Source organism: Paenibacillus alkaliterrae (assembly GCF_021532375.1).
Lineage (GTDB): Bacteria > Bacillota > Bacilli > Paenibacillales > Paenibacillaceae > Pristimantibacillus > Pristimantibacillus alkaliterrae.
This window is the reverse complement of record NZ_JAKGAP010000006.1, coordinates 1-57,135: the sequence shown is the minus strand read 5'-3', so window position 1 is coordinate 57,135 and position 57,135 is coordinate 1. Positions and strand designations below refer to the sequence as shown.

The window sequence follows — 57,135 nt, the reverse complement described above, 5'->3', positions numbered from 1 at the left end:
TTTGATGTCGATTTCGAGTTGAAGCTTGTCGCCATACCGTGCTTGCACCAGCAGCATATAGCGTTCCAACTGCTCCAAATCCTCCTTGACCGTGACCGTTTCGGCTCCCGGCTGAATGCTATAACGAAGCAGGTCACTTAGCGTCAATACTATTCGCGCAATTTTTTCTTGCCCTTCATCAATGAGCAGCCAATAGATTGTGTTTAATGAATTGTATAAAAAATGCGGGCGAAACTGTGCTTTTAACGCGATAATTTGTGCTTGGTTTTCGCTAATTTGCTTCTCCGATAAATCTTGAACGGTCTGCTCGAGACGTTCCATCATATCATTAAAGCTATTGTAAAGGAGCTCGACCTCGCGATTGACAAACGGACTTTTAACGAGCGGAAGGCGACCCTTCTCCAGTCGGGTCAATCGCCTGCCTAAATAACGGATAGGCCGGGATACCGTCCAGGAGAAGAAGACGGTAAACAGCAATGCCGCAAATAATCCTGACAGTCCGGCGATAAACACAGTTCGTTGAATTTTCAGCACATCTTTGACAGCTTCAGAGGCTTTGATATATGAGGCGATCGTCCATCCGCTGTAGTCGGAAGAGCTGTAGGAAATATAAGTTTGAATATCATGTTCCTTCCAGGCTATAATATCGGATTTCTGTTGCCCTATCGTTTCTTGAAGCTTCCTGTCCAGCTCCGTCCCGATTTCGTTCCGGTCAGTCGAGTAAAGAATGGTGCCCAGTCGGTCGATTAATTGGATTTTATGAGAAGGATCGATGCTAGTTCCTTCAATAGTCCGTTCCAGCGCTTCTACCGGAAATATAATAAATAGGTTACCGATTTTATCCATTGTTGACAAATCGTTAAGGAGCCGCACGCCGATGACGGCCGGAATCGGTCCGTTGCGCCAAGCAGGCCCAGACAGCCAAAATAACTGTCCTTGCCCGCTTTCCATTAATGGATACCATTTGTTCCGTTTCAGATCCTCAAGCGTTCGCCAGTATAAGAAGAGCGATTCATTGCTTTGATAAAACCGGCCTTCCGTATCGAGGATCGTGATGCCGAAGTCGGTTCCGCTGTAGCGGCTTAAGCTTTTCATAAATCGTTCGATTTCCGCTTTGGATTGGTCATTTCCCCGTTGACGGACGATATTGGAGTAATAATTTTGTACCATTGGCGAGAAGGCGATCATTTGCGAAGTACGATCGAATTCGCCGAGCATCACATCTGTTTTTCCTCGCATTTGGATAACCGATTCGAGCAGGAGCTGCGTCGTTTTGTCGAGCACGATTTGGGAGGAATGACGGTAGGTAAAGTACCCCGTGATCGAGAAGGAAAAAAGGAAAATACAGGAGAATCCTACGATTAGCTGAAGAAAAATGGTCGGTCGTTTTCTCATGGCTCCGTTTTTCCTTTCATCGGGAAGTGATGGACTGGCCGTTGGAAGACATATGTGTATAAGGGCGACTTCTCATTGGTATTTCTCGCTCCCATTATAACATGACTACTATTTTTTTTGATAATACCCGTACTTTTCGGTATGCTGGTTAATAGTTCGTACTAAATCGTAATATTGAAGGTGATGTCATGGATGCAATTTTACAGGTAAACCAGTTAACGGGCGGCTATAGTCCAAGAAGGCCCGTGCTGCATAATATTTCTTTTCAGGTGAAGGCAGGCGAGATGGTTGGACTGATCGGCCTGAATGGAGCGGGCAAGAGCACAACGATTAAACATATTCTTGGACTCATGAAGCCGCAGATCGGAGAGATAAAGGTAGACGGAGCAACGCTGGAGGAGGAGACTGAGCAGTACCGGGCGTCATTTGCTTATGTGCCGGAATCGCCTGTGCTGTTCGACGAGCTTACGGTGGAGGAGCATTTGCGATTGACGGGAATGGCTTACAGCGTGAACGATGATCAATATGGAGCGCGCGCGGAAGAGCTTTTGGAGCAATTTCAAATGCTGCCGAAGCGTAAAGCGTTCGCCTCGCATTTATCCAAAGGAATGAAGCAGAAGGTCATGATTATGAACGCTCTGCTTGCGGATCCGCCGCTGTATATTATCGACGAGCCGTTTCTCGGGCTGGACCCGCTTGGCATTCGCTCGTTGCTTGATCGGCTCGTAGAAGTGAAACGGAAGGGCGCAGCCATTCTCATGAGCTCACACATTCTTTCTACAGTCGAAGCCTACTGCGATCGCTTCATTGTCATGCACCATGGTCAAATCGCAGCCCAAGGAACTCTGGATGACGTTAGGCAGGCGGCAGGCACGGAGATGCGCGGCGGTTCTCTCGAGGATGCCTTCTACAAGCTCGTAACCGGAGGCCATCGCTAATGGGAGCGGGGCATGAGCTAGAAGCCATATGGAGCCGTCGTGCCAAGGACTTCCGCGAACAATCGCTGCCCTACTTCAGATATATGGGGCAGAGCGGCTTTCCTGCCTTTATGTCGCTTATCCTTATATCGTCAGCTATTGGCTATATCACATTGGTCCGGCAGCTGCCTGCGAATTTTCCGGTCGCGGCGACAGGGGTTATTTCGCTAACCCTCGTCCTGTGCTGGAGTCCGCTGCGTACCTGGCTTGCAGCCGGCGATACGGTATTCATGATGCCGCGTGAAGCGGATATGGATGGGTACCTGCGTCTATCGTTTCGCTATACGACGGTGGGCTGCTCGATCCTTGCCGCGATCGTACTGCTTTTATATTTGCCTATTTATAATCAGGGCCCTGCCATAAGCGGGGGCTGGCTCCTTGCAATGATTGCCGCCGGGTTGAAAGCAGGCAATGTATGGGGGGCGTGGAGAGAGCGGCAAATGACGTGGCCGGGCATGAGAAGGCTGATGAGACTTACCCGCTGGGCATTGACCGCCCTTATCGTAGCTGCATGGCTTACGTGTCTGGTTTGGCAAGCAGCTTTATTTTCCATACTCGTTTGCTTATCATTCCTCCTGGCGCACCGTCTTCCTAGCCGCCACCGTTTGCCATGGGAGAGGCTGATTTACGAGGAAGCGAGGACGCGCAAGCGTTATTACGTTTTTTTTGGACTATTTATTGACGTCCCTACTTTACCGTCGAGTACGGCGAGGCGATCATATATAGCTTGGCTGCTCCGCGTTGTGCGGTATTCGAATCGAAATACGTTCGTTTACCTGTATACGGCTTCGCTCATCCGAACGGAAATTGGCGGGATTGTAATCCGTTTGCTTCTGCTCGGCTGTCTTGTCATTTACTGGTTTGCCGATGCTGTATCCTTGTCCGGCTGGGGCTCCGTCCTCGTATATGGTCTATTCATGAGCGTACTTTCTGTCCAATTAGGAGGCTTGCGTCATGTTCACCGTTATTCGGTATGGAAGCACGTATATCCGCTTCCGGAAAAGCAGCGGGCGGAGCAATATTTGAAGGTAGACCGACTCACAATGCTTGTCTGCTCTATGCTGCTATGGCTGTTTGCCGCTCTTCCGCTAGTCATGTCGTCATACTACTTACCTGCAGCGGCTGCAGCGGCAGGCGCGCTTGCATATATCGCCATACGTCCTTCACGGCTGCGGAAGAGAATGCAGAAAGAAATGGATGAAGAGTAATGCCCGCCCCGATAATGGAATGAAAAAAACACCCCCGAGCGCTGCACTTGCCTGTTAGTGAGAGGCATGCAGTCAGGGGTGCTTTATATTTCACCGCGAAACGAGCTTTCCCGCCGGAGGACGGAGACAGCCGTTTACGCTTGACATTTAAGCTTTCGCAGCAATCAATTCATTAACCGCCTTGAAGATCGTATCGTACAGCTCCTCGAGATGTTCTTCCTCGATGCAGGAGAACGCGACGCGCAGGTCGGTCTCGCCTAGCGCAATCGTGCCGATGCCATATTGGTTCAGCAAATGAACGCGAACGGCTTCAGCGGAAACATGGCTCAGCTTGAGGCACATAAAGTAACCGGAGTTGAACGGGTAATAGCCCCATACATCGCCGTAACGGCCGCTGTCGAGCAGAGCTTTCACGCGGTTGGCGCGACGCTTCATAATATCGTATTTCTCCGCTTTTTGCGATTCAAAATCAGGCGATGTCAAGGCGCGCAGGACGAACGTTTGCGATGGATGCGGACCGCTCGATATCGTTGCGCGAATGATGCCAAGCGTTTTTTGCTCCAGCGCTGTCAAAGTCGCGGCGGAAGATGAGGCGTAAGTGATAAACCCTACTCGGAAGCCCCATACATATTCTTCCTTCGTTGCACCGTCTATCTTAATGGCAAGAACGCGCGGGTGAAGGTCGGCAAGTTTTGAAAACAACGACTCATGCAAGGAATCCTCGAAGAATAGTCCGAAGTAAGCATCATCGGTTACGGCAACTACCTGGATTCCGGCTTCTGCCGCATCCCGGATCGCTGCAATAATTTCTTCGCCCTCCGCTGGTCCTGGCGTGTAGCCCGTCGGATTGTTCGGGAAGTTCAGCACGACGATGGCTTTCCCTTTATCCTTCTGGGCAAGCAGCGCTTCGCGCAGACCGGCGCTGTTAAAGAGGGTTTGATCATTATATAAAGGATATTCTACGATTTCCGCGCCGCGGCGGACGCCGAACGTTAACTCGTAGTTTTCCCAGTTTTTGTTCGGAATGACGACAGCGTCGCCAGCATCGGCGAACAGGTCAGCTACAATGCTGAGACCGTGTGTGAGCGCGTTCGTTACGACAGGGCTGCCGAAGCCTTTCGATTCAAGAGAAGGGTTTTCTTTAATCATTTTGGTACGCCAAGCGGCACGAAGCTCGGGTTTGCCTCCAGGAGGCGCATATTCATATATATCTTTCGGATTGTAGGCGGAAAGCGTCTCTTGAATGACCTTGAGATGCATCGGCTGCCCGCCTTCTGTTGCAATTCCGATTGTAGCGTTGAATTTAGTAGCTTTTGTTTTCGCTTCGGCGGACTGACTGAGAATGCCCTCCTTCGGGAAATAAATCGCTTTGCCTAAGGTTGACAACATCGCATAGACGTTGGGATTTTCCGATTGCAGCGTCTCGTTTAACTGCTGAGCAAGTGGGTTCATGGACTTTATTCCATCCTTCCGAAATCATTCATTTGTAATTATTATAGCCGTTTCAGCTTATCGGGTGCTATTATAACATTTTTTTTGTGCAGCAAACCATTCCGTGAGCAAATTTTTTCGAAATTTTAGAACGCTTGCGCAAAAGTTTATCGCTGTTGTATGATGACGGCATAGATTTTCTTGAAATATAAGACTTTATAAGCTGGAGGTTGCGCTATGCTGCACATTTCGCCTAAATCGCTCGTCCTGTTGCCGGCCTTTGCCAAAATCGTATGCGAGCCGGGCTGGAGATGGGCGAGACGCGAGAAACCGATGGCCAATTATGATTTATTTTATGTATGGAGCGGCGAAGGGGAGGTCGAGGTAAACGGTACCCATTACGAGGTTGGGCCGGGAAGCTGTTTTCTATTTCGGCCAGGCGATTATACGAGCGCTACCCATCATCCCCAAAGGCCGCTCGTCCTGTCTTACATACACTTTGCCGTAAACGAAAATGTTCATGACGTGCCTAATCGGTACAGGCAGTTGAATGACACGGTTGATTTCGAATATATGCTTTCGCGTTACGTAAGACTGTTCCTCGTACAAACCTATGCCGCGGAAGAGGAAGCGCAGCTCGTGCTGAAGCAGCTAATGATTCATCTGCTTCGCGAGGATAATCAGCTCCCGGTCGAGAAGAAGGCGAGCAATCAGCTGATGGAGGCCATTCATGAGGTAGCTAACTTCGTGCGGCAAAACCCGAGCATCATGCATCGCGTGGAGGATTTGGCGATAAGAGCGCAGCTGTCTCCGCGATATTTTTCGATGAAATTCAAAGAGATGATCGGCATGTCGGTCCAAACCTATATGATTCGCACCCGAATTGAACGGGCGCAGCATTTGCTTATGCATGCAGGCATGAACGTGACCGAGGTGGCTGACGCGCTTGGGTACCGCGATATTTTCTTTTTCAGCCGTCAATTCAAGCAGTATACGGGGCGAAGCCCATCGGAAATAAGATAGACAAGCCCAAACGGTCCGCTCCCGTCATCCAAAATTAAGGGAGCAGGCCGCTGCACCTGCTGTATATATGCTAAAATCTAACGTTGACCACGATGCGAGCCAAGACGCTCGCCCATGCGCACCTTTACGCCAGGCATGATGTCTCCTCGAGGTGTGAACGTTTCGTCCTCCATGAGAAGTACGACGGTGGATCCAAATTCAAAGTAAGCAAGCTCCTCGCCTTTCTTCATTTCATCCTTCATCGGCTGAACGTATTGAATGCTGCTCACATTCATCGCTCCAACCTTGACGACAGCGGTCTCTCCGCTCTCGTTCCGCATGTATGTAATCAATCGCTCGTTACGGCTCAGAACTCTCCTCATATGACGGAGGCCAAAGTCGTTTACCGGGTAAACCTTGCCCGCGATATGCTCACGCTCAACTATACGGCCGCTGACAGGCGCGTGAATCCGATGATAGTCGGTCGGACTTAAATAGAGGACCAAATAAAAGCCGTTCATATAATTTGCGGTTCGGGGAGAGCGATTAAGGAGCTCATCGATCGTATAGTTCTGCCCTTTCACATTCAAAATGGTGCCGCTGTTAATAAAACCCGCGCCAGTTATGACCGCATCTACCGGGCTCACTAGCGAATCTTCAGCTTCATCCGTCGAACGGAGTCCCGGCTTCAGCCGGCGTGTGAAAAATTCATTTAGCGTCCTATATTCGGATAGCGGCTTTTCCGCTTCTTCTATTTTAATGCCGTATGTCGCTGCGAAGCGGGAAATAAATCGTTGGCTGGCGGAAGATTGCGCGAATTTACCTGTTATTCTGGAAATCCATTTGCGTGAGCTTAATTCTGTCATGGAACGAAGCAGCCATTTGGTCATACGTGAACCGTCACGTCCTTTCATGCAGGGGACATTAAGCCCCATCATCCACCAAACAGTGTGACATATTCGGCCCGAATTATCAATATCTAGATGCCTATAGGCAAAATCTCGTCTCCAAACGTTTATCCGCAAATCTTACTGGTAGAGACTTGCGGTGATTTATACGATTCCAGTATGATAAGAACAGATTTAAAAGGGGGATTTTTTAACATGAACGTGATTAAGCTTTCTAAACCTGAGGCTGTTATATTCGATATGGATGGCACGTTATTTGAAACCGATACGCTGCTGGTGCCCGTTCATCGCCGCGTGTTCGAGACGCTTCGCGAGGAACGGCTTTACGAGCAGGAAACGCCGCCTGTTGAAAGGCTGCTGGGCTGCCTCGGCATGCTTCTTGAAGACATTTGGCGCCAGGTGATGCCAGACAGCTCGGAAGCTGCACGCAAGCGCGCCGATGATTTACTGCTCCAATACGAGCTGGAAGGACTGGCTGCGGGGGAAGGGGAGCTGTATCCCTATGTCCAACAGACTTTGCGTCAGTTGAAGGATCAAGGCGTTAAGCTGTTTGTAGCGAGCAACGGACTCGAGGAGTACGTGAAGGGCGTCGCCCGATATAAAGGCATTGCTGAGCTGTTTGACGGATTATACAGCGCAGGGGAGTTCGCTACGGCGAGCAAGGTAGATTTAGTTGCCCGATTACTCAAGGATCATGGCATTCAAAAGGCTTGGATGGTAGGCGACCGTTCGTCGGACGTAGAAGCAGGCAAAGGAAACGGGCTGCAAACCGTGGGCTGTGCCTATGCAAGCTACGGACGCGCGGCTGAGCTTGACGGTGCCGATGTACATATTTCCGATTTCCGCGAGCTAATGGCTTTGCTGGAACAGACGGAAGAGATTATTTGACGAATGCGCAGGAGAAAAAGTGCTCGCCGTTTCAGCATATGAGAACGTAAAAACAGCAAAAAACAGCACCCGCAAGGCGCGGCGTCATTGCATGGACGCTGCCTGCCGGTGCCATATGAAAATTAGGACAAATCCGTACGAGTATCCGCAATGGCGGCCTGCTTCTCTTTCCCCGTCCGCCGCCGCTTCTGGTTATAGAGCCAGAGCGCATATTCAAGCGGTTTGACGATCGCTTTGCGATAAACCTCTTTTTCTCCCGCTTGCGCGAACACCTCTCTTGCAGGCTTCGGATTGACCTCCAGCAGCCAAATTCCGCCTTTGCGGTCGATAGCGATATCAAGAGCAAGCTCGCATAGTCTACCGTAGTTTTGCTCTAAATAAGCGGCTATTCCCACCCCGAGTTTTTCAGCCTCAGCCTTAACCTGAGCGGTCTTCGTCTCATCTTGTATCCATTCTTTAAGTAAAGCATCCATCGTTGCCGCATGACCGCCGCCATGCAAGTTGGATGTAATGCTGCCTGCGGCGCCGATTCTTCCCGCGCAGCCGGTAACTTCCCAAGCACCCTCGCCGTTCTTTTGCACGAGCATGCGGTAATCGTGAACGCGGCCGCTGTTTAGCTTGATTTGAATGCCTTGCTGAGCGATATAACGGTTTCCCTTCAAATGCCAAGGCGCCAAATAGCTGCCAAGCGCTGAGGCGTTAATCTGACGCGGCTTAATGATGCGTCTGGATTGATCGCGTCCTTGAATATGAAGCTGGCCCTCTTTATTCCTTTCGATGCGCAATATTCCCCTTCCGCCGGTTCCGTTAATAGGCTTGAGATAAAGGAGCGGATACTTACGCAGCATAGAGGCGACATCCTGGTTGCTTTCGACGTAGCGAGTTGCCGGCAGATAGCTCTTGAAGCGCGAGTCCTTCGACAGTACGCGATGAATGGTCCATTTGTTGCGGAGCGTGCGGTTCAGGAAGGTAAGATGACCGTAGCGGGAACGGAATTGCTTAAGCTGCTCGAAGCGGTAGCTGCGTTGAATGCGGCATCGATCATAGATGAGATCAGGGAATGAAGTCCACCTTCGCGACCACGTCTTCGATTCGGGATTAAAAAAAAGAGCATGAATTTTATTTTGCTTATAGTTGACGTCCTTAGGCGTAAAGACGAAAACTTGAAGTCCCAGCTTTCGTCCGGCGGAGGTCATTTTCTGATAGATGGATCGTTCCTCCAGCATGCCGGCTTCATTGAGGTACAAAGTCAGAATGCCTAGGACGGGCTGCGTCATGGGTAATTCTCCTTTCGAAACGGAGCGTTGGCTTGCCTGTCGGGCCTCTGTGCATGGAAACAGCGGTCATGCCGAGCCTGAAGCACAGCGCCATGCTTGCCGTATTGTCTGCAGCTACGTTACAGGTAAGCTTGCCAAGCCGGTCGATCATCGCTTGTAAGATAGCTCCGCCAATACCGTGGCTTCTGGCATCGGGATGAACGACGACCATACAGCAATCCTCGCCGCCCCCGGAGGCAAAGCCGAAACCGGCGATGCGGCTGCCTTGCTTGGCAACCACGGCAACGGCTTCGCATGTCAGGTCAGGGCCGGCGTTCAGCAGCGAGGCGTCCAGCTTGCGAAGCGCATGAATCGTTGAGACAGCAAGCCGCTGGTTCCCGAAACGGATAGCAAAACCGACTAGTCTTTTTTGTTCCGATAACCAAGCTTCCGGCGTAAGCAGCTCCAGCTTCACGTTATGCGCCCCCTGCCTTTTTATCTGATTTTGATTTGGCCAAATAGGCTCCATAATGAAAAATACGCTCCAATGATTTTTGTCTGATATGAGGCTCATCGAATTTCATCGGCTTAGAATTCGCTTCGAAAAACCACATGTTTCCTTCTCCGTCTATGCCCAGATCCATCGACATTTCGCCGAGCAGCTGCCCCGAAGCCCGCTCGATTTGCTTCGCAATCAGAACAGCCGTATTTTTTGCTTTTATGAGTAGCTTACGCGCCAGATCTTCGTTAAATGAATGTGCGAGCAGCTTTTCGGGATCCTCGATCATGCCTCCTCTAGGGACATGCGTCGTAATGCTTGCCGCGCCGGCAATACGTGCGCCAATACCGGTGATATCCCATTGGCCGCGCTGGTTTTTTTGCACGAGCGCCCGAAGGTCGAACCTCCGGTCATTGAAGGAGGCGAGCTTAATGCCCTGCTGGGCAATGTAAGCTTCCCCTCCGCTTTGCTTCTGAATGCGGCTCCAAAGCTTGTTGATATTTGCGCAATTATAGGTGGCGCTCTTTTTGTTCTCCTGTATTTTCAGCCGGTAGGGAAGCTGCTTCTCGGCGTGCACCTTGATCGTCATAATGCCTTTGCCGGCCTTTCCGCTCTCCGGTTTTAAATAAAGATACGAATGGTTGCGCATCATGCGGCCAAGGCCGGTTACCGTTACAAGCTTACGGGTGACCGGTATATACGGTTTGGTCGATTTGGAAAGCCGCAGCCATTCGAAAAGATCCCATTTGTTGAAGAAGGACGGATTAAACAGCTTCAAGTGCGGATGCTTGTGGCAAGCGGCGATTTTTTGCTTTACGGAGGGCAGCATCTCATCCTCGCGCAGAGGAATCCGATTATAGATAATGTCGGGAAACGGAAGCAGACGCTGCTGCCAGCTTTCCAGTTCTTCGTTGTATATGAACCCTTTCAAGCTGCTCCTCGTCAGGAGCAAATTTTTTACCGTTACGACATAGACGATGAAGCCCATGGATTGACCGGTTCGAAGCAAATCCACGAAGTTGCTTCGATTGCCCCGGAAGAGCTGAATTTCATCCTCAATGGTCAAAATCGCCAGAACGGTTCTGCCCGCGCGCAGCTCTCTGAAGTCCGATTCTTCCGGAAGAAAGCTGTCCATTATCCATTACCTCCTTGGCTTTGAAAACGGCTGAGGTACATGCAGTGCTCGAGAATGTAGGCTAACGATGCGCGGCCCTCCGAGCGAAGCGCAGGATGCTTGAAGATCGAGCGCCCGGGCTTCGCATTGGCTTCAAACATCCAAATTTCACCGTCTTTATCGATGCCGATATCAAGTCCCAGCTCGCCAAGCCGATGCGGATAGTTCCGTTCAATCGCTTCGGAAAGCTTAACGGCAGCCTTCTTTGCTTTCTCCAAAACCGTCCCTGCTTCCGTGCCGAATGTTTTGCTGAGCGCTTGCTCGGGCGTCATTAGAGAGCCGCCATTTTTCACATGGGTCGTTACGCTGCCGCGTCCGGCCTTCTTCGCGCCAATCCCTGCGGGTATCCATTCGTTTTTGCCGTTCTTGTGCATATGAAAGCGGAAATCTAGCGGACAGTTATCGATTTCGGCTAATCGAATGCCCTGCTGCACCACATAATGATTCAAGCTGCTGCCGTGTCTCGCCTGCAGCATGCGCATTAAGCTATGAAAGCTGGTGAAGCGCAGCAGCACGTTCTGGCTCCCCTTGCGGTAACGGGCAAAGTAGCCGCGCTTTGGATGGTAGGTTAAGCGGTAGATACCGATTCCAAGGCTTCCGGCCGTAGGCTTGAAATATAGAAACTGATGTTTCTCGAGCATCTCCTTTATTTTGTCTGCGGAAGGTCCGGAGACCGATTCGGGCAAATGCTGGAGCGCTTCGGGATCTTTGTCCAGGAGCTTATAGACATCGGCCTTATTGAAGAAGCTCCAGTTAAAAAAAGGAATTTTCCGCCTTACGAAACGTTCGCGCAGCGCATTAATCGATGCGGAGGTTTCCGCCTTGCGGCTCGGCAGCCGGTTATAAACGACATCCGGCAAAGGTACGATTTTACGATACCAGCCCCCCTGGTGATTAAGGAAATAACCGTTGATCGTTTCTTGCTGCCAGTTAATATCGCTCGGCGTAAAGCCGAACAGATAAGCCTTGTGCTCGCCGGTGCGGATGATTTGCTTGATGAAGCCGGTACGCGGGCCAAAGGGATTGCTTTCCGAACGGACGGCGTTATCGCTTAAAATACCGACAAGCGGCCCGAGCTGAACCTCATTGTCGCCGGAGTTAAGGACGTATACGTTGCCGGATTTCGGCACCCGTATAGCTTGGCGTATGCCTGCTGACAAATACAAATGATTGCCCGGCCGCTTCAACTGCCTGATATCGGCTGTAATGGTCTCGTTCCCAAGCTTAAGGTGTACCGATTTTTTACCGGAAAGCTTCAGCTGCTTCAGCAACGGGCTGGACAAATATATGATCTTATTGGATTGCTGCGAGAAATGTACGTTACAAGTTGTCAAACTCATCGATGAACCTCCTGAACGTTGAAAGGCCGTAATGGGTTGCCTGCAATCAAATGACGGTGACGGCCGTTTACGGTTTCATTGGCTGCCATAGACGAATATAAGCGCCTGGACAAAAAACGTGCGTATAAGAGCGGTCTCTCGATCGAGGACAGCTCGGCTGCATGGTCGCCTATCTTTCGAAAGGAAGAACGTCCCGGCTTCGAATTTGCTTCGATCAGCCAGATCCGGCCGCTTCGCTCGATACCAAAATCTAAGCCCAGCTCGGCAAATCTGCCGAAATGGTTTTCAAGTCTATCTGCAGTTTGCTTGCTTATTGTATGGATCTGTTCAATCAAACGTTCGGCTTTACGGATGCCAAATTTGGCGGTGAGCAGCATATCGGCAGTCTTTGCGTCGCCTCCGCCATGCAGATTTGACGTTAAGGATCCCGGTTGCCCAGTTCGGACGGCGATCCCGGATAAGGACCAACGCCCCTTCTCATCCTTCTGCATGAGCGATCTCACATCAAAGGGTTTGCCATCATCGCCGCTAAGCTCAAGATAAGGCTGAAGCAAATAACTGGTGCGGCCTATAAAACGATCGATCCAATGCATGAACGCGCTGTCGTCCTCGAATTGGCGGAGAAATGGACGGTTTTGCTTAGACCGGCCTCTCGCTGTTAACGTGAGATACAGCGGGCAGCGCGAGATGTGCACGAGCCCTCTTCCCTGCATGCCTGACGATGGCTTAAGGACGATGCCGGCAGCATATTGATCGATCATTTTTTTGAGCTGTTCCGCCGATCGGCAGCCGATTGTAACAGGCAAATACGGCATCAGCAAAGCGTCGCCTTTGAGTGAATCATAGACGTCCAGCTTTGCCGGCAGGTTGCCGTTCAGCATAACATGAGGCTTCCTTTGCGCAATGGCATAGAGCATTCTTCGGCAGCTTAACCGTTGGTCTGAGGTCGTAAAGAAGCAGCGGTCATAGATAACGTCGGGCAAAGGGACGAGCTGCCGTACCCAGCGGTTTTGTTCAAAGCGGCAGGCTTGGAGCCGGCCCGTGCGCGAATGATAGCCGTCCGCTTCAAACACGTATACGTCGATGCCGTGCTGCTTGCCGTTCAAGCTTAGCGCGCGATAAAAAGCGGGCTCGGGCAGCGAGGCACTCGCTCCGTCCTCATGGATGCGGTAAGGAATGGATGCGACTAAAATGCCAAGATTGATGATTTGATCCTGCATGGACGCCTCCATCAAAATCCCGATAAAAAACGGGAGTATTGAATCATCATGCGAACGGAAGGACGTATTTTATTGTCATTCAGCGGCGTATTATCATTTTTGGAAGGCTTGGAATTAACCTCGAGCAGCCACACTCTGCCGCTCGTATCCATCGCCAAATCGATGCCGAGCTCTCCGAAGTGCGCGGGAATTTGCGTATCTACGCCGTGTGCGATATGAAGCGCGGCCTGCTTCAGCCTCTGCGATGCATCCTGCCTGCTAATGCCGGACTGCAGATTGGATCTCGCTATGGCTTCGCCGACCGAGCTGAGCGTGCCGCCGCGAGCCAGGTTTGATACGAAATGATGATTTCCGGCCGTTCGGGCCACTATGGATGTAATGGTCCATTTGCCGCTGATGTTCTTCTGGACAAGCGCGCGAAAGTCGACCGGACGTTTCTGGATATCGATCAGTTGCAGACCCTGCTGGATTTGGTAACGAACGGTTTTCATCTTCGCCGAGATGGTCGAGAACAGCTTGACTAAACTCGTATATTGCTGTCTGCGAGTACCGGCTGATGTCGCATACATCGCCTGGTAATTGCTCTCGTCCAAACGGGTGATTCGAATGATTCCTTTGCCGAGGCTGCCTCGAACGGGTTTGAGAAAAACGTTGTTATAACGCAAGCACATCGATTTCAGCATCGTGTAGTTGCGCAGCGAATGCGATTCGGGCAAGTAGCGCACTAGTGATTCGTCCTTCTTCAGCGCCTCGAATACCTCGGTTTTATCCAGAAACTTTTCGTTGAAAACGGTTGTCTGATGCTGCTGTTTTACTTCCTTCATAAAATGTTGTACGCTGGGTCTGTTCTCCAGTTTTCTGGAGGTTAAACGGTTATTGACGACATCGGGCACGGGCATGGTGACTCGCCGCCAGCCGTCTGCGTAGATCCAGCCGTCAACGGTGCTAATGTTGCTGCCGATTTGGTTCGGCGTGAAAAAATAAACGTACGCGCCTTGCGTCGTACAGGCTTCGACAAGCTCCCTGCAGAACATGGTGATGGAGCCGAACGGCTTATCCGGCATATGCGGGTAATCACGGCTGACGAGCACGCCAATTAATGGTCCCAATACAAGCGCGGATGTTCCGGCCTTGTATTGTATCCGCACCGCCGAGCCGTTCGTTAATCCCAGCTGCCTGGCTAAGCTTTGGCTCATTCTCATACCGTCGTACTTTGCGACGGGAATGACCTTCACATGCTGGCGAAAGGAACCGAATTTCAATAGGATGTGTTGTCCTTGAGGGATTTTCCACTGCTTAACATGTGCTTCGCCAAGCATGAGCGTATCTTCCGGAAGCATGCCGGAGCTGATCACCTGTACGGCTACTCTCGATTTGAGCATCATAAATCTCCTTCCTAGCAGGAGGATGACGATAAGTGGTAAGCGGCCTGTAGGTGTTTTACACGAATTACTTCATCATATGAGGACATCTATCCCTTTGTGAATCAGAACCGGAGGAGAGGCTTGTGTTGTTTTCATTAGCTTTTCCATCGTTCACTTGGTTCGGCTTGCTATAGCAACGGTCATATCTCTCCAGCTACTTTCATAGGATGATAGTGCGGACGGGATTCAGCCGCTTACGATCTTGTGAAGGAGTTGAGGATTAATGTTATCTGGGAAAGGCCGCCATGTATTGTATTTGCTCATAGCGCTTGCGATGCTCGTATACGGGCTTCCGCGTATTGAGCTTAATGCGCTCTGGGATGGGACGAGCCTCTTTGGACTTGTCTGGACCTTGTTCGCGTTCATTATCGTTGCCGCTCACGTTAACGCGCTGCTGATGAAGGAAGAGAAACGCAAGGAGCTGGCTCGCATCAAACGGGCCAAAGCGCTTCTATGGGAGCGTAAGCTGGTGGAGAAAGCGATGGCCAAAAGAGCTCGGGGATAGCCGGTAGGAGGTTTTCGCGACGCTGCGATTAAGATTGCAAAATAAAAAGAAACTGTTCTTGGTGATGGAAGCAGTCCGCCATTTCCAAAGGAACAGTTTCTTTGCATATCTATGGTATTCCATTATTTGATACATTGTTGAGAAGAGGCTGCTAATTCAATTCCTTAAACTGAACGAGCTGCTTGACGAATTTGTAAACGGCTTCCTGCTCCTTCAGACTGAGACCGTTCAATTGATGGGCGATTTTATCGGCGAAGCCATCTTCATCAGCGTCATTTGAATCATACGGACGAGCGGGCACATTGACGATTTGACCGATCGGCAATTGAAGGGCAAGCGCAATTTTGCTGAGCACGTCGATTGTCGGATTTTTTTCTCCCCGTTCAACCTGTCCCATATAGGAAGCGTTAATATCGGCGCGTAGAGCCAGCTGCTCCTGGCTTAAACCTCTTTTTTTGCGCAGCTGGCGTATATTTTCTCCTATAAGCCCTGCAATCTCACTCATTTTGTCACCTCAAGCTAACGATAGAGCTTTCCTTCTCGATCAACAACATTCTATAGAGTATATTCATAATAATGACTATAGTCATTGACGAATGAATGGACTCTTTACTATAATTGTGTAAAAAGTATCATTCTATTATCATGATTACCTGTTTAGGTTCAATTTACCAATTCCGCTAGACATGATAGGATATAGAATGGCGCTAACGTGGATGTGAGGAGGCTGACATGGTGGTTGACGAATTCGAGTTTTTTAGAAAAGTCCGCGCATATTATTGCAATGTTCCCTTCCTTGTTCAATTCACGTACCGGTTGTCTCATCGGGTTGACAAAGCGGTAGCCGCTCACGGCTCCTTTAGCTGCCGGGTCAATCCGCATACGCAGATCGTGGAATATGTGCTTGAGCTTAAATCTGATCCGATTTCAAGGCCGTTCAGCGAGCAGAGCTCGTTTTTGTTTTCCAGCATATATGAAGAAATTCCTGTGCAAAGCATTGAATTCGAAAATCATCTAATTCAGTCGCTGCGTTATCCGATTCCGATCGAGTATGACTGGCAATCCTTCATTATGTCAGGAGCAGAAGCAGCCATTAACGTACAATCCATTCAACAGCTGTTCCGAAAGCGGAAGCTGAAGGGTGCTGACGGACAAGCGGTAGACGGAAAGCTTAAAGTTGAGAAGGTTCTGCTGAAATGGCAGCTATAATATAGAAGAGCGGTAGGGAACAAGCATGACTTGTGCCTCGCTTTCTCCTATAATAGAAGGAGATTGCTTGCAGGACGGAGGAATGGCTATGGCTCTGATCGGACCGGGAAATGAAACGAGCACGAAGCACGAACAAATTTTACACTATATCCAAGGCTTGAAGATCGGCACGAAAATTTCCGTAAGGGCGATTGCCAAAGCATTGAGTGTTAGCGAAGGGACGGCATATAAAGCGTTCAAGGAAGCGGAGAACATAGGACTTGTAAGCACCAAGGAGCGTATCGGCACGGTAAGAATCGACCGCAAAAGGCGTGAAGCGCTTGACCAGCTTACCTTCGGCGAAGTAGCCGACATCGTAGAGGGGAAATTGTTTGGCGGAGCGTCCGGCCTGGATAAAACGCTTCATAAATTCGTTATCGGAGCGATGGAGCTCGATGCGATGCTGCGTTATATCGACGAAAGCAGCCTTCTGATCGTAGGCAACCGCGTCGGTGCTCATCGCTGTGCGCTCGAGGAAGGCGCGGGCGTTCTGATTACCGGCGGCTTCGAGCCCAGCGCGGAAGTCATCAAGCTGGCAGACGAGCGTTCGCTTCCGATTCTATCCTCCCGGCACGATACGTTTACCGTCGCCTCTATGATTAATCGCGCGATGTACGACAGGCTTATCAAACGGAAAATTATGCTGATCGAGGATATCGTAACGTTCAGCCGTCCCGCCGACGTGCTGCGGACGGGCCAAACGATCGCCGACTTCCATAAGCTGTCGCGGGAAACGGGCTACTCCAGATTTCCGGTAGTGGATGAACGGAGCAGGGTGGTTGGGATGATGACGGCCAAGGATGCGGTCGGCTCGCCCGAGGATAGCGCGGTCGATAAGCTGATGACGAAGCAGCCCATAACGGCTGCGCCGAATATTACCGTTACGTCGGCAGCGCACATGATGGCTGGGGAGGGCATTGATTTATTGCCGATTGTAGATCGGCACCGCAAGCTTCTTGGCCTCGTAACCAGGCAAGAAGTACTTGATGCGATGCGTTTTGCCGGCAAGCAGCCTGAATCGGGCGAGACCTTTGAGGATTTAATGTGGACGGGCTTTATGGCTTTCCGCGGCTCGGCCGGCCAGGACGAATTAGGAATCGCCTACAAAGGGACGATCACGCCGCAAATGTCAGGATCACTCGGCATGGTATCGGAGGGTTTGCTCGCTACTTTAATGACGCAGGCTGCAAGAAGAATGATTCGCGAGACGGCAAGGCGCGACTATTTGCTGGAGAGCATGACGACCTACTTTGTAAGGCCGGTCCAAATTGACAGCGAAATTACGATAATACCGAAGGCGCTGGAGATGAGCCGGAAATTTACGAAGCTGGAGATCGAGGTTATCGATACGCAAGGGCTGGCCGCCAAGGCGATGCTGACGGCCCAAATGATTGATCCCTATTGATTATGCGCGGTTAGCCTCTTGTTGTGCGGTAGAGACTGAGATTGCGGAGTCCGGCAAATAGATTGAACACGCCGAGCACCATGAACACGGCGCCAATGACGATACGAAGCGTAGATTCGCCGGACAGGAACAGCTGAACGAGCGCAATAAACAACAGCATGATCCCCATGCTGATATTCATTCTGGCGGTGAATAATCCCCTTGTTCTGGCATCCGTGGAACGACGGGATTTGAAACTGAAGACGGCCGAAAGCACGAGTGAAATAAAGATGCCCGGCGCGAATAGCCATTGCATAAGCTGATCCATGACAAAATAGCTCCTTTGAATTATGTAGTAGCAGCTTTAATTGCGAAAGCAGACAGGCTCTATTGTACCAGAAAAAGCTGCAATGTGCTTAGGAAGGAGGTCTCGCATAATTACGGACGATCACCCATACTTGCAGGACGTTGTCTACAACGAGTATGGTTTTTACTTCAATCTCGTAATCCTTGCCGTATACATCGGTATAAACCTTCTTGTCCAGCACCTTGCGGGCAAATTGCGCGTCAGAATCGATTTTGTAAATACTCTGTCCTAGAAAACTGCTGAGGTCTTTCTTTATTCGTGTGATAAGCTCGGCCTCAGTTACTTGGTCAAGCTTTGGTCTGCCTGTGTCTTGTCCGGCTTCCTTTTCAATTCGCGGCAAAACACTTTTAATGACTGTATGCTGATTTTTGAATTGCTTTAAACCTTTGATGTCATTCTCATATTGCTCCAGCTTCTCCTCCAGCTCGCTCTTTAAGGTAATTAACGCTTGGAATTCCACCACATAAAGCGAGTTATAAATGATTGCCCCGATGATCATTCCGAGAATCAGCACCCCAACCAGCTGCAATCCCCTTATGTAACGGTCAAATGGCGGCACACGCATTTTTAGACGGCTCCCTTGCATATAAGGCGAACCAGCTCTGTACCGAGATGCGCGCCGAGAAATGCGATAAGAATAAAGCAAATCTGCTGCGCTGCCGGCGACAAATGGCCTGCCGTGATATTGCTCTCAATGACGCGAACGGGATCGATCGATCCGCCGATCGCTGCTACGATGGCCCAAATTTTCAGTCTGGCAGCCGTATCGACCATCGTAGTCGCAGGCGGCAGCAGCATGAATACCGAGCCAATGCCTGCCAGCATCGAGCCCCCAATGACGACACCGAACGCTATAAAGAAATCAAGTCCGGCCTTGGACAAAAAATAGCTCATGGTTAAACCTCCTCAAAGTACAGCCTGCTACCATTCTATGGGCGTGTCCGCCTTTATTATGATAAAATAGAAGGAACTAATTCGGACGACGCGGAAAGGAACGGTTGCGATGAGCGGTACGAACCAACAGTCATTCGTGCATTTGCACGTACACAGCGAATATAGCCTGTTAGACGGCGCCGCAAGAATCCGCGACCTGGCGGCGAGAGCCGCCGAGCTTGGCATGAAGGCGCTCGCGTTGACCGATCACGGGGTCATGTACGGGACGGTGCCCTTCTACCGTGCTTGCCGGGCCCAAGGCATAAAGCCGATCATCGGCTGCGAGCTCTATTTGACGGCCGGCTCCCGTTTTGAGAAGGGGAACCGCAAGGATAACCCGATTTATCATCTTATCGTTCTTGCCAAAAACGAAACCGGCTACCGCAATCTGATGAAGCTGAACACGATCGGACATTTGGAAGGCTTCCATTACAAGCCTAGAGTCGATTTGGAGGCGCTGCGAGAGCACTCTGAGGGGCTTATATGTTTGAGCTCTTGCTTGAAGGGGGAAATATCGCAGCATTTGCTGTATGATCGCCGGGAAGAAGCGAAGCAAGCCGCAATGCGTTACAAGGAAATATTCGGTGACGACTTTTATTTGGAGCTGCAGGATCACGGCATGCTGGATCAGAAGAAGGTCGCTGCGGCGATGATCGAACTATCTCGCGAGACCGGCATTAAGCTGGCTGCAACCAATGACGTTCATTACTTAAGAGCCGAGGACGCGGCTGTTCAGGATGTGCTTCTATGCATCGGTACGGGGAAAACGGTCGACGATACGGATCGCATGCGCATGCTGACCGATCAGCTATATTTGAAAAGCGCGGACGAAATGGCGCTATTGTACCGGCATGTGCCGGAAGCGCTTGCGAATACGGTTGAAATTGCCGGTAAATGCGAGCTCGAGCTGACGCTTGGACGCGCGGCCCTTCCGGTATTCAGGCCGGTGCCGGAGGGCATGAGTTCATCCGATTATTTAGCGGCGCTTTGCCGCGACGGATTGATTGCGCGATATGCGGGTTTTCCCGAATGGGCAACCGATACGGACTATCGCGAGAAGGCGGAGAAGCGGCTGGCCTACGAGCTTTCCGTTATCGACAATATGGGCTTCAGCGATTACTTTCTAATCGTATGGGATTTCGTGCGCTTTGCCCATGAACAAGGCATCCGAACGGGACCGGGAAGGGGCTCATCCGCTGGAAGCTTGGTTGCTTATGCGCTTCGCATCACGGATGTCGATCCGCTGAAGTATAAGCTGTTGTTCGAACGCTTCCTCAATCCGGAACGGATCTCGATGCCGGATATCGACATCGACTTCAACGATGAGCGCCGCGATGAGGTTATTGCATACGTCGCCGCCAAATACGGCGATGAGCATGTAGCGCAAATCATTACGTTCGGCACGATGGCTGCCAAAGCAGCCGTGCGGGATGTCGGAAGAGCGATGAACGTTCCGTTTCAGGAGGTCGATCGCGCGGCGAAGCTCATCCCGAATCAATTGGGCATTACGCTGGCGGATGCGCTTCGCACCAGCACGGAACTGCGCGAGGCAAGCGGGCGTCAGCCGAAGACCGCTGCCATGCTTGAGATGGCCGTAAAGGTGGAAGGGATGCCGCGGCATGCTTCGACGCATGCAGCCGGCGTCGTCATTTCGCAGGAGCCGTTAACGCATTATTCGCCGCTTCAGGCGGGAAGCGAGCGCATTCCTCTTACGCAATATTCGATGGAGCATTTAGAAGCGGTAGGCTTGCTCAAAATGGATTTTCTCGGCTTGCGGACCTTATCGATATTAGAGCGGGCGCTTGATTGGGTGAAGGAGCAATATTATAAGGAAATCGACTTCCGTATGATAAATGATGCCGACCCGGAAACGTATGCCATGCTGGGACGCGGGGACACTACCGGCATATTCCAGCTGGAGTCTGCCGGAGTCAGGCGCGTCCTCAAGGATATGAAGCCGACCGGGTTCGAGGACATCGTTTCGGTGCTTGCTTTGTACCGTCCGGGTCCGATGGAGTTTATACCGAAATACATTCAAGGTAAGCATGGATTGGTTACGGTAGAGTATCCGCATCCCACGCTTGAGCCCGTCCTTTCCGACACGTACGGCATTATCGTGTACCAGGAGCAAATTATGCAGATTGCTTCATTAATGGCGGGTTTTTCGCTTGGAGAGGCCGATCTGCTGCGCCGCGCCGTATCGAAGAAAAAACGCGAGGTGCTTGACGAGGAAAGGGCGCACTTCGTAAAGGGAAGCCTGGGGCAGGGATATTCGGAAGCGGATGCGAATCATGTATACGATATGATCGTGCGTTTCGCCGATTACGGCTTTCCACGAGCGCATGCCGCAGCTTACGGCGTGCTTGCCTTTCAGACGGCATGGCTGAAAGCTCATTATCCCGTTCCATTTATGGCTTCGATGCTGGCATCGGTGACCGGCAACCAGCGCAAGACGGCCGAGTATGTCGATGAATGCAGGCGAATGGGCATCGAGGTGTTGCCGCCGGATGTTAATGAAAGCGGCGTTTCCTTTGCCCCTGTCGATAAAGCCGTTCGTTTCGGGCTTGCCGCGATCAAGAACGTCGGTACGCAGGCCATCGAAGCGCTCCGGAAGGAACGAGGGGAACGGCCTTTCGAAAGCTTGCTTGATTTGTGCCAGCGCGTCGATTTGCGTGTGGTGAATAAGCGTGTGCTGGAATCGCTTATTCAAGCAGGAGCCTGTGACTCGCTTCCCGGCCATCGGGCACAGCTGCTAGCGGCCCTTGAGGAAACAGTGGAGGCCGCGGTCAAATGGCGTAAGGAGCGCGAAGAGTTGCAAATCGAAATGTTCGGCTTTGACGAGGTGCAAAATTGGGATGTCGAGCTTCCTGATATCCGCCCTTATACGAAGGTGCAGCAGTTGGATTTTGAGCGGGAGCTGCTTGGTCTGTATTTATCGGGACACCCGCTCGATGCAGCGGAGCAGCAGCTCGCGAGCCTCGGTCTCGATCGGCTGGTCGAGCTGAGCGATGCGAAGGACGGTATGATCGCGATCGTCGGCGTCATGCTCGTTTCTGTGAAGCCGTTTACGAACAAGAAAGGACATGCCATGGGCTTCCTTGAGGTAGAGGATCGCATCATGCGTGTGGAGGCGGTCGTGTTTCCGTCGGTCTGGAAGCGGGTGGAAAGCAAACTGGAGAAAGGCGGCCTTGCGATCGTTCAGGCGACCGTTCAACAACAGGACGATGACTTTAAGCTTATTATCGAGGATGTCGTACCGCTTGACAGCGTCGCAATGAACCTGGGAGAGCATGTGCGGCGTCTGCAGAAGCAAGCGCATGCCCGCGCAGCGCGCAGCGCTTCCCCCGCAGTTGCCGGGATCAAGCAAGAAAACGATAAGGCTCGACGAATGGACGGAGAGCGAAAGCCCCAGCGGGTTTATATTAAAATCGTTGCGGCGAATGAACAGCCTGTAATATTAGCCAAGCTCAAAGAGCTGCTGGCAGGCCATGCCGGCCAGCTTGGCACGGTTCTATTTTACGAGCAGGGTCAGAAGTCGATCGAGCTAAGCGACAGCTACCGCGTAAAGCCTTCGCCGCAGCTGATCTCAGCTATTGAGGAGCTGCTCGGCAAAGGTACGATAGTCGTAAGATAACGGATGAATCAAAAAAACTCGCGAACAATTGCATTTCATAGGCACGTCAATGCTTGTACCCGCATATGTTTAGAGATACAAGCGGAGATGGCTTTAATAGCCAAGGAGTTCGATTGGCGGCCATGGGTCGGCCTCAACCGCTTATGCTTATGTTTCCGAAATGAACGTACAAGCAGTTGCGGGAGGGATGGGGCTTATGACGGGTATCGAGAAATGGCTCTTGAAACGGGGAGTTTCGGTTGATGATGTGACGAAGATCGTGTATACGCTGCAGCGCCCTTATAACGGGGATTTGACGTTGGAGGAATGCGAGGAGAGCGTCAGAGCGGTGCTTGCGAAGCGCGAGGTGCAATATGTCATGTATACCGGCATAGCTCTAGATGAATTAGCTGAACGAAGACTGCTGCCTGAGCCCTTGCAGTCGATTATGGAAAACGATGAGTCGCTATACGGTGTTGATGAAACGCTGGCGCTTGGCATTACGAATGTTTACGGCATGATCGGATTGACGAGCTTCGGATATTTGGATAAAGTAAAACCCGGTATTATTCGTCAGTTGAATTTGAAGGGCGAACGAATTCATGTATTTTTGGACGACTTGGTTGCAGGATTAGCGGCCGCCGCATCTGCCCGCATTGCACATCAGGACCCGAAAGCGATCCGATATGATTTGCCGGATTCCCCATGACTATGGTATCATTATGACATCATATGGCCAGTTACCGGGAAATAGCTATGCTTAGTAAGTGAACTTTGCGTTAGCAAAGTTTTCAGGAGGTACCATGATGTGGACGGTCATTTATATCGCACCAACAGCAAAAATCGCAGATAACATCAAGAAGCGGCTTACGGAGGAAGGTTTTTTGGTGAAGATCCGCTCCGTTAATCTGTCAAAACAGCAATACGAGATACTAGTTCCGTCAGGCGAACTGGAGGAAGTACAGGAAGTGTTTAACTCCATAATGCGGCCATGATGGTAGACTGCTCTATACTATTGCGCCTTGAGAGGTGTCACACGTGCAAATAAAGGACTTATTTACGAAGAAGAAATATGCGACGATACCTTCGGAGCCGCGCAAGCGGGATATTCCGGAAGGTTTGATGAATAAGTGCTCGAAGTGCGGCACGATTCAGTACAGCAAAGAATTGGAAAAGAATTTAAAGGTTTGCTCCTCCTGCGGCCATCATTTCCGGCTAAGCGCATGGGAAAGGATCGGCATAACGCTCGATGATGGGCATCTGCTCGAGTATGATGCGAATATGGAATCCATCGATCCTCTTGCATTTCCTGGTTATGCAAGTAAGCTTGAGCAGCAGAAAAGCAAGTCGAACCTGCGAGAAGCTGTTATAACGGGAGAAGGCACGATCGGCGGTTTTCCAGTTGTCGTAGCGGTTATGAGCTTTGATTTTTTCACCGGGAGTATGGGTTCAGTCGTCGGAGAGAAGATTACTAGAGCAATCGAAGCGGCTCATGCCAAGCAGCTGCCGCTTCTTATTTTCTCTACGTCTGGCGGCGCCCGGATGCAAGAGAGTATTTTAAGCCTTATGCAAATGGCGAAAACGAGCGCTGCGCTCTCTAAATTTCAAGGCGCCGGCGGTTTGTTTATTTCCATTTTCACAGATCCTACTACGGGCGGGGTTTCAGCAAGCTTTGCGAGCTTGGGCGATTATAATTTGGCCGAGCCTGGCGCATTAATCGGTTTTGCCGGACGTATTGTCATCGAACAAACGATTCGCCAGAAGCTGCCTGATGATTTCCAAACGGCAGAGTTTAATTTGCAACATGGCCAGTTGGATAAAGTCGTACACCGCAAAGACATGAAGCCTACGTTAGCAAAGCTGCTTGATATGCATTGCGTAAGGGAGGAAACATCCTATGGCGGGTGAGCTGCCTTTTGAGAAACCGCTGAACGATTTCCGGCAAAAGATTACAGAGCTGAAGAACTTAAGCGTGGAGAAGGGGATTGACTTCTCGGAAGAAATAATACGCTTGGAGCAGAAATGCAAGCAGCTTGAGGATGAGCTTTATAACGAGCTTACGCCAGCACAAAAAATGCATATGGCCCGTCATCATCAGCGGCCAACGTCGCTTGATTTCATCCAAACGGTGTTTACCGATTTTATGGAACTGCACGGCGATCGTCTGTTTGCCGATGATCTTGCTATCGTAGGCGGTCTTGCTAAGCTTAATGGTGTTCCAGTTACTGTAATTGGCCATCAGCGAGGCAAGGATACGCGTGAGAATATTGCTCGTTTCTTCGGCAGCCCTCATCCAGAGGGCTTTCGCAAGGCGCTTCGGTTTATGGAGCAAGCCAACAAGTTTAAGCGGCCAATTATTACCTTTATTGATACGAAGGGCGCATATCCGGGCAAAACCGCCGAGGAGCGCGGACAATCAGAAGCGATTGCTCGCAACCTCCGGGAGATGGCCGGCTTCGGCGTGCCTATCATTTGCATCGTTATAGGTGAAGGCGGCAGCGGCGGCGCGTTAGCTTTAGGTGTGGGCAACCGGGTATTAATGCTGGAAAATGCGATTTATAGCGCTATTTCTCCAAACGGCGCGGCATCCATTCTGTGGAAGGATGCGTCCAGGGCGGATCAAGCTGCCGAAGCGATGAAAATTACAGCGAAGGATTTGCTGGAATTCGGCGTTATTGAGGATATCATTGCAGAACCGCAGGGCGGCGCTCACAAAGATTTAGAATTTCAGGCTGAACAAATTAAGGATAAGCTATGGCAGCATCTTCAGGAGCTATTACCGATGAATGCAGAGCAGCTTATCGAGGATCGCTACAATAAATTCCGGAAAGTAGGCCAGTTCCGGATAGCCCAGCAGCAGTCAACGGAGACTTCCAGCGCATCTGCGCAGGAAGCAAGTACGGTTGACAGAATCAGCGAAATTGCACAATCGGCTGAGCAGACTCCAGAAGCGGCTCCGACCGCACAGTAACAACGTGTACAATTTTCCACTGCATATGCAGTGGAGGATCGTGTCAGTATATAATAGAATATCAGGCATTTGACGGAGGAAATTTAACATGCGTAAAACAAAAATCGTTTGTACTATCGGACCATCCAGCGAATCGTTGGAAAACACAAAGAAACTCATCAAAGCAGGAATGAACGTTGCCCGTCTTAACTTCTCCCACGGAGATTTCGAGGAGCACGGTAACCGTATCAAGAACATTCGCCTTGCAAATGCAGAGCTGGGTACTTCAGTTGCCGTGTTGCTTGATACGAAAGGACCTGAAATTCGTCTTGGCAAGCTGAAGGAAGAGCCGATTGAACTTAATCAAGGCGAGACCATTACACTTACTACAGAAGAGATTTTGGGCGATCGTAATCGCGTTCCGATTACATACAACAATCTTCCAAACGATGTATCCGTTGGCTCGACTATTTTGATCGACGATGGTTTGATCGGCTTGACGGTAGAAGAAGTGCAAGGCACAGAGATCATTTGCCGTATTGTAAACAGCGGGCCGATCAAAAGCAAAAAAGGCGTAAACGTACCTGGCGTGAAAATTTCTTTGCCTGGTATTACGGAGAAAGATGCCAATGATATCGTATTCGGTATCGAGCAAGGCGTTGATTTTATCGCGGCTTCCTTCGTGCGCAAAGCTAGCGACGTGCTGGAGATTCGTGAGCTTCTTGAGCGCCATGACGCAGGACATATCCAAATCATTTCAAAGATCGAAAACCAAGAAGGCGTTGACAATCTGGATGAAATTCTTGAAGTGTCCGACGGTCTGATGGTTGCGCGCGGCGACCTTGGCGTAGAAATTCCAGCCGAGGAAGTTCCGCTCGTTCAAAAGAACATGATTAAAAAAGGCAATCGCGTAGGAAAACCGGTTATCACGGCTACTCAAATGCTGGATTCCATGCAGCGCAATCCTCGTCCGACCCGTGCCGAAGCAAGTGACGTAGCGAATGCGATCTTCGACGGCACGGACGCAATCATGCTCTCCGGCGAAACGGCAGCAGGCCGTTATCCGGTCGAATCGGTGCAGACGATGGCTCGTATCGCGGAGCGTGCTGAGAATGCTTTGGAATACCGTGAGATTTTCACGAAGCAAGCCAATGCTCAACAAACGACCGTTACGGAAGCCATTAGCCAAGCCGTTGCGAACTCTGCGCTTGATCTGCGCGCGAAAGCGATTATTACTTCTACGCAAAGCGGTTTTACGGCTCGCATGGTGTCGAAGTACAAGCCTAAGTCTCCGATTATTGCTGTAACGACGGATGAAAAGGTGCTGCGTCGTCTTTCACTCATTTGGGGCGTATTCGCTGTATTGGGTCCAGATGCCGCTACAACGGACGAGATGTTCGAAAATGCTGTAAAAGGCGGTATGAGCACGGGCTTCCTAAGCTTGGGCGACACAGTCGTGATTACAGCAGGCGTACCTGTTGGCCGCTCCGGAACAACGAACCTGATCAAAATTCACCACATCGGTGAGCTTTTGGCGCAAGGACAAGGTATCGGAAGTCAAACCGCAACCGGTAAAATTGTTGTTGCCCGCACGCCTCAAGAAGCAATCGCGAAAACGACGCAAGGCTCCATTCTTGTAGCGGTTTCGACAGACAAAGAATATATGCCTGCATTCGAGAAAGCGGCAGCGGTTATCACAGAGCAAGGCGGCATTACAAGCCATGCCGCGGTTGTTGGTCTTAACCTTGGCATCCCTGTTATTCTTGGAGTATCGAACGCGACAGAGCTGCTTCAGGATGATATGGAAGTGACCATTTACGGCGAAACCGGCGTGATCTATCACGGCCAATCGAAGGTTCTGTAAATAACAATTCTCATCGGGAAACAAATCATAACGAGCAAATGCGAAAGCGATGGTGATCTCACCGTCGCTTTTTGTTAACCCCGCACTTTCGAAGGAGGAGCATCATGAGCGTAACCAGCAGTTGGTTCTTGCATCCGCTTCGCGTCCGGTATCAAGAAACGGATCAAATGGGCGTCGTTTTTCACGGCAATTATGTAACTTGGTTTGAAGTTGGACGTACGGAATGGATAAGAAATGCCGGCTATGACTATAAGACGATCGAGAAGAAAGGACTGCTGCTCCCGGTCGTTGATTTGCAATGCCGTTATATCCTTCCTGCTCGTTATGATGATACCGTTCTTGTATGTACGCGTATTTCGGAATGTTCGCCTCTGCGCGTTACCTTTGAATCACAGGTAAGAAGAGTAACACAAACAGATTTTCATGAGAAGCTGCTCTCATCGGATGAACAGCTGCCGGGCGAGCTGTTAGTCGAAGGAGGAACGAAACATGTGTGGGTGAACGAGCAATGGCAGCCAGCTCGATTAAACAAGGTGATACCGGATTTATATGAGCGATTGCGCAAAACCTAAGCTCATGCTTACGAAGTAAGTTTTGCTTCGCAAAACTTTTGAGGAGGATCAATCATGAACAGATGGCTGTTAGCTGTAATTATTGTTTTACCCTTTTTGGAGTTGTGGGGCATACTGCAGGTAGGCAATTGGCTTGGAGGCTGGACGGCTTTTTTAATTCTTATGATAATGGGATTAGCCGGTGCTTTCTTGTCGCTTGCAGAGGGAAGAAAGGTATGGAGCGAGGCGCAGCACCAATTACAGCTCGGACAAATTCCGGGCCGTTCACTGTTGGACGGTATCTGTGTCGTTGCGGGCGGACTTTTATTGCTGCTGCCAGGTTTTTTCTCAGACATACTAGGCATTACTTTGCTTTTGCCCGCTACGCGTACATTTTACCGTCAATTGATGCTTCAATGGATCGAAAAAAGAATGCGAGGCGGTCATTTTAAAATCGGACGCTTCTAATATTTACGTCCTTTTTACAAAAGGTTAACATGGAAATAATAGTCATACCTCATAATAGAATAGTAATGCATCTTTTAACCATTCATATCGTGAGAGTGAGCTCTTGGCTTACGAAGTTAGTTTGCCTTGCAAACTTTTCAGGAGGCGTGAGAAATGACTAAGCAGATGTCCAACTATGTAAACCGCGATTTGAGTTGGATCGAATTTAATCGAAGAGTTCTGCAGGAAGCGCAAGATACAAGCAATCCTTTGCTTGAACGAACGAAGTTTTTGGCCATTGTCACAAGCAATCTTGATGAGTTCATGAGCGTGCGAGTGGCAGGTATACAGATGCAGATGAGAGCGGGTTTAACGAAGACCGATTTCACTGGCTATACGGCACCGGGACTATGGAAAAGATTGATAAAACGTGCGACGCAGATGGTGCTAGATCAATACCGCACCTACCGGGAAGTATTTCGCTGCTTGAGCCGGGAAGGTATTTTCATTCGGTCCATCGATGAGCTGAATGTGACGCAGACGAAAGCGGTTTCGGACTATTTTCACGAAATCGTATTTCCTGTTCTTACGCCCATGGCAGTCGATCAAAGCAGACCGTTTCCGCTTGTTCATACGAAGGAATTATATTTATCCGTTCTGCTTCGGCAGGAGGGAGATCCTCCAGAGGAGGAGCCTTACTTTGCCATCGTGCAGGTTCCTTCCATTTTGCCAAGGTTTGTACCGGTGCCTGGAAGAACAAACAGCAAAAAAACGGAATTCGTGCTTCTTGAGGATTTGATCGAGAAGTTTATAGATACGTTGTTTAATGGATACATACCTTTCTCGGTTAGTCCGTTCCGGCTGACCCGCGACGCAGACATCACTTTGAATGAAGAGGATGCGGAGGATCTGCTGGAGGAAATCGAGAAGGAGCTGCGACGCCGCCGCTGGGGAATTCCGGTTCGTCTCGAGGTTGCGAAAGGCATGCATCCCTATGCACTCGAAATGCTCACGGAAGAGCTCGAGATCGAAGATAATTTATTCGAAATCGACGGCCCCCTTGATTTGAGCTTCCTTATGAAGTTCGTCAGCGCGCTGCAGGGCTATGAGCATTTGCGCTACGAGAAGCTGGAGCCGGTATATCCAAGGGAGTTTGACGATACCGATGATATGTTCGAGGTTATTCGTCAGCGAGACGTACTCATGTACCACCCTTATGAATCATTCGATGCCGTAAACGATTTTGTGATGCAGGCCGCATACGATCCGGACGTACTGGCGATAAAGATGACGCTGTATCGCGTCAGCGGCCAGTCTGCGCTAGTACAAGCGCTTGGGAAGGCAGCCGAATCGGGTAAGCAGGTGACCGTCGTTGTGGAGCTGAAGGCAAGGTTTGACGAGGAACGGAATATTGCGTGGGCCCGTCAGCTCGAGAAGGCCGGCTGCCACGTCGTGTATGGGTTAGTTGGTTTAAAGACGCATGCCAAAATATTGCTTGTCGTTCGGCGCGAGCAGGGAACGCTTCGCCGTTATGTACATGTCGGAACAGGCAATTACAACGATAGTACGGCTACCTTGTATACGGATATCGGTTTATTTACCTCTCATCCCATCATTGGAGGAGACGCTTCGGCGCTTTTCAATGAGGTGACAGGTTATTCCTCTCCTTATGAATGGAAGGCTTTCGGCGTTGCTCCTACCGACTTGAAGGAAAAGCTTTTTCGACTTATCGATCGTGAGCGCTTGAATTCGATGGCTGGCAAGCCAGCTCGAATTATTGCCAAGATGAACTCCTTGTCGAATCAGGAAATGATCGATAAGCTGTATGATGCCTCGCAGGCCGGCGTGAAGATCGTACTTATCGTCCGCGGGGTATGCTGCCTCAGGCCGGGCGTGCCCGGCAGGAGCGAGAACATTCAGGTCATCAGCATCGTGGACCGTTTCCTCGAGCATTCGAGAATCATGTACTTCTATAACGGCGGAGAAGAGGAAGTATATTTGTCCAGCGCAGATTGGATGACGCGCAATCTGACCCGCCGCATTGAGCTCATGTGTCCGGTATTCGATACCTCGCTGCGGCAAATCTTAATAAAAATGCTGCAGCTCAACATTAACGATAACGTTAAGGCGCGTGAGCTGCAGCCAAATGGAACTTATGAGCATATTTCGAGTGAGAATAACGAGCCGTTCCGCAGTCAATTCGAGGCAAAGGTTATTTCGTCGTGGAAGGACAGGGCTTAACGGCATAGTCTAAAAAGGGCGTTACTCCCCACAGCTTTCTAAATTCAGCCCCAAGCTCAACTACCTCGCGGCATTCTACCGCCAGTGAGCCGCGAGGGTGAACGGGACGCAGCAGCAGCTGCGTTCCGTTCAATTGGATGTTCAATTGGCCGATGGCTTGCGTTTCCGTCCGGTCTAACGCCGCGGATAGCTGAAGGAGCGTACCAAGCTTATAAATGACATCCAGATCGGTTTCATTCAGCAGCTCCTTATAATCGGAAATATGCTGACGGGCGCGGCTTTTGCTTTTGTATGAGGCAATAGCGGCCGTTATGATGATTTCGCGATGCGAGAGACCGTTTAAATGCGAGTTAATGATGAGATAAAAGGAATGTCTGGCGTACTCGTAATAATCGATCGATGCACCGATTCTGAATAGCTGTGAAGCCGCATTCAGCAGCACTCTCGTTTGCGGCGGCAATGGATTGGCGAAATTGAGAACGTCGTAAAGCTCAAGTGCCAGCCGGTTGACCTGCATCACGTGCTGCTTAGGCGCCTCTGGATGCAATGCGATCAGGTTGCTCATGCTGTAAGCCAGCACATCGTCAAGCTTCGGCTGGTTCCGGAACCTGGTCGCATGGAATAAGCCGTCCCGCAGCCCGGCACCGCAAATGCGATAGTGAGTCGCTTTGGCAGCACGGAATAATGCGCGCAAAATAGCTACGCCGGGAACGACTACGTCGGCGCGGTCCTTGGACAAGCCCGGCAGCTTGCGTCTCTTATCCAGCGGCAGCTTGCGCATTTGATCAAATAGCTCGTCTGCATGTTCGCCTGTAATCGGATAATTATGGGTTTGCGGGAAGGGGTACTTATAAGCTGCCTGATGCATTTTGCCCAGCGCCCTTACCGTACCTCCCACACCGACCAAAGGCAGCCCGGGAGCGTTGCCGATCCAGCTCTCCTGGCGGATCGCATCGGTTACGAGCGCCTCAAGCGCTCTTAAACCTTCGTCCTGCAGCATGCCCTTCGCTCCGAAACGCTTATTAAGACTAACGCAGCCGAACGGGAACGAAACGCTGCGTACTAACGCGCGATTACGGAATAACGAAAGCTCTGTGCTGCCGCCTCCGATATCGATTAAGAAGCCGTCTCGAATAAGAAGCGAATTAATCATTCCAATGAAGCCGTAAGAGGCCTCCTCTTCGCCTGATAATAATTCAATCTTTAAGCCGGTCGCTGTTTTTATCCGTTCCAAAATGGCTGGCCGATTGGCTGCATTCCTAATGGCGGCAGTAGCAACCGCGCGAACTTGGCCGGTATGATTGTGCGTGCATATCATTGTGAAATGGAGCAGCGTGTCGATCAATTCGTCAATGGCTGCATCTGAAAGGCGGCCGTCCTCGTCAATCCGCTCGCTCAGCCGCGCAGGCTGCTTGCTGCTGTCCGCTACGCGATGAGCGCCGTTCACGGTTTGTTCGTATACGACCAGCCGGACAGAGTTGGAGCCGATGTCTATAATTCCGATGCGTTGTCCTGTCATGTAGCGCCTCCGATGCGACAGATTTTACTCGAATTCAAGGAACGTAACTTTCGGGGTAATCTCTTTTGGACATTTTACCATTATATTCGTTTCAGTAAAAATAGTTTTACGGCGTGGCTAAAAATGGCGGGAATAGGGAAAAATGCAGCAGGAGCATTTGACACGAAAAGATAAAATTCGCAACGAAAAAAATATTAATGAAGCCGATAAAGCATTTTTATGTCTGTATTTGTTCACTTCATTGCCAAAATCATTTATGATTAAAAGCGATGGTACAAATAATGAATCCCTATTTAATGTTAACTATACCCATGTTAAAGGAGAGAGAACGATGACAGCAACTAAAGGTCTGGAAGGAATCGTCGCCGCGGCGTCTTCCATCAGCTCAATCATTGACGGAGTTCTGACGTACCGTGGCATCGATATTGATGACCTGGCAGCAAATGCTACTTTTGAAGAGGTCGCCTATCTGCTTTGGTACGGTAAATTACCTAATCGTTCCGAATTAGACGGTCTGCAGAAGCAGTTAGATCAATTTGCAGCTGTTCCGCAAGGCGTACTTGATCAAATTAAGCTATACCCGAAAGACACGAATTCGATGGCTGCTCTTCGTACGGCTGTCTCCAGCTTGGCATTGTATGATGCTTCCGCTAACGATATGTCCCTTGAAGCGAATCAGCTTAAAGCGATTAAATTACAAGCGCAACTGCCAACGGTAATTGCAGCGTACGCACGTATCCGTGAAGGCAAAGAGCCTGTAGCTCCGAAGCAAGGCGTATCCATTGCCTACAATTTCTTGTATATGCTTACAGGCAACGAGCCTGCCGAAGTAGCCGTTAAAGCACTTGATCAGGCGCTTGTTCTTCATGCCGACCATGAGCTGAACGCTTCGACATTTGCAGCTCGCGTTACGGTTGCGACTTTGTCGGACATCTATTCGGGCGTAACGTCCGCAATCGGCGCTTTGAAGGGTCCTTTGCACGGCGGCGCGAACGAAGCGGTTATGGTTATGCTTGAAGAAATCGGTTCGGCCGCAAACGTCGAAAGTTTTATTAACAATGCGCTTGCGAACAAACACAAAATTATGGGCTTCGGCCACCGCGTCTACAAAAACGGAGATCCGCGCGCGAAGCATTTGCAAAAAATGTCCCGCGAGCTTGGCAAGCTGACTGGCAATATGGAGCTGTATGAAATGTCTGTCAAAATCGAAGAGCTGGTTACAGGGCAAAAGGGCTTGAAGCCGAACGTAGACTTCTACTCCGCTTCCGTTTATACGACGCTGGAAATCCCGCGCGACCTATTTACACCGATCTTTGCCATTAGCCGCGTTTCCGGATGGAGCGCGCATATTCTCGAGCAATATCAAGATAACCGTTTGATCCGTCCGCGCGCTGATTACGTTGGACCGGTTAATGCAAAATATATCCCGATCGAGCAACGCTAAACATTAAATTACGTTACAATGAAAGGAGAGGGCGAACAAGCTGTTCGTTCTCCATTTTCGCGAAAATAAACCAAACACTACTTGCCCGGCAAGTACATATCTAAGGAGGATTTCATTCATGGCTCAGTTCGAAAAATTCGCGCTTCCAACAGAAGGCGAGCAAATTACAATCGATAACGGCGTACTTCAGGTGCCTAACAACCCAATCATTCCTTTCATCGAAGGCGACGGCACAGGCCGTGATATCTGGAAAGCATCGAAACGCGTACTGGATGCAGCTGTAGAGAAAGCATACAGCGGCAGCAAAAAAATCGCTTGGTACGAAGTATTTGCAGGCGAAAAAGCATTTAACGAATACGGCGAGTGGTTGCCAACTGATACACTTACAGCCATCCGTGAATACATCGTTGCGATTAAAGGACCTTTGACAACGCCAATCGGCGGCGGTATCCGTTCCCTGAACGTTGCTCTTCGTCAAGAGCTTGATCTGTACACTTGCCTTCGTCCGGTTCGTTACTTCACTGGCGTACCTTCCCCGGTCAAACGTCCTGAGCTGGTTAACATGGTTATTTTCCGTGAAAATACAGAAGACATTTATGCAGGTATCGAGTATCAAGAAGGTACTCCAGAAGTGAAAAAAGTGATCGAGTTCTTACAAAAAGAAATGGGTGCTAACAAAATCCGCTTCCCTGAAACTTCCGGTATCGGTATTAAGCCTGTATCGAAAGAAGGCTCACAGCGCCTTGCCCGCGCGGCGATCGAATACGCGATCCTGCACAACAAAAAATCTGTTACGCTCGTACACAAAGGCAACATCATGAAGTTTACAGAGGGCGCGTTCAAAAACTGGGGTTATGAAGTGGCAGAGCAAGAGTTTGCTGAGCAAACGTTCACTTGGAGCCAATATGACCGCATCAAAGAAGCAGAAGGAACAGACGCTGCGAACAAAGCGCAGGCTGAAGCTGAAGCTGCCGGCAAAATCGTCGTGAAGGATGCGATCGCCGACATCGCACTTCAACAAGTTCTTACTCGTCCGACTGACTTTGACGTAATCGCTACTTTAAACCTGAACGGTGACTACCTGTCCGACGCGCTTGCAGCTCAAGTTGGCGGTATCGGTATCGCGCCGGGCGCGAACATCAACTACTTGACTGGCCACGCTATCTTCGAAGCGACTCACGGTACTGCACCGAAGTATGCGGACAAAGACGTCGTTAACCCGGGTTCCGTTATCTTGTCCGGCGTTATGATGCTTGAGCACCTTGGCTGGCAGGAAGCGGCTGACCTTATCTATAAAGGCATGGAAACATCCATCAACAACAAAACCGTAACCTATGACTTCGCCCGCTTGATGGAAGGCGCAACAGAAGTGAAATGTTCTGCTTTCGCTGACGAGATCATTAAAAACATGTAGTTGAAGCATTATCAATTAATAATCATTGGTAACCTCTAACCCCAGTGTACATACTGCACTAGGAGGAATGGCGTCCCGCAGGGACAATTCCACTGCTCTTACCACCAGCTTAAAGCGTGTCCCGAAGGGATGGAAGCGTGCCTTGTTCGAAAACTGCACAGTCACGCCTGTGTAACTCCTTCGTTCGTCCAATTGGCAGGTGTCCAGAGGGCGCAGCGCCCCCAAGGTCCTCCCTTGGAAGGGAGGATTTAGGAGGGTTCGAAAGCCCTTCAGGGTTTGGGTGTAAAGATGGGGGTCAAAGGGGTCTCCCCATGAAAATAAGCAATGAACGGGAGGTTTTATACAAGATGGCCATAAAACGTAAAAAAATCACGGTAGTGGGAGCTGGCTTCACGGGAGCTACTACAGCGCTTATGCTTGCACAGAAAGAGCTTGGCGATGTTGTGCTTGTCGATATTGCACCGCTTGAAAACCCTACTAAAGGTAAAGCGCTGGATATGCTTGAGGCTACTCCGGTGCTTGGCGTTGACGCTAACATCATCGGTACTTCGAACTATGACGATACAAAGGATTCCGATGTGGTTATCATCACTGCAGGTATTGCCCGCAAGCCGGGAATGAGCCGCGATGATCTAGTTAACACGAACGCGGGAATCGTGAAATCCGTTTGCGAAAACGTAAAGGCGACTAGCCCGAACGCTTATGTCATCATTCTAAGCAACCCGGTTGACGCGATGACTTATGCGGCATTCGAAACGCTTGGTTTCCCTAAAAACCGCGTTATCGGTCAATCCGGCGTACTGGACACAGCTCGTTACTGCACATTTATTGCGCAAGAGCTTAACGTATCCGTTGAAGATGTTCGCGGCTTCGTACTTGGCGGACATGGCGACGATATGGTTCCGCTCGTTCGTTACTCGAACGCAGGCGGCATTCCGATCGAAAAGCTGATCCCTGCTGACCGTATCGAAGCTATCGTGCAGCGCGCTCGCGTTGGCGGCGGCGAAATCGTAAACCTGCTTGGTAACGGCAGCGCATATTACGCTCCGGCAGCATCGCTCGTACAAATGACAGAAGCGATCCTGAAGGACAAAAAACGCATTATTCCGGTAATCGCTTTGCTTAAAGGCGAATACGGCTACGATAACCTGTTCATGGGTGTTCCTGCGATCATTGGCGGCGACGGCATCGAGAAGGTACTTGAGCTTGATCTTACAGCTGACGAGAAAGCGGCGCTTGATAAATCCGCTCAATCCGTTCGCAACGTAATCCAAATCGTTACTGCAGGCTAATAAAGATAAGAGCTATTTGCATTTTGTAAGAAATGCGTATGGGAGGACCCTGACAGAAAACTGCCGGGGTCCTCTCTGTTTATTTTTCATAGGAGGGATACCGAATGATCGATCAGGCTAGAGAAGCTCTAAAACGGGTTTACGGCTTTGATACGTTTCGCAAAGGACAAGAGGATATTATATCCGGCATATTGCATGGACGCGATACGCTCGCTATTTTGCCGACAGGCGGCGGTAAATCGATCTGCTATCAAATTCCGTCCATGCTGCTGCCCGGCACCTCGCTTGTCATATCGCCCCTTATATCGCTGATGAAGGATCAGGTTGATGCGCTGCGGCGGGTAGGCGTATCGGCTGCATTTTTAAATAGCTCTCTTGGTGCGGCGGAGTACCGGGACGTCATGCGCAGTGCGCTGCAAGGAGAGTATAAGCTGCTGTACGTTGCTCCGGAGCGGCTCGATGCGCCTATGTTTCAGTCTTTGTCCGAGCAGCTCTCGATACCGCTCATTGCCATAGACGAAGCGCACTGCGTTTCACAATGGGGACATGATTTCCGCCCAAGCTACCGTCAGCTCGCCGGCTGGATCGGCAAAATGGCGAACCGTCCGCTTGTTGCTGCATTTACGGCTACCGCAACGACTGAAGTTGCGCATGATATTTCCGAAATGCTGAAGCTGCGAGATCCGAACTTGTTCGTAACCGGCTTCGCCAGACCTAACCTTTCACTCTCTGTCGTGACGGGGGTTGACAAAAAAAGGTTTCTGGATACGTTTGTTGCGCAGCGCAAAGAGCAATCGGGTATTATCTATGCGGCTACGCGTAAAGAGGTCGAGAACGTATATGAGCAGCTGATGCGCAGCGGCATTCAGGCGGGCAAATATCATGGAGGCTTGTCCGACACTGAGCGGGCCGAGACACAGGAGCGGTTTCGATTTGACGATATTCGCGTCATGGTTGCAACGAACGCTTTCGGTATGGGGATTGATAAGCCGAATGTTCGATATGTGCTCCACTGGCAAATGACCGGAGACATCGAATCGTATTATCAAGAGGCTGGTCGCGCCGGCCGGGATGGCGAGGAAAGCGAATGCATCCTGCTGTTCGAGCCTGCGGATATGCAGGTTCAGCGTTTCTTAATCGAGCAGGGAACGGGCGACTCGGATCGAAAGTCGATTCAGCTGTCCAAGCTCCATACCATGATGAATTACAGCCGTACGCAGCGCTGCTTGCAGCAATTTATCGTTGACTATTTCGGTGAAACCGGCGTTGAATCTTGCGGCAAATGCAGCAGCTGCCTCGACAAGAGCGAGCCGGTTAACCGGACGGACGAGGCGAAGATGGCGCTTTCCTGCGTAGGCAGAATGAAAGGCCGCTTCGGCGTTACGATGGCCGCTAAAGTGTTGAAGGGCTCCCGCGACAAGCGGCTGCTGGAATTCGGATTGGACCGGTTGACCACCTACGGGCTTATGCGCCATTTGCCCGAGAAGGAAATCGCGGACTGGCTGTACTGGTTAGTTGCTGAAGGCTATTTAAGATTAAGTGAGGGACAATATCCTGTTGTGTCGCTTACTGCAAATGCATTACCTGTGCTGGAAGGGCGGGAGATGATCATGCAGAGGGTTCGCGCCACTGTTCGGCAGTCATTGGCAGCCGATAGCGCAAGCGCCTCGCCGTTGTTCGATTCGCTTAAGCAGTGGCGTAAAGAAAAGGCTGCAGCAGAAGGCGTGCCGCCCTTCATGCTGTTTTTCGACGCGACGATCCGCGAGATCGCGAATGCACAGCCGCAAACCGTTCAGCAGCTGCTGGAAGTCAAAGGGATAGGGACCGCGAAAGCAGATAAATACGGCGAGGAGCTGCTTGCCATTATTCATTCGTTTGGCGGGGAGGAGAGAACCGCCCAGCCTGTTATCCACTCAGCAAACGCGAAAGTAACGTCCTCAAGACGCAGCCCCGCATCAGACGAGGAGCAGCCGAGCCATTTGACAACGCTTGAGCTTTTCCAAGCGGGGCAGGAGCCAGAGGATATTGCGAAGGATCGCGGACTGAGTAAGGTAACGGTCGAAGGCCACTTGATCCGCTGCGCCGATGAAGGCTATGACCTGGACTTCAACCGGATTATACCGGCTGACTATGAGGAATCCATCATTGCGGCGATCGAGAAGGTAGGAATCGATAAGCTGAGACCTATTAAAGAGGAGCTTCCGGACGAAGTTTCCTATTTCGCCATTCACGGTGTCATCAGTAAATATGGCATTAAAAAATAATGAGCCCCTTATACGGAGCGTAGTCATTTGAAAAAAATCCTGTTTCTGATAAACTATTTGTATTGCGCGTTTATAGAAAACATTGGATTTTTATACGCTCTATGAAAACAGGAGGAATTGAAATGTTTAATGTGATGTTGTTTTTGCATGTACTAGGTGCCGTGGGAATGGGGTTTTATGTCGTGCTTCCTTTCATGGTGGGAAGAGCTTCTAATCTTGCCGGCTTGGGTCAAGGGGGTTTAGCGGACGGATTGATTTCCGCGAACCGTATTGTGCAGTATTTTCTCATTGTGCAGCTTCTTACCGGAGGATACATGATTTCGCAGGCGGATTATACGGTAGCGTGGATGGTTATTGTCGTTTTGCTGTTTCTTGCCATCGGTGCGCTGGGCGGTATCATCACGAAGCCGCTAAAACGCGTTGTCTCTTCTATTGAAGAGGGAAAAAGCGCAACAGCCCATATTAATAAGGCCCGCGTGATGAGCTACATCATTCTGGCGCTTTACATTGTAACCATCTACACCATGAAATTTCCTATATTCGTAGATTAATTGGAATCATTTATAACGCTGTAGGGGGATTGCAACATGCATGAATCATCACCGCAAATTATAACGTTTGGCGAATCAATGGCTTTGTTTATGCCGGAAGAGCATAAAACCATCGAACGTGCCGCAACGCTCGAGCAAAGCTTTGGAGGAGCGGAAAGCAATGTCGCAATCGGTCTCGCGCGGCTGGGTTCCTCTGTAGGCTGGTTTGGCGGGCTTGGCGACGATCCGTTTGGCAAAATCATTCTAAAGACGCTCCGGGGCGAGGGGGTAGACATTTCCCGCGTTAAACTTCGGTCCGATGCGCCAACGGGGATGATGTTTCGCGAGCATGTAGCAGGCAAGCTGGCCGTACATTATTTCAGGAAGCATTCCGCGGCAAGCCGCATGAAGCCCGATGAACTGGATGAAGATTATATTCGCGGAGCTAAGCTGCTGCATGTAACCGGTATCACAGCGGCCCTAAGCGAGGATTGCCGCAAAACGTTGCGCCGTGCCGTCGACATTGCGAAGGAAGCGGGCGTGCTTGTCAGCTTCGATCCGAATTTGCGGCTTAAGCTGTGGTCGATCGAGGAAGCGCGTGAGACGCTGCTGCCGCTCGCTGCGGACGCGGATTATTTTCTCCCGGGTTGGGACGAGCTGAAGCTGCTGTATGACACTGACGACTATGATTATATCAAAGGAAAGCTGACGGAACTCAAGGCCGTGAGCATTATTAAAGGCAGAAACGACACGACCGTCGTATTGAACCAAGGCGAGGAAGAAAGCCTGCCATTCTATCCGGCCGAGCAGGTGGTCGATACGGTTGGAGCGGGAGACGGCTTCTGCGCGGGCTTCCTGGCTGGTATCATGAAGGGAATGACACCAATTGAAGCCGTACGTTTGGCTAGTGTCAACGGATCTCTGGTCGTCCAAATGCGCGGTGATTGGGAAGCGTTGCCGGAGTGGAATGTCGTGGAGCAGCGCTTATCCTCCAAAGCATGGGTGGAGCGTTAATAATGGCAGATGCGAACGGTTCCAAGGGGCAGCGCCGCCGCGAGGCCATGCTGCAGCTGTTAAAGCAGCAGGGGAGAATTACGATTACCGAAATGGTTGAACGGTTCGGTTGCTCCGAAGCGACGGCTCGCCGCGATCTTGAGCAGATGGAGGCGGAGTATCCCGTCATTCGGACGATCGGCGGAGCGATGTATGACGGCATGCATACCGTGCGCGATTTGCCTTTTGCCGAGAAGGAAGGGCTGTCGATCCTGGAGAAGGAGCGGATTGCCGAGCTTGCTGCCTCCCTTATAACGGAGGGGGATGTTATCGGCTTGTCCGGCGGTACGACGAATTTCCTAATCGCGAAGCAGTTAAAGGCGCGCAAAGGCATTACGGTGGTGACGAATGCGGTCAACATTGCAATGGAGCTGGCGGGAAGCCAAATTCAAGTGGTCGTAACCGGCGGCATTATGCGTCACAACAGCTTCGAGCTTTGCGGACCGCTCGGCGAAGGCCTGGTGAGTCATTTGCATATCGGTAAAATGTTTATCGGCGTCGACGGCATTTCGGCAGAAGGCGGCATTACGACGTATTCGGAGCAGGAAGCGCAAATTGCCAAAGCACTCATTAAACGCTCGCAAGCGGCGTACGCCGTATTCGATCATACGAAGACAGAACGGACATCGCTATTCACAACCGCATCTTTATCCGAGCTTTGCGGCGTCATTACGGATCTGCCGCTATCCGCGGAGCTTGCCGCTCAGGTGGAGAAGCATGGCATTTCCGTATACGTGACGGATTAATCGAAATTAAAACCGAAACAGGAAAAAGGCTGCCGACGAATGACGGCAGCCTTTTTCCTGTTTAATTGATCCTATTCTCGTAAACGGAGCGGCCCTGGACCCATGTCTGCTGAACTTCAAGCAATGCATCGACCAGCACGAGATCGGCTTGCTTGCCGATGGCGATAGAGCCGGTACGGTCACTGATGCCAAGCTGTCTGGCGGCATTGCCGCTAGCAAGGCGGCTGACGTCAGAAATCGTCAGATTCGTATGCTCCAGAAGGAACCGGATGGCGCTAATCATCGTCAAGCAGCTGCCGGCCAGCGCGTTTCCATCGCGAAGGCGTGCTTCCCCGGCCTTCACGACAACGGCTTGGCCGCCCAGCGAGAAGTCTCCGTCCGGCATGCCGGCAGCGGCCATCGCATCGGTTATGAGGATCATTTTATCAAGCGGCTTCGCTGCAACCAGCAGACGAATCGCCGCAGGATGAACATGCAAGCCGTCGGCAATGAGCTCCGCATAGATGCGGTCATCGGTCAGGACGGCGCCGAGCGTTCCCGGCTCGCGGTGATGAAGGCCGCGCATCGCATTGTACGTATGGACCGCTTGTGTAAGTCCCGCATCGGCAGCGGCTATGATTTCGTCGTATACGGCATCGGTATGGCCGCATGCCGTAACGATCCCCAGCTCGGCAAGCCAAGCGATGGTCTCGATGGCGCCCGATTTCTCAGGCGCAAGGGTGAGCTGGCGAATCAGACCGGGCCATTGCTTAATCCACTGCTTCAACCACTCCGTCTGTGGGTCCGTTATATGCGCCGGGTTTTGGGCGCCGGGCCATTTCTCGCTAATGAACGGTCCTTCCAAATGAACGCCGTAAAGAGCGGCATAAGGCATTTCTTCTCTTGCGCGATACGCTGCTGTCGCATGCAATGCAGCTTCAATGGCTTCCTTATCAGCTGTCATAGTTGTCGCCAGCATTCCGGTTGTGCCATGCGATGCGTGAAACCGGGTAATCGTATCGTAGCTGTCGCTGCAGGCATCCATAAAGTCGGCCCCAAAGCCGCCATGCACATGAACGTCGATAAAACCGGGCATCAGCCATCCGCCATGTCCATCAATCGTTACGCTGGCTTCCGTTGCTTCTAATTGTTCTGTGTGCTCACCGGTTATTATCCTCGTAATCCGTCCATTTTCTACAAAGACGCTGCCGATAGCAGTATGATCCTCCAGTACGATATTTACGTTATGAAAGAGCCAGCTAGTCGTGCGTACGTTCATTATTCGATCATCCTTCCCGCCTCGCGATCGAGCAGAACGATAACTCGCGCATGGGTTTGTAATAATGAAGCTGGAACGTTTGTCGTAATTGGACCCGTCAACGCTTCTTTTACGATACCCGCTTTGTCCGCTCCGCGAACGGCCATTAGGATGGTATTCGCTTTTAAAATGGAGCCTACCCCCATCGTGATCGCATAGCTTGGAACCTCGTTCATGGAAGCGAAAAAGCGGGCGTTCGCCTCGCGTGTTTCTGCCTTGAGCTGTACAGCATGCGTACCGCCGGATAAATTGACGTCGGGTTCATTGAATCCGATATGTCCGTTATGGCCCAGGCCAAGCAGTTGAATGTCAACGGGACGTGCCTCCAGCATTTCGTCATACCTGGCGCATTCGGCTTCGATATCCTCGGCCATGCCGTTCGGCAAATGAGTATTCTCGGCAAGTATGTCGATATGGGAGAAAAGATGCTTTTGCATATAATAAGCATAGCTTTGCTCATTTTCTTGCCGCAATCCGACGTATTCGTCAAGATTAAAGGTTGTTACCCCCGCAAAGCTTATTTTCTTTTCATTATACCGCTCTACTATTTTGTCATAAATACCTATAGGTGTCGATCCCGTCGCCAGTCCCAAGACCGCATCAGGCTTCTCGCCCGCGGTATTTACAAGCAGATCCGCCGCATAAGCATCCAGTTCCTTCTGTGTATCAAAAATGATGATCTCCATGATGTGCCTCCTCATACGATTCCTTGCTTTTATTTTAATTTAAGTTCGACGGATAAACAAGATTAAATGATTGTAAATTTCATATAAATGATTGAAAAAATCAAAACTAAAGAGAACAACTTCTTGGAGGTCTAGGCGTTAAGCCTGGAGCGTGAAACGAAAAATTATGCTATGCTTGTACGTAGTTGGAAAGCGAAATTTGAGCTGCGTTGCCGTAAGCGGCGTCAGCCGTTTACGCACGGGAGGAATTAAATTGACATGACAGCAGATCAACAAGCAGCTACAGCGAAGCGAAAAGGCGAGCATATTCGGATTTGCTTGCAGGAGCAAGTGAATAGCGTTGGTATTGAAACCGGATTGGAACGGTATCGATTTAAGCATAATGCGTTGCCCGAGCTTTCCTTCCACGAAGTTAGCCTGGAGACGGAATGGTTCGGCAAGAGGTTGGGAGCTCCTCTGCTCGTCAGCTCGATGACCGGAGGGACGGATGAAGCGGGGGCGATTAATCGTCGCTTAGCGGTTGCGGCCGAGGCGAGAGGCTGGGCAATTGGCCTAGGCTCGATGCGCGCTGCGATCGAGCAAGAGAAGCTGGCCGCTTCGTTCTCCGTGCGCAAGGATGCGCCAACCGTACCGGTTATTGCCAATATAGGAGCCGTGCAGCTTAATTATGGCTTTGGCGCGGATTCATGCCGCAGAGCGGTTGAGATCGCGGAGGCGGATGCGCTTGTCCTGCATTTGAACAGCATGCAGGAAATATTCCAGCCTGAGGGCGATACGGATTTTCGCGGGCTGCTATCCGCTATTAAGCAGATTTGCAGGTCGCTTGATTTACCGGTTGGCGTGAAGGAAGTAGGCTGGGGAATTGATGCCGATACGGCGGCAGCCCTGCATGAGGCGGGCGTGGCCTTCATCGATGCGGCAGGCGCGGGGGGAACCTCTTGGAGTCAGGTAGAGAAATTCCGTTCGAGTGATCCGCTGCGGCGGCATGCAGCCGAAGCGTTTGCCGATTGGGGCATACCGACGGCAGAGAGCGTCATTGAAATACGCGAACGGCTCCCCAATGCGAAGATAATTGCCAGCGGCGGTCTGCGCAGCGGCGTAGACGCGGCTAAAGCGATTGCGCTCGGAGCGGACTTGGCAGGCTATGGCCGGGTGCTTCTCCCCCAAGCGGCAAATGGGAACAGCCTAACTTCACAGGAGCTATTGCTCCAGCAATTCGAGCGGATCGAATTCGAATTGCGCACGGCTATGTTCGGCATCGGAGCAGGAACGATCACACAGCTGCGCCAAACGAAAAGACTGAATCGTATATAAGCGTTAGCGCCGCGGTAAACGGCTGGAATGTCCGCACCGATATCAGCCATTCCAGCCTTTTTTTTATATACCTAAATCCATAAATACGCCAATGCTTTTCTGTTTTGCGAGCATGGCGAAATTCAAGTAAAATAGAGTAATCATAACGATTTACATAGAGATTGCCTGTAAAAAGAAGGAGAATAAAAGAATGAAACCTTGGTACGAGCAGAGCTTTGGCACGGATTATATGCTTGTTTATAAACATCGAAATTGGGGAGAGGCGAACAAGGAAGTACAGCGGATGGTCGATTGGCTGCAGCTGCCGAACAATGCGAAGGTGCTGGACATTGGCTGCGGTATGGGAAGGCACGCGCTTGCATTAGCGAGCTTCGGATATGATGTAACGGGTATCGATTTATCCGCTATTTTGCTGGAGGAAGCGCGATGCCATGATAAGAACGGTACGGTGAAATGGATAGAAGGGGATATGCGCGAGCTGCCTTTTGAGACCGGGAGCTTCGACGCGACGGTAAACTTATTCACCTCCTTTGGTTACTTTTCATTGGAAGAGGATAATGTCAACGTACTGCGGAATATTCGGAAAACGCTGCGCCCAGGCGGCTCCTTCCTTATCGATTTTCTGAATCCGGTCTATGTCGAGGAGCATCTTATTCCTCGTTCCGAGCGAACGGACGTGGACACCGGTTATTTAATTGAAGAGGTTCGTTCCGTAACGGATGGCTGGGTTCAGAAGGAAATTACGATATCGGATCCGGGAACGCTAGCGAAGCCAAGACAATATCTGGAAAGAGTACGGCTGCTTCGGCTTGACTGGTTCGAACGGAACTTGGCGGATTGCGGCCTTGTCCTGGAACAGCTTTACGGTAATTACGACGGCTCCGATTATGATGAAGCCGTATCGCCTCGCATGATTATGGCAGGAAAGGCGAAATGACCATGCTGGATAAGCAGGAAGGAAAGAGCTTGCATGCTCCAGAAGGGAAAATAACGGCGCCAACGGTCATATGGCCGGAGGGCTGGATACAGGTTAAGGTGCCCGTACCGTTCTCGCTCAAATGGGTGAATAGCTATCTTATTCCGGAAGAGGCCGGATATACGCTTATCGATCCGGGTTTACGGACGGATGAGGCAATAGAAGTATGGAATGAAGCGCTTATTAAGCATAACCTGCAGTGGACAGACATGACCCGCATTCTTTTGACCCATCAGCATCCCGACCATTACGGACTTGCCGGATACGTGCAGGAAAGGAGCGGCGCGCCCGTATTTATGACTCGCGGGGCGCATGCCTATGCTGTCAGGCTATGGGGAGAGGGGAGTGACTTCTCGACGGTGCTGCAATCACTTTATGAGGAGCATGGCATGCCGGGCGAGCTGAGAGAGGCTATTGGGGAAAATCTTGAAACGTTTGTGGATATGGTATCGCCGCAGCCAGAGGTAACCTATTTCGATGCTGGCAGCCATATCGAAATAGGCGGGCTAAGCTGGCTCTTAATCGATGCGCCAGGTCACGCCAAGGGACAGCTCTGCTTCTATCAGAAGGAACGGAAATGGATGGTATGCGGCGATCAGGTGCTGCCGCATATTACGCCGAATGTTAGCGTCGTACCCGGCGAAGATGGCGATCCTCTGAAGGCTTTTCTGGATAGCTTGCAAGAGTTGGGGCTATTCGAGGTAAAGCTCGCCTTTCCCGGGCATCGTGATCCCTTCACCGATTTTGAAGGCAGGATTACGGAGCTGCAGCAGCATCATATGCGCAGGCTGGACCGGATGGCGGCGATGCTCGCTGAAGAGCCCCGCACCGCCTATGGCATGTGCGAGGTTCTATTCGGCAGCCGGCTGAACGGAAACGCCCATCAATTACGATTCGCGATGTCGGAGACGCTCGCGCATTTGGTTTATTTGGAGCGCAGGGGACGAATTACATCAGAGATTAGCGAAGGAGTACGTCGGTTTGCCGCGGTCACGCTTTAACGGTCGCGGAACATGTGCGAGTTGTGCTAGTGAGAAACGGTGCTGAAGCCAAGTCGCAGCAGCTTCAAGTCAAGCAGGGCTATCTTGTACAGGCTAACGCCTGTATGGATAGCCTTTTGTTGTTCTAATTGAAACAATCATTTTACTTGAAGAAGAAAATCACTTAAAAATGATGATTGAATGAAGATTGTAAAATATATATTGCGACATATATAAATATATGATACATATTTAATAACGGAAATAGCTTCAACATGTATACTATTCATCGATTCCGTCATTAGAGATCAGAGGGAGACAAGACAATGGAGAGAGAATTGGCATTGGAGCTCGTAAGGGTTACGGAATTGGCGGCACTGGCATCCGCACCTTGGATGGGGAGAGGCGATAAGAATAGCGCAGATGGTGCGGCAACTTCGGCTATGCGGGCGATGTTCGATTCGGTATCGATTCGCGGCGTTGTCGTAATCGGTGAGGGAGAAATGGATGAAGCGCCGATGCTTTATATCGGTGAGGAAGTAGGGAGTCTGAACGGTCCCGAGGTTGATGTTGCGGTAGACCCTCTCGAGGGAACCGAGATCGTGGCGAAAGGCTTGAATAATGCCATGTCGGTCATAGCCGTTGCCGGTAAAGGGCAGCTGCTGCATGCACCGGATATGTATATGGAGAAGCTCGCGTTCGGCCCCGCTCTCGTAGGGAAATTAAGTATTACCGATCCCATGGATGTAACGCTCCGCAAAGCGGCGGAGGCATTAAATAAGAAGGTGTCGGATTTAACGGTCATGATTCTCGATCGCACTCGCCATGAGTCGATTGTAAAGGTGCTCCGTAAAGTCGGCGTTAGGATCAAGTTTTTGTCGGACGGTGATGTAGCCGGCGCGATGGCGCCTGCATTTCCGGAGGCGGGCATCGATTTATATGTTGGTTCGGGAGGTGCGCCGGAGGGCGTTTTGGCAGCAGCGGCTTTAAAATGCTTAGGCGGAGAATTACAGGCGCGATTAATGCCGGCGGACGGCAATGAGTATAATCGTTGTGTACAGATGGGAATCGAAGATCCGTACCGGGTGCTGACGATGGAAGATATGATTGGAACCGGAGACGTCTATTTTGCGGCAACCGGCATTACGCCAGGCGAATTTCTCGGCGGCGTACAATATTTCTCTGATCAACGTGCGGAAACACATTCCATAGTCATGAGAGCGAAGACGAGAACGATTCGGTTCGTTCGTTCCCTGCACTATTTGCCGAATAAGCCGTTATTGAATAGTAATATATAAACGTCCTTCTTTCCAAATTAAATGATTGTAAAACGTTGTTGCCCAACCTTTGTATTATTTGATACGATGTTTGTAACAACATACATCATGAGATAGATTGGAAGGAAACGGCATGGATCATTATAAAAATTTATTTGAGCTTTCGTTTGATATGATGATTATCCTCGACCGTGACGGTAATGTGATTGATTGCAACAGCAGAATGAAGGAAATGCTCGGCTTATCTAATCCTTATTTTAGGCTGGAAGACTTCTCCGCTAACGTTCATCCCGAAGATTTGGAGTTTGCCGCAGCAATGTCTGAATATGTTTTGGACGGAGCGCAAGCTACTGACGTTAAATTTCGGCTTCTCCACGCGAACGGATCTTACATATGGATTCAGTGGAACGCATCTATGAGCAAGGATGCGGAATTCTTTTATTTCATAGGGCGAGATATTACCGCTCAGCAGGAATATGAAGCAAATTTGGTGAAGCAAGAGACTTGGTACCGAAGCTGCCTTGACAATTTGATCGATTGCTTTGGTTATTATTCGGCCATTCGCGATGATGAGGGTCATATCATCGATTTCCGTGTTGAATACGTAAACGAAGCCTCATGCAGAACGAACAACTACACGAAGGAGCAGGTGATCGGGCGGACGCTCTCGGAATTGTTTCCTGCATCCGTGGAAGAGTTATTTCAGATTTTTCGTCATGTGACCGAGACGGGAGAGACCGTCCATAAACGCTCATTCGCTTATAGTGATGTATCGATGGAAGGCATATATGATATTTTATACTACAAAATGGGCGACGGTTTCGCGAACTGCTGGCATAACGTGACGGAGCAAATGAGAGCCCAGGAGCATTTGCTGGAATCCAATATGAAGTTCGCAAGCGCCTTTTATACGAATGCGACGATGAATTTTATCGTCGATATGCAAGACGGAAACATAACGGAAGCGAACGAGAAGTTTCTGAAGACGGTTAGCGAGGAGCAGCAGGCTAGGCTAGGGCTTGACATCCTGAAAGCAACTTGTATGAAGAAAGTCCTTAAGAATCACGAAATGAGCTTTAATAAGGCAACAGGGGAGATTGGCAGCGGCATGTTTTCCGGGGAGCCGTTCCGGATGAACGAGAAGGAGTATTTCATTGTCTTTGCAACCGACGTGACCGACCTGCGCAAGGCGGAGAAGAATCTTGTTTTATTTGATAAATTTAATTTGCTGAGCTCGATGGCGGCAAGCATTGCCCATGAGGTTCGCAACCCGATGACGACGATTAAGGGCTTTCTGCAGTTGATGGGCAAAAACTCCGCTTTCCAGGCTCGCGAAGAGATAATAACTTTAATGGTAAGCGAGCTGGATCGTGCGAATGGAATCATCTCCGAATATTTATCGCTGGCGAATACCAGATTTGTAAGCAAGGAGTATTTGCAGCTCAATCAAATCATTGAACAGCTGCTTCCTCTGCTCGAAGCTGACGCAGCCATTAACGGCATCGATGTAGTAATCGATTTACAGGCGGATAAGTCTATATTCGTTGACCAGAAGGAGATTCGTCAGCTGCTATTGAACTTAACCCGCAATGCGATACAAGCGATGAACAAAGGCGGTATACTTACGATTCGGACCCGCAAGATCAACGGCTTCGTTAACCTTGAGGTGATCGATCAAGGACATGGCATCCCTAATGAGGCGCATGATTCGATCTTTACGCCCTTCTACTCGACGAAGGAATCCGGAACTGGGCTTGGTCTGGCTGTTTGCAGAAGTATCGCTGATCATCATGGTGCAACGATTCATTTCGAATCGGATGAGACCGGAACAACATTTCGGGTTGAGTTTTAGTTCAGGATGATAAAAAAGAGGGGCTGCTTTCATGGTCAATGACCAAGAAGCGCAGCTCCTTTTGTTATTTACGATGCTTCTCCTATTTATTTACTGCCCGGTATGAATTTCTTCAACCAGCTTCCAAAGCTGGCAGGGTTTCTTGTTTGAATAAGCACGACGCCTTCGCCGCGGAACTTACAGACTAAGCCTTCGCCGCTGGTAAAGCTCGAGAGCCAGCCCTTGGAAGCCTTATCGATGCTGTAATTCATATACCCCGGCCATGCGACCAAGTGCCCGTTGTCGATGGTAACCTCTTCGCCGGCACTTAGATTAATGGCATGGATCGCCCCGTAGGAGGAGAGAAACACCGTGCCTCTTCCGCTGATCTCAACGATAAAGAAGCCTTCGCCGGAAAGGAGCCCTCTGCTCAGGTTTTGCATTTTGGTATTAACCTCTATGCCGCTCGTTCCCGCTAAAAATCCGTCTTTTTGAACAAATAGCTTATATGAGCCGTCGAGCTCGATTGCCTCGATATCACCCAGGGAGGGGGGAGCAAGGAGTACCTCTCCTTGCCCCCGTACAGCGGTCATCTCTTGAAAAAAGAAGGTTTCCCCGCTGAGCATTCTCCCAAGCCCGCGCATAATGCCGCCATCGACCGTTCCTTTGAGATCGATGCTGGGCGACATGGAGACCATGGCGCCCATCTCGGCCTTTACGTTCTCGCCGGGATTCAGCTTGACTTTCAGCATGGCGAAAGCGCCTTTATATAAAATTTCGTAATTCACGGTTAATCCTCCTGTTCGCTTAATCGAGCGGCGGCTGCGTCACGCCCTCACGCTCTGCTTGCCTGCGGTGGGCAATCCGGCTTGCGGCCGATGCAGCGATTGCGCCGACGATATCATCGAGAAACGTATGGATTTCTCCATCCGTCTTACTATTCAGCCTGACCAGTATGCCCGGCTTCAGCTTATCGACATAACCGAAATTCGTAAAGCCGATGCTTCCGTAAACGTTAACGATCGAAAGCGCCAAAATTTCGTCGCACCCGTAAAGGCTCTCGTCATGCTTAATCATATCCTGCAGGGGAGGCATCAGCTTGCCCTCCTCGGCAAGAATGTCGAGCTGAATGCCTGTCAGTACCGCATTTTGAACCTCGCGCTTCGATAAAACGGCATCAACATGCACAATACAATCCTCGGGAGTCAGGTCTGGGAAATAGTCCTTCTGCAAAAAATGAACGAGCTCGGCGATCGCCAGCTTCGTTACGCCGCGCTTGATGAGCCATTCGTCCGTCGCTTCAGCTACTTTTCGGCTGTTAAGGCTGTAAATTTCAGGATTGGACATGTTTTTGTACCCCCTAATGATTTTATGGACAAAACTGGTCTAAAACAGTGAAGAGCTCGTATACATAGTACTACAAATAGTGAGTTGTACAAAGCCGCCAGGCAAAACTTGATTAGGGAGGAAAGAACAATATGGTTCAAAAGAGATGGATTAGGGGTGCAGTGCTTACCGGTGTTTTGGCGCTGCCCATTCTAACGGCAGGCTGTGGGCTGTTCTCGCAGGAGACAAGCAGGTCGATTGATCCGCCGCAGGTGGAGATTAAGGACGGAGCAGAGGGCGCTGAAACCGGACAGGCCGGCGTCCAAGGACAAGAAACGCTGACGGTATACCTCGAGGACCGCAACGGTTATTTGGCGCCTATTTCTATTCCGACAACGCTTGGCACGAATGAGGCTGCGGCACAGAAGGCGCTTGAAATGATGGTCGAGAACGGTACGTATGCGAATCAGCTGCCGGAGGATTTCCGCGCCGTCCTTCCACAGGGCACGCAAATTAATTCTTACACATACGACAAGGAGCAGAAGCTTGCTAAGGTCGATTTCTCTGAGCCCTTCACTAACTATAATCCTCAGGATGAGCGTACGATCGTAGAAGCGATCACCTGGACCTTGACGGCAATGACAGGCATCGAACAGGTTGAAATTTGGCATGAGGGCGCCAAGCTGCAGGAAATGCCGATGGACAGCTTCCCGCTAGACGAGCCGCTCACAAGGACGATAGGCATTAATATCGAAGCGGCAGACGGCATCAGCTATTCGCAGTCTACGCCTGTTACGCTGTATTTCTCGGCACAAACGTTAAATGACGAGCAGTATTACGTCCCTGTCACACGCCTTGTAGCCCGCTCTGATAACCCTGCCGAGGCTGCGCTGCAGCAATTAATTTCGGGTCCGCTTAACCGAAAAGAGCTGACCAGCGTCATTTTACCGGATGTCGTGGTGAAAAATATCGTTCATGAGGGCGACGTCGTCACGGTTGATCTCGAGGATGAGTTTTACGAGGAAGGACAGAAGCTGCCGGCAGAAATGCTTCAAGCGCTCGTCTTGTCCGTCACGGAAAATTCAGACGCAACGACGGTTCAAATCAAGCTTAACGGTCAGACAAACGTCGTTGACGATGACGATAAATCTTACACGGAGCCTGTAGGCAGACCTCATCACGTTAACGCGATCAAATCGTAATCATGTAAGTAAATTGCCGTTATGAAGGGAGACACTCGTCTCCTTTTTTTCGTTTTCCTCAGCATCGAGTGCAATTCGTATGCTATTTTGATAAAATAGGGAAGATTATGGACATACCGTACATAATATCGAGAAGCTCAGGAGGAATTTAGGCATGAGAAATGACGGTCGGCAAACGAACCAGCTTCGGCCGGTAACCATAACGACAGGCGTGAATAAATACGCGGAGGGTTCGGTCCTCATTGAGGTTGGCGATACGAAGGTGCTTTGTACCGCGAGCGTAGAGGAGCGGGTACCCCCGTTCATGAAGGGACAAGGCAAGGGCTGGATTACAGCCGAGTATGCGATGCTTCCGCGCGCAACGCATTCGCGGAATATCCGCGAAGCGGCAAAGGGCAAGCTGACGGGAAGGACGATGGAGATTCAGCGGCTCATCGGACGCGCGCTGCGCTCCGTCGTGAACCTGCAAGCGCTCGGCGAGCGGACGATTACGCTGGACTGCGACGTCATTCAAGCGGATGGCGGCACGCGCACGACTTCCATAACGGGGGCGTTTATTGCCTTAACTCTAGCTATCCAAAAAATTTCTGAAAAAACGCAGTTTGCTAAATTTCCGATTACAGATTTTCTAGCCTCGGTAAGCGTTGGCGTCATTGTTGAAAAGGCGATGCTCGATCTGAATTACGACGAGGATTCGAAGGCGAAGGTCGATATGAACGTCGTCATGACAGGCAACGGCAAATTCGTTGAGGTGCAAGGAACGGGCGAGGATGCTCCATTCTCGCGCGAAGAGCTGAATCAATTGCTGGCGCTTGGAGAAGAGGGGATTACGGAGCTGATCGGCAAGCAGCGCGATGTGCTCGGGCCGATAGCGAATCGGATCGGAGTGTAGCCTTCATGACGGAGCATGGTATTTTATCGAGTGAGGTTATCGTCGTTGCAACTAAAAATGCCGGCAAGGTAAAGGAATTCGAGCACGCTCTCCGGAAGCTGGGCAAAAAGACGGCTAGCCTGCTCGATTATCCGCAAATTCCGGACATTATAGAAGACGGAGATACTTTCGCGGCAAATGCGCGTTTAAAAGCGAAGACGGCGGGCGAAGCGCTTGGCGTGCCGGTGCTGGCGGATGATTCCGGCCTGCGGGTCGAAGCGCTGAACGGCGAGCCGGGCGTATACTCCGCCCGCTATGCGGGCGAAGGAGCAGCGGACAGCGATAATAACGCAAAGCTGCTCCGGCAGCTTGATCTGCAGCTCGCGAATAATGAGAAAGCGGAGATTAAGCTGCTTCCTGACGGCTCGCGCCTGCTAAGCAAAGCGCAGTTCGTATGCGCGTTGGCCCTGTACGACCCGGCAACTGGCGATTTCGTTGAAGCCGAGGGTACCGTGGAGGGCATGATTACGGATAAGCCTCATGGTTCCGGCGGCTTTGGTTATGATCCTCTTTTTTGGCTTCCAAGCTTGAATCGCGGCATGGCCGAGCTCACGAAGGAGGAGAAGCAGCGAATCAGCCATCGCGGCGATGCGCTTAGACAACTGCTTCCGCTTCTGGAGCAAGCGTAAAAACACCCCCGTGCGGTATCTGTCCTGCAGAACAGGACTTGATGCATACGGGGGTGTTTTTTGTTATCCGATCACAACTTTATATTGTTTCAGCCAAAGGTTGACCTGGTACAAATAGGCGAATAGCTGAGGGCCCGACATGAGCTGGCCGAACCAAGGAATATTCGATTTTGCGGAATCGGACTCGGCGAGCTCTCTGACCTTATTCACATTGATGAGCGGGAGGAGCGGGGAGCCGGGATCGTTCAGCACATCGAGCAGCAGAGCTTTGACGGCCGCTAAATAGTTAGGGTTATGCGTTTTGGGATAAGGGCTTTTTTTGCGGGTCAAGACGTCGTCCGGCAATACTCCGCGCAGAGCTTTGCGCAAGATGCCTTTCTCCCGATCGCCTGAGGTCTTGATCTCCCAAGGGATGTTCCATACGTATTCCACCAGCCGATGATCGCAAAATGGCACGCGAACTTCCAGGCCGGCTGCCATGCTCATCCGATCCTTGCGGTCAAGCAGCGTTGGCATGAAGCGCGTAATGTTCAAGTACGACATCTGACGCATCTTTCTAAGCTGCCCGCTCTCGCCTGCCAGGTGAGGAACCTCTGCGATGGCCTGCGCGTAACGGTCGCCGATATAATCCAGCGGCTTGATCCAAGCGGCTACGTCGGGAGCGAGCAGGTCGGAGCGCATGGCCGAGGCCAGCGACCATGGGAAGGTATCGGCATTAAGCGCTTCTTCGCGGTGGAACCACGGGTATCCGCCGAAAATTTCATCGGCCGCTTCCCCGGATATAGCGACGGTAGCATCTTTTTTGATTTCATGACAGAAGAGCAGCAGCGAGGCATCGACATCGGCCATACCCGGAAGGTCGCGGGCGAAGGTAGCTGCGTTCAGCGCGCCTGCAAGCTCCGGCGTATCGAATTGAATCGAATGGTGGATGGTCTTCAGATGGGAGGTCATTCGCTGAATCCATGGCGCATCGCTGTTAGGTTGAAAGGCATGTGCCTGGAAGTGCTTATCGTTATCCGTATAATCGACCGAATACGTATGCACCTTGCCTTGGCCGTTCTGGTTGTAATAGTTTACGGCAAGCGTCGTAAGGGCACTGGAATCCAGGCCGCCCGACAGCAGCGTACATACGGGAACGTCCGAAACGAGCTGTCGTTCCACAGTGTCCTTCAAAAGTGCTTTGACATGCTCCGCCGTTGCTTCCGTATCTTGCTCATGCGGGCTGCTTTCCAACTGCCAGTACGTGACGGTCTTAACGCCTGCCCGGTTGACCGTCATGCATCTGCCTGGCCGCAGCTCGCTTATTTGTTTATACACGCCATGACCGGGCGTCCGTGCAGGCCCCAGGATGAATATTTCCGCTAATCCCTCTGCCCCGACCTCGGGTTTCACTGCAGGATGCGCCAATATGCACTTCTGCTCCGATCCAAAAATAAAAAGGCCGTCCTGCATGCTATAGAACAGAGGTTTGACGCCCAGCCTGTCGCGGGCAAGAAACAGCTCCTGCTCGGCGAAGTCCCAAATGGCGAATGCGAATATGCCGTTAAAGCGCTCGACGCAAGCTTTTCCCCACTCCATAAAAGCGACTAGCAGCACTTCCGTATCGCAATTCGTAGTGAACGATCTTCCCCTGCTTTCCAATTCCTTGCGAAGCTCGAGCGCGTTATATAATTCTCCGTTGTAGACAATGACATATTTATCATCGCCCATATGACGAATCATCGGCTGTGCCCCGTTCTCGGGGTCGATAACAGACAAACGCCGATGTCCTAAAGCGCAATGCGCCGATATCCACGTGCCGGAAGCGTCGGGACCCCGCGGTGCAAGAGTGTCGGTCATCTTCTCTAAGCTTTCGCTTTGCTTAGTCAGATCAAGGTTCCAGTCGATCCAGCCGGTAATTCCACACATCGATCTCATTCCTCTCTTTTGCTGGTCTCAAAATAGCGATAATATCAGTTATATGCTGAAAAAAGGGATAAAATGTCTGTCCGAAGGGGGATGCTAGAACTGGTCATAAAAGTCAGGTTAGCAGGAAAGGGGCAATCGATCCATGATTGAGAATGAGGCTGACGGCAGAGGGCGGAAGACCTATTACGTTTCCGTTCAGTCCGGGCAAATTTTAGAGGATCAACAGGCGGCAGCGTACGAGCTTGAAGTTGCATTAAATGAAGAGGAGCATATCAAGCTTCGGGAGCTGTTCGACGAGCTTGCCAGCATGGATGAGGCACAAACCTTTCATTTTGCCCATAGTCCTTACGGCTCAGCAGGCGATAGCGAAATGAATGCCGGCTACGACGAGCTGATTGTGCAGATCTACAAGAAGCTGTATGAGCACGGCAGCGATACGACGAAACGTCATATCGAATCGATGCAGCTGTTATAAAGAAATGAAAAGGAGGTTGTTGACGTTGCAGGTAGTAGAGGCTCATGTAAGACGTGCTGTCCGGTGGGGCGGAATTCCTTGCGGTGAGGTAGAGGTGACGACTGATGAAGCCGGCGCGCCCGTTGTTCTCGCCTTCTTCTCCTTATCCAAGGATAATGATTTCGATTTGCAGGCCATCGTTCGCAATGATGCGGATACAGAGACGGATTGGTTCGATAACAATATGCACCAAGCCTTTCAGGATATGACGGTAGACGTCTTCCAAAACGTCAATATGAAGACGGATTGGGGCGCACGGGAGTCATTTAAGGAGCAGGTGCTCTCGAGCGGTAAAGTACGCGAGGAGCTGAAGAGGCTGCTGGAAAAGGCGGATTAAACCGAAGAAAGACTGCTTCGCCGGGTCGTTGACCGGGGTGAGCAGTCTTTTTATTATTAAAAGTCGATTCTATCAATTTTCGCTGAGAGGACTCCCACTTCTGCAAGTGGCGAGGTGAATTGGCGACCTCCTGAATACACCCACAAAAAGGTCTTTCCTTCCATATTTATAGCGGTCATGTCAGATTCAAAGTCCACGTACAGGACCCATCAAGTGTGGATCAAAACAACAAGTGATACAAACATTGGAAGCGCATATTGATGCGATGAATGAACGGCTAAGCGAGAAGAATCGTTCCCGTCCGTTCATGCTGCCTTCGCAGGAGAAGCCATTTGTGTATTACAATTTCTTGGACGCTTTATTCAAAGTGATGGAGCAAACCGATTATCGCGCACTTCCTGCGCAGAGCAGTCAAGGAATTATGAAGGTTGTGTTCCAAAACTGGACAGCCTTCTTCGCCAGTATGAAGGACTACCGCAAGCATCCTGAGAAGTACACCGGAAAGCCTAATATTCCGAGATATGCACGGAGCAAGGTGAAAGAAGTTGTGTTCTCCAATCCGGATTGCGTGATCAAAGGACGGAAATTTCTCAAGCTCGAAAGAAAACGCGCTCGCGATTGATCTTGGCGTTGACAATCTTGCAACCATCGTCACGACTATCGGTTCGAAACCGATGATCGTAAAGGGCAAGATAGTTAAAGCGATCAATCAGTATTACAACAAGATGAAGGCTCATTATATCGGCATTCTTCGTCAAGGTAAGGAACCGCGCGAAGGTGCACATACGTCCAGACGATTGGAGCGTTTGCATCTGAAGCGTCATCGCCGAATCAAAGACG

54 protein-coding genes (1 of these 54 only partly in view) are annotated in these 57,135 nt (G+C 50.7%); 35 read left to right on the top strand and 19 right to left on the bottom strand.

Features of this window, described 5'->3' with window-relative positions:
* Positions 1-1,395 carry the 5' portion of a sensor histidine kinase gene (locus L1N85_RS02935; RefSeq protein WP_235234682.1) on the bottom strand. It extends 375 nt beyond the left edge of the window, so the window shows 1,395 of its 1,770 coding nt (coding positions 1-1,395); it begins with the start codon at positions 1,393-1,395; the stop codon falls past the left edge of the window.
* Between the two features lie 188 nt (positions 1,396-1,583).
* Between L1N85_RS02935 and L1N85_RS02930 the strand changes: the two genes are divergently transcribed.
* Complete coding sequence (locus L1N85_RS02930; protein ID WP_235234681.1) at positions 1,584-2,333, top strand: ABC transporter ATP-binding protein; 750 nt, start codon at positions 1,584-1,586, stop codon at positions 2,331-2,333.
* Positions 2,333-3,580 carry an ABC transporter permease gene (locus L1N85_RS02925; protein ID WP_235234680.1) on the top strand — a complete coding sequence of 416 codons (1,248 nt, stop codon included), beginning with the start codon at positions 2,333-2,335 and terminating at the stop codon, positions 3,578-3,580. The genes L1N85_RS02930 and L1N85_RS02925 overlap by 1 nt, the downstream gene beginning before the upstream one ends.
* A 147-nt stretch (positions 3,581-3,727) precedes the next feature.
* On the opposite strand, the gene L1N85_RS02920 is transcribed toward L1N85_RS02925, so the two are convergent.
* Positions 3,728-5,032: an aminotransferase class I/II-fold pyridoxal phosphate-dependent enzyme gene (locus L1N85_RS02920; protein ID WP_235234679.1), complete on the bottom strand. Its 1,305-nt coding sequence runs from the start codon at positions 5,030-5,032 to the stop codon at positions 3,728-3,730.
* A 216-nt stretch (positions 5,033-5,248) separates the two neighbouring features.
* Between L1N85_RS02920 and L1N85_RS02915 the strand changes: the two genes are divergently transcribed.
* Positions 5,249-6,034: a helix-turn-helix domain-containing protein gene (locus tag L1N85_RS02915; protein ID WP_235234678.1), complete on the top strand. Its 786-nt coding sequence runs from the start codon at positions 5,249-5,251 to the stop codon at positions 6,032-6,034.
* 77 nt (positions 6,035-6,111) lie between these two features.
* Here the strand turns inward: L1N85_RS02915 and asd are convergent, their stop codons facing one another.
* Positions 6,112-6,903 (bottom strand): archaetidylserine decarboxylase, encoded by a 792-nt coding sequence (asd, locus tag L1N85_RS02910; RefSeq protein ID WP_235234732.1) that lies wholly within the window; start codon positions 6,901-6,903, stop codon positions 6,112-6,114.
* A gap of 213 nt (positions 6,904-7,116) precedes the next feature.
* Between asd and L1N85_RS02905 the strand changes: the two genes are divergently transcribed.
* Positions 7,117-7,809, top strand: a complete 693-nt coding sequence (locus L1N85_RS02905) for an HAD family hydrolase (RefSeq protein ID WP_235234677.1) — start codon at positions 7,117-7,119, stop codon at positions 7,807-7,809.
* 122 nt (positions 7,810-7,931) lie between these two features.
* Here the strand turns inward: L1N85_RS02905 and L1N85_RS02900 are convergent, their stop codons facing one another.
* From L1N85_RS02900 to L1N85_RS02875, 6 genes are read right to left on the bottom strand one after another with little or no spacing between them, the layout of a single operon-like run.
* The gene (locus tag L1N85_RS02900; protein ID WP_235234676.1) at positions 7,932-9,086 is read right to left on the bottom strand and encodes a YheC/YheD family endospore coat-associated protein; all 1,155 of its coding nucleotides are present in this window, start codon (positions 9,084-9,086) and stop codon (positions 7,932-7,934) included.
* Entirely contained in the window at positions 9,043-9,540 is a 498-nt protein-coding gene (locus tag L1N85_RS02895) for a GNAT family N-acetyltransferase (protein WP_235234675.1), read from the bottom strand. The genes L1N85_RS02900 and L1N85_RS02895 overlap by 44 nt, the downstream gene beginning before the upstream one ends.
* Before the next feature lies 1 nt (position 9,541).
* Entirely contained in the window at positions 9,542-10,699 is a 1,158-nt protein-coding gene (locus tag L1N85_RS02890; RefSeq protein WP_235234674.1) for a YheC/YheD family endospore coat-associated protein, read from the bottom strand.
* A complete protein-coding gene (locus tag L1N85_RS02885; RefSeq protein WP_235234673.1) occupies positions 10,699-12,078 on the bottom strand; it encodes a YheC/YheD family endospore coat-associated protein in 1,380 nt (459 codons plus the stop codon). Before L1N85_RS02885 ends, L1N85_RS02890 begins: the two co-directional genes overlap by 1 nt.
* Complete coding sequence (locus L1N85_RS02880; protein ID WP_235234672.1) at positions 12,075-13,298, bottom strand: YheC/YheD family endospore coat-associated protein; 1,224 nt, start codon at positions 13,296-13,298, stop codon at positions 12,075-12,077. The genes L1N85_RS02885 and L1N85_RS02880 overlap by 4 nt, the downstream gene beginning before the upstream one ends.
* 11 nt (positions 13,299-13,309) lie before the next feature.
* Entirely contained in the window at positions 13,310-14,680 is a 1,371-nt protein-coding gene (locus tag L1N85_RS02875) for a YheC/YheD family endospore coat-associated protein (protein ID WP_235234731.1), read from the bottom strand.
* A 265-nt stretch (positions 14,681-14,945) separates the two neighbouring features.
* On the opposite strand from L1N85_RS02875, the gene L1N85_RS02870 reads away from it, so the two are divergent.
* Entirely contained in the window at positions 14,946-15,227 is a 282-nt protein-coding gene (locus L1N85_RS02870) for a hypothetical protein (protein ID WP_235234671.1), read from the top strand.
* A 151-nt stretch (positions 15,228-15,378) separates the two neighbouring features.
* Here L1N85_RS02870 and L1N85_RS02865 read toward each other — a convergent pair whose 3' ends face one another.
* A complete protein-coding gene (locus L1N85_RS02865; RefSeq protein ID WP_235234670.1) occupies positions 15,379-15,732 on the bottom strand; it encodes a helix-turn-helix domain-containing protein in 354 nt (117 codons plus the stop codon).
* A gap of 227 nt (positions 15,733-15,959) precedes the next feature.
* Here L1N85_RS02865 and L1N85_RS02860 point away from each other — a divergent pair, with 227 nt between their 5' ends.
* Positions 15,960-16,436, top strand: a complete 477-nt coding sequence (locus tag L1N85_RS02860) for a hypothetical protein (protein ID WP_235234669.1) — start codon at positions 15,960-15,962, stop codon at positions 16,434-16,436.
* Between the two features lie 88 nt (positions 16,437-16,524).
* Entirely contained in the window at positions 16,525-17,880 is a 1,356-nt protein-coding gene (locus L1N85_RS02855; protein ID WP_235234668.1) for a DRTGG domain-containing protein, read from the top strand.
* A gap of 10 nt (positions 17,881-17,890) precedes the next feature.
* On the opposite strand, the gene L1N85_RS02850 is transcribed toward L1N85_RS02855, so the two are convergent.
* The 3 genes from L1N85_RS02850 to L1N85_RS02840 all read right to left on the bottom strand — a co-directional run bounded on the left by L1N85_RS02850 (position 17,891) and on the right by L1N85_RS02840 (position 19,120).
* Entirely contained in the window at positions 17,891-18,187 is a 297-nt protein-coding gene (locus L1N85_RS02850) for a YtpI family protein (RefSeq protein WP_235234667.1), read from the bottom strand.
* 88 nt (positions 18,188-18,275) lie between these two features.
* Positions 18,276-18,791 carry a hypothetical protein gene (locus tag L1N85_RS02845; RefSeq protein WP_235234666.1) on the bottom strand — a complete coding sequence of 172 codons (516 nt, stop codon included), beginning with the start codon at positions 18,789-18,791 and terminating at the stop codon, positions 18,276-18,278.
* Positions 18,792-18,793: 2 nt separating this feature from the next.
* A complete protein-coding gene (locus L1N85_RS02840) occupies positions 18,794-19,120 on the bottom strand; it encodes a YtrH family sporulation protein (RefSeq protein ID WP_235234665.1) in 327 nt (108 codons plus the stop codon).
* Between the two features lie 109 nt (positions 19,121-19,229).
* Between L1N85_RS02840 and L1N85_RS02835 the strand changes: the two genes are divergently transcribed.
* From L1N85_RS02835 to ppk1, 9 genes are all read left to right on the top strand, one after another.
* A complete protein-coding gene (locus tag L1N85_RS02835; protein WP_235234664.1) occupies positions 19,230-22,793 on the top strand; it encodes a DNA polymerase III subunit alpha in 3,564 nt (1,187 codons plus the stop codon).
* A 196-nt stretch (positions 22,794-22,989) separates the two neighbouring features.
* Positions 22,990-23,481: a phosphatidylglycerophosphatase A family protein gene (locus tag L1N85_RS02830; RefSeq protein WP_235234663.1), complete on the top strand. Its 492-nt coding sequence runs from the start codon at positions 22,990-22,992 to the stop codon at positions 23,479-23,481.
* Positions 23,482-23,578: 97 nt separating this feature from the next.
* The gene (locus L1N85_RS02825; protein ID WP_102713806.1) at positions 23,579-23,767 is read left to right on the top strand and encodes a glutamate decarboxylase; all 189 of its coding nucleotides are present in this window, start codon (positions 23,579-23,581) and stop codon (positions 23,765-23,767) included.
* A gap of 43 nt (positions 23,768-23,810) precedes the next feature.
* The gene (gene accD / locus L1N85_RS02820; RefSeq protein ID WP_235234662.1) at positions 23,811-24,680 is read left to right on the top strand and encodes an acetyl-CoA carboxylase, carboxyltransferase subunit beta; all 870 of its coding nucleotides are present in this window, start codon (positions 23,811-23,813) and stop codon (positions 24,678-24,680) included.
* Entirely contained in the window at positions 24,670-25,743 is a 1,074-nt protein-coding gene (locus L1N85_RS02815) for an acetyl-CoA carboxylase carboxyltransferase subunit alpha (protein WP_235234661.1), read from the top strand. The genes accD and L1N85_RS02815 overlap by 11 nt, the downstream gene beginning before the upstream one ends.
* A gap of 88 nt (positions 25,744-25,831) precedes the next feature.
* Positions 25,832-27,586, top strand: a complete 1,755-nt coding sequence (gene pyk / locus L1N85_RS02810; protein ID WP_235234660.1) for a pyruvate kinase — start codon at positions 25,832-25,834, stop codon at positions 27,584-27,586.
* 104 nt (positions 27,587-27,690) lie between these two features.
* Positions 27,691-28,158: an acyl-CoA thioesterase gene (locus L1N85_RS02805; protein WP_235234659.1), complete on the top strand. Its 468-nt coding sequence runs from the start codon at positions 27,691-27,693 to the stop codon at positions 28,156-28,158.
* Between the two features lie 54 nt (positions 28,159-28,212).
* On the top strand, positions 28,213-28,605 hold the full coding sequence (locus L1N85_RS02800; RefSeq protein WP_235234658.1) for an FxsA family protein: 393 nt from the start codon (positions 28,213-28,215) through the stop codon (positions 28,603-28,605).
* 153 nt (positions 28,606-28,758) lie between these two features.
* Positions 28,759-30,825, top strand: coding sequence for a polyphosphate kinase 1 (gene ppk1 / locus L1N85_RS02795; protein ID WP_235234657.1), 2,067 nt, complete (start codon positions 28,759-28,761; stop codon positions 30,823-30,825).
* On the opposite strand, the gene L1N85_RS02790 is transcribed toward ppk1, so the two are convergent.
* Positions 30,797-32,344, bottom strand: a complete 1,548-nt coding sequence (locus L1N85_RS02790) for a Ppx/GppA phosphatase family protein (protein ID WP_235234656.1) — start codon at positions 32,342-32,344, stop codon at positions 30,797-30,799. The two genes, ppk1 and L1N85_RS02790, sit on opposite strands and share 29 nt — an antisense overlap.
* Before the next feature lie 331 nt (positions 32,345-32,675).
* Here L1N85_RS02790 and citZ point away from each other — a divergent pair, with 331 nt between their 5' ends.
* The 7 genes from citZ (at position 32,676) to L1N85_RS02755 (ending at position 41,087) form a co-directional block, all read left to right on the top strand.
* The gene (gene citZ, locus L1N85_RS02785; protein WP_235234655.1) at positions 32,676-33,788 is read left to right on the top strand and encodes a citrate synthase; all 1,113 of its coding nucleotides are present in this window, start codon (positions 32,676-32,678) and stop codon (positions 33,786-33,788) included.
* Positions 33,789-33,906: 118 nt separating this feature from the next.
* Positions 33,907-35,202 carry an NADP-dependent isocitrate dehydrogenase gene (gene icd, locus L1N85_RS02780; protein ID WP_235234654.1) on the top strand — a complete coding sequence of 432 codons (1,296 nt, stop codon included), beginning with the start codon at positions 33,907-33,909 and terminating at the stop codon, positions 35,200-35,202.
* Between the two features lie 347 nt (positions 35,203-35,549).
* Positions 35,550-36,494: a malate dehydrogenase gene (gene mdh / locus L1N85_RS02775; RefSeq protein WP_235234653.1), complete on the top strand. Its 945-nt coding sequence runs from the start codon at positions 35,550-35,552 to the stop codon at positions 36,492-36,494.
* Between the two features lie 104 nt (positions 36,495-36,598).
* Entirely contained in the window at positions 36,599-38,758 is a 2,160-nt protein-coding gene (gene recQ / locus L1N85_RS02770; protein WP_235234652.1) for a DNA helicase RecQ, read from the top strand.
* Positions 38,759-38,880: 122 nt separating this feature from the next.
* Positions 38,881-39,309 carry a hypothetical protein gene (locus tag L1N85_RS02765; protein WP_235234651.1) on the top strand — a complete coding sequence of 143 codons (429 nt, stop codon included), beginning with the start codon at positions 38,881-38,883 and terminating at the stop codon, positions 39,307-39,309.
* A gap of 36 nt (positions 39,310-39,345) precedes the next feature.
* On the top strand, positions 39,346-40,302 hold the full coding sequence (locus L1N85_RS02760; protein ID WP_235234650.1) for a sugar kinase: 957 nt from the start codon (positions 39,346-39,348) through the stop codon (positions 40,300-40,302).
* Between the two features lie 2 nt (positions 40,303-40,304).
* Positions 40,305-41,087: a DeoR/GlpR family DNA-binding transcription regulator gene (locus tag L1N85_RS02755; protein ID WP_235234649.1), complete on the top strand. Its 783-nt coding sequence runs from the start codon at positions 40,305-40,307 to the stop codon at positions 41,085-41,087.
* Between the two features lie 61 nt (positions 41,088-41,148).
* On the opposite strand, the gene nagA is transcribed toward L1N85_RS02755, so the two are convergent.
* Both nagA and nagB read right to left on the bottom strand, forming a co-directional pair.
* Complete coding sequence (nagA, locus tag L1N85_RS02750) at positions 41,149-42,345, bottom strand: N-acetylglucosamine-6-phosphate deacetylase (protein ID WP_235234648.1); 1,197 nt, start codon at positions 42,343-42,345, stop codon at positions 41,149-41,151.
* Complete coding sequence (gene nagB / locus L1N85_RS02745; protein ID WP_235234647.1) at positions 42,345-43,070, bottom strand: glucosamine-6-phosphate deaminase; 726 nt, start codon at positions 43,068-43,070, stop codon at positions 42,345-42,347. Before nagB ends, nagA begins: the two co-directional genes overlap by 1 nt.
* A gap of 258 nt (positions 43,071-43,328) precedes the next feature.
* On the opposite strand from nagB, the gene fni reads away from it, so the two are divergent.
* The 5 genes from fni (at position 43,329) to L1N85_RS02720 (ending at position 49,469) form a co-directional block, all read left to right on the top strand.
* Positions 43,329-44,384, top strand: a complete 1,056-nt coding sequence (gene fni, locus L1N85_RS02740) for a type 2 isopentenyl-diphosphate Delta-isomerase (RefSeq protein WP_235234646.1) — start codon at positions 43,329-43,331, stop codon at positions 44,382-44,384.
* A 190-nt stretch (positions 44,385-44,574) separates the two neighbouring features.
* Complete coding sequence (locus L1N85_RS02735) at positions 44,575-45,321, top strand: class I SAM-dependent methyltransferase (RefSeq protein ID WP_235234645.1); 747 nt, start codon at positions 44,575-44,577, stop codon at positions 45,319-45,321.
* Positions 45,318-46,361, top strand: coding sequence for an MBL fold metallo-hydrolase (locus L1N85_RS02730; RefSeq protein ID WP_235234644.1), 1,044 nt, complete (start codon positions 45,318-45,320; stop codon positions 46,359-46,361). Before L1N85_RS02735 ends, L1N85_RS02730 begins: the two co-directional genes overlap by 4 nt.
* Before the next feature lie 305 nt (positions 46,362-46,666).
* A complete protein-coding gene (gene glpX, locus L1N85_RS02725) occupies positions 46,667-47,638 on the top strand; it encodes a class II fructose-bisphosphatase (protein WP_235234643.1) in 972 nt (323 codons plus the stop codon).
* Between the two features lie 112 nt (positions 47,639-47,750).
* Positions 47,751-49,469, top strand: coding sequence for a PAS domain S-box protein (locus tag L1N85_RS02720; RefSeq protein WP_235234642.1), 1,719 nt, complete (start codon positions 47,751-47,753; stop codon positions 49,467-49,469).
* An 86-nt stretch (positions 49,470-49,555) separates the two neighbouring features.
* Here the strand turns inward: L1N85_RS02720 and L1N85_RS02715 are convergent, their stop codons facing one another.
* Together L1N85_RS02715 and L1N85_RS02710 are read right to left on the bottom strand one after the other, a co-directional pair.
* Positions 49,556-50,236 carry a TIGR00266 family protein gene (locus L1N85_RS02715; RefSeq protein WP_235234641.1) on the bottom strand — a complete coding sequence of 227 codons (681 nt, stop codon included), beginning with the start codon at positions 50,234-50,236 and terminating at the stop codon, positions 49,556-49,558.
* A gap of 19 nt (positions 50,237-50,255) precedes the next feature.
* Entirely contained in the window at positions 50,256-50,795 is a 540-nt protein-coding gene (locus tag L1N85_RS02710; protein WP_235234640.1) for a phosphatidylglycerophosphatase A family protein, read from the bottom strand.
* 131 nt (positions 50,796-50,926) lie between these two features.
* Here L1N85_RS02710 and L1N85_RS02705 point away from each other — a divergent pair, with 131 nt between their 5' ends.
* The 3 genes from L1N85_RS02705 (at position 50,927) to rdgB (ending at position 53,536) form a co-directional block, all read left to right on the top strand.
* Positions 50,927-51,976, top strand: a complete 1,050-nt coding sequence (locus tag L1N85_RS02705; protein ID WP_235234639.1) for a GerMN domain-containing protein — start codon at positions 50,927-50,929, stop codon at positions 51,974-51,976.
* A gap of 154 nt (positions 51,977-52,130) precedes the next feature.
* Complete coding sequence (rph, locus tag L1N85_RS02700; protein ID WP_235234638.1) at positions 52,131-52,868, top strand: ribonuclease PH; 738 nt, start codon at positions 52,131-52,133, stop codon at positions 52,866-52,868.
* A gap of 5 nt (positions 52,869-52,873) precedes the next feature.
* Positions 52,874-53,536, top strand: coding sequence for an RdgB/HAM1 family non-canonical purine NTP pyrophosphatase (rdgB, locus tag L1N85_RS02695; RefSeq protein ID WP_235234637.1), 663 nt, complete (start codon positions 52,874-52,876; stop codon positions 53,534-53,536).
* 63 nt (positions 53,537-53,599) lie between these two features.
* On the opposite strand, the gene asnB is transcribed toward rdgB, so the two are convergent.
* The gene (asnB, locus tag L1N85_RS02690; RefSeq protein WP_235234636.1) at positions 53,600-55,444 is read right to left on the bottom strand and encodes an asparagine synthase (glutamine-hydrolyzing); all 1,845 of its coding nucleotides are present in this window, start codon (positions 55,442-55,444) and stop codon (positions 53,600-53,602) included.
* Positions 55,445-55,586: 142 nt separating this feature from the next.
* On the opposite strand from asnB, the gene L1N85_RS02685 reads away from it, so the two are divergent.
* From L1N85_RS02685 to L1N85_RS27825, 4 genes are all read left to right on the top strand, one after another.
* The gene (locus L1N85_RS02685) at positions 55,587-55,919 is read left to right on the top strand and encodes a hypothetical protein (protein ID WP_235234635.1); all 333 of its coding nucleotides are present in this window, start codon (positions 55,587-55,589) and stop codon (positions 55,917-55,919) included.
* A 25-nt stretch (positions 55,920-55,944) separates the two neighbouring features.
* The gene (locus tag L1N85_RS02680) at positions 55,945-56,295 is read left to right on the top strand and encodes a hypothetical protein (RefSeq protein ID WP_235234634.1); all 351 of its coding nucleotides are present in this window, start codon (positions 55,945-55,947) and stop codon (positions 56,293-56,295) included.
* A 232-nt stretch (positions 56,296-56,527) separates the two neighbouring features.
* Positions 56,528-56,917 (top strand): hypothetical protein, encoded by a 390-nt coding sequence (locus tag L1N85_RS27830; protein WP_407946309.1) that lies wholly within the window; start codon positions 56,528-56,530, stop codon positions 56,915-56,917.
* Positions 56,913-57,135 (top strand): transposase (locus tag L1N85_RS27825; protein WP_407946310.1); only part of this gene is annotated, 223 nt, incomplete at its 3' end. The genes L1N85_RS27830 and L1N85_RS27825, both read left to right, overlap by 5 nt.

What these genes read in the sequence shown, in the direction of transcription:
- L1N85_RS02930 (WP_235234681.1), top strand. Translation starts at nt 1,584, where the DNA reads ATGGATGCAATTTTACAGGTAAACCAGTTAACGGGCGGCTATAGTCCA.
- L1N85_RS02925 (WP_235234680.1), top strand. Translation starts at nt 2,333, where the DNA reads ATGGGAGCGGGGCATGAGCTAGAAGCCATATGGAGCCGTCGTGCCAAG.
- L1N85_RS02920 (WP_235234679.1), bottom strand. Translation starts at nt 5,032, where the DNA reads ATGAACCCACTTGCTCAGCAGTTAAACGAGACGCTGCAATCGGAAAAT.
- L1N85_RS02915 (WP_235234678.1), top strand. Translation starts at nt 5,249, where the DNA reads ATGCTGCACATTTCGCCTAAATCGCTCGTCCTGTTGCCGGCCTTTGCC.
- asd (WP_235234732.1), bottom strand. Translation starts at nt 6,903, where the DNA reads ATGACCAAATGGCTGCTTCGTTCCATGACAGAATTAAGCTCACGCAAA.
- L1N85_RS02905 (WP_235234677.1), top strand. Translation starts at nt 7,117, where the DNA reads ATGAACGTGATTAAGCTTTCTAAACCTGAGGCTGTTATATTCGATATG.
- L1N85_RS02900 (WP_235234676.1), bottom strand. Translation starts at nt 9,086, where the DNA reads ATGACGCAGCCCGTCCTAGGCATTCTGACTTTGTACCTCAATGAAGCC.
- L1N85_RS02890 (WP_235234674.1), bottom strand. Translation starts at nt 10,699, where the DNA reads ATGGACAGCTTTCTTCCGGAAGAATCGGACTTCAGAGAGCTGCGCGCG.
- L1N85_RS02885 (WP_235234673.1), bottom strand. Translation starts at nt 12,078, where the DNA reads ATGAGTTTGACAACTTGTAACGTACATTTCTCGCAGCAATCCAATAAG.
- L1N85_RS02880 (WP_235234672.1), bottom strand. Translation starts at nt 13,298, where the DNA reads ATGCAGGATCAAATCATCAATCTTGGCATTTTAGTCGCATCCATTCCT.
- L1N85_RS02875 (WP_235234731.1), bottom strand. Translation starts at nt 14,680, where the DNA reads ATGCTCAAATCGAGAGTAGCCGTACAGGTGATCAGCTCCGGCATGCTT.
- L1N85_RS02870 (WP_235234671.1), top strand. Translation starts at nt 14,946, where the DNA reads ATGTTATCTGGGAAAGGCCGCCATGTATTGTATTTGCTCATAGCGCTT.
- L1N85_RS02865 (WP_235234670.1), bottom strand. Translation starts at nt 15,732, where the DNA reads ATGAGTGAGATTGCAGGGCTTATAGGAGAAAATATACGCCAGCTGCGC.
- L1N85_RS02860 (WP_235234669.1), top strand. Translation starts at nt 15,960, where the DNA reads ATGGTGGTTGACGAATTCGAGTTTTTTAGAAAAGTCCGCGCATATTAT.
- L1N85_RS02855 (WP_235234668.1), top strand. Translation starts at nt 16,525, where the DNA reads ATGGCTCTGATCGGACCGGGAAATGAAACGAGCACGAAGCACGAACAA.
- L1N85_RS02850 (WP_235234667.1), bottom strand. Translation starts at nt 18,187, where the DNA reads ATGGATCAGCTTATGCAATGGCTATTCGCGCCGGGCATCTTTATTTCA.
- L1N85_RS02845 (WP_235234666.1), bottom strand. Translation starts at nt 18,791, where the DNA reads ATGCGTGTGCCGCCATTTGACCGTTACATAAGGGGATTGCAGCTGGTT.
- L1N85_RS02840 (WP_235234665.1), bottom strand. Translation starts at nt 19,120, where the DNA reads ATGAGCTATTTTTTGTCCAAGGCCGGACTTGATTTCTTTATAGCGTTC.
- L1N85_RS02835 (WP_235234664.1), top strand. Translation starts at nt 19,230, where the DNA reads ATGAGCGGTACGAACCAACAGTCATTCGTGCATTTGCACGTACACAGC.
- L1N85_RS02830 (WP_235234663.1), top strand. Translation starts at nt 22,990, where the DNA reads ATGACGGGTATCGAGAAATGGCTCTTGAAACGGGGAGTTTCGGTTGAT.
- L1N85_RS02825 (WP_102713806.1), top strand. Translation starts at nt 23,579, where the DNA reads ATGTGGACGGTCATTTATATCGCACCAACAGCAAAAATCGCAGATAAC.
- L1N85_RS02815 (WP_235234661.1), top strand. Translation starts at nt 24,670, where the DNA reads ATGGCGGGTGAGCTGCCTTTTGAGAAACCGCTGAACGATTTCCGGCAA.
- pyk (WP_235234660.1), top strand. Translation starts at nt 25,832, where the DNA reads ATGCGTAAAACAAAAATCGTTTGTACTATCGGACCATCCAGCGAATCG.
- L1N85_RS02805 (WP_235234659.1), top strand. Translation starts at nt 27,691, where the DNA reads ATGAGCGTAACCAGCAGTTGGTTCTTGCATCCGCTTCGCGTCCGGTAT.
- L1N85_RS02800 (WP_235234658.1), top strand. Translation starts at nt 28,213, where the DNA reads ATGAACAGATGGCTGTTAGCTGTAATTATTGTTTTACCCTTTTTGGAG.
- ppk1 (WP_235234657.1), top strand. Translation starts at nt 28,759, where the DNA reads ATGACTAAGCAGATGTCCAACTATGTAAACCGCGATTTGAGTTGGATC.
- L1N85_RS02790 (WP_235234656.1), bottom strand. Translation starts at nt 32,344, where the DNA reads ATGACAGGACAACGCATCGGAATTATAGACATCGGCTCCAACTCTGTC.
- citZ (WP_235234655.1), top strand. Translation starts at nt 32,676, where the DNA reads ATGACAGCAACTAAAGGTCTGGAAGGAATCGTCGCCGCGGCGTCTTCC.
- icd (WP_235234654.1), top strand. Translation starts at nt 33,907, where the DNA reads ATGGCTCAGTTCGAAAAATTCGCGCTTCCAACAGAAGGCGAGCAAATT.
- mdh (WP_235234653.1), top strand. Translation starts at nt 35,550, where the DNA reads ATGGCCATAAAACGTAAAAAAATCACGGTAGTGGGAGCTGGCTTCACG.
- recQ (WP_235234652.1), top strand. Translation starts at nt 36,599, where the DNA reads ATGATCGATCAGGCTAGAGAAGCTCTAAAACGGGTTTACGGCTTTGAT.
- L1N85_RS02765 (WP_235234651.1), top strand. Translation starts at nt 38,881, where the DNA reads ATGTTTAATGTGATGTTGTTTTTGCATGTACTAGGTGCCGTGGGAATG.
- L1N85_RS02760 (WP_235234650.1), top strand. Translation starts at nt 39,346, where the DNA reads ATGCATGAATCATCACCGCAAATTATAACGTTTGGCGAATCAATGGCT.
- L1N85_RS02755 (WP_235234649.1), top strand. Translation starts at nt 40,305, where the DNA reads ATGGCAGATGCGAACGGTTCCAAGGGGCAGCGCCGCCGCGAGGCCATG.
- nagA (WP_235234648.1), bottom strand. Translation starts at nt 42,345, where the DNA reads ATGAACGTACGCACGACTAGCTGGCTCTTTCATAACGTAAATATCGTA.
- nagB (WP_235234647.1), bottom strand. Translation starts at nt 43,070, where the DNA reads ATGGAGATCATCATTTTTGATACACAGAAGGAACTGGATGCTTATGCG.
- fni (WP_235234646.1), top strand. Translation starts at nt 43,329, where the DNA reads ATGACAGCAGATCAACAAGCAGCTACAGCGAAGCGAAAAGGCGAGCAT.
- L1N85_RS02735 (WP_235234645.1), top strand. Translation starts at nt 44,575, where the DNA reads ATGAAACCTTGGTACGAGCAGAGCTTTGGCACGGATTATATGCTTGTT.
- L1N85_RS02730 (WP_235234644.1), top strand. Translation starts at nt 45,318, where the DNA reads ATGACCATGCTGGATAAGCAGGAAGGAAAGAGCTTGCATGCTCCAGAA.
- glpX (WP_235234643.1), top strand. Translation starts at nt 46,667, where the DNA reads ATGGAGAGAGAATTGGCATTGGAGCTCGTAAGGGTTACGGAATTGGCG.
- L1N85_RS02720 (WP_235234642.1), top strand. Translation starts at nt 47,751, where the DNA reads ATGGATCATTATAAAAATTTATTTGAGCTTTCGTTTGATATGATGATT.
- L1N85_RS02710 (WP_235234640.1), bottom strand. Translation starts at nt 50,795, where the DNA reads ATGTCCAATCCTGAAATTTACAGCCTTAACAGCCGAAAAGTAGCTGAA.
- L1N85_RS02705 (WP_235234639.1), top strand. Translation starts at nt 50,927, where the DNA reads ATGGTTCAAAAGAGATGGATTAGGGGTGCAGTGCTTACCGGTGTTTTG.
- rph (WP_235234638.1), top strand. Translation starts at nt 52,131, where the DNA reads ATGAGAAATGACGGTCGGCAAACGAACCAGCTTCGGCCGGTAACCATA.
- rdgB (WP_235234637.1), top strand. Translation starts at nt 52,874, where the DNA reads ATGACGGAGCATGGTATTTTATCGAGTGAGGTTATCGTCGTTGCAACT.
- asnB (WP_235234636.1), bottom strand. Translation starts at nt 55,444, where the DNA reads ATGTGTGGAATTACCGGCTGGATCGACTGGAACCTTGATCTGACTAAG.
- L1N85_RS02685 (WP_235234635.1), top strand. Translation starts at nt 55,587, where the DNA reads ATGATTGAGAATGAGGCTGACGGCAGAGGGCGGAAGACCTATTACGTT.